The sequence below is a fragment of the Mucilaginibacter sp. SJ genome (genome assembly GCF_028993635.1).
In the GTDB taxonomy this organism is placed as follows: Bacteria; Bacteroidota; Bacteroidia; order Sphingobacteriales; family Sphingobacteriaceae; genus Mucilaginibacter.
On sequence record NZ_CP118631.1, the window covers coordinates 1 to 57,671 of the forward strand.

At 42.4% G+C, this 57,671-nt stretch carries 50 protein-coding genes (1 of these 50 running past the window's edge); 31 read left to right on the forward strand and 19 right to left on the reverse strand.

Annotated elements, in window-relative coordinates; translation table 11 throughout:
* Positions 1-482: 482 nt before the first annotated feature.
* Positions 483-1,328, reverse strand: coding sequence for an acetyl-CoA carboxylase, carboxyltransferase subunit beta (gene accD, locus MusilaSJ_RS00005; protein WP_112654351.1), 846 nt, complete (start codon positions 1,326-1,328; stop codon positions 483-485).
* A 269-nt stretch (positions 1,329-1,597) separates the two neighbouring features.
* Between accD and fbaA the strand changes: the two genes are divergently transcribed.
* The 3 genes from fbaA (at position 1,598) to MusilaSJ_RS00020 (ending at position 3,679) form a co-directional block, all read left to right on the forward strand.
* The gene (gene fbaA / locus MusilaSJ_RS00010) at positions 1,598-2,677 is read left to right on the forward strand and encodes a class II fructose-bisphosphate aldolase (RefSeq protein ID WP_090526963.1); all 1,080 of its coding nucleotides are present in this window, start codon (positions 1,598-1,600) and stop codon (positions 2,675-2,677) included.
* A gap of 101 nt (positions 2,678-2,778) precedes the next feature.
* Positions 2,779-3,297 (forward strand): low affinity iron permease family protein, encoded by a 519-nt coding sequence (locus MusilaSJ_RS00015; RefSeq protein ID WP_274988038.1) that lies wholly within the window; start codon positions 2,779-2,781, stop codon positions 3,295-3,297.
* Complete coding sequence (locus MusilaSJ_RS00020) at positions 3,254-3,679, forward strand: GNAT family N-acetyltransferase (protein WP_274988039.1); 426 nt, start codon at positions 3,254-3,256, stop codon at positions 3,677-3,679. Before MusilaSJ_RS00015 ends, MusilaSJ_RS00020 begins: the two co-directional genes overlap by 44 nt.
* A 15-nt stretch (positions 3,680-3,694) precedes the next feature.
* On the opposite strand, the gene MusilaSJ_RS00025 is transcribed toward MusilaSJ_RS00020, so the two are convergent.
* Both MusilaSJ_RS00025 and MusilaSJ_RS00030 read right to left on the reverse strand, forming a co-directional pair.
* The gene (locus MusilaSJ_RS00025; protein WP_274988040.1) at positions 3,695-4,045 is read right to left on the reverse strand and encodes a TfoX/Sxy family protein; all 351 of its coding nucleotides are present in this window, start codon (positions 4,043-4,045) and stop codon (positions 3,695-3,697) included.
* A gap of 85 nt (positions 4,046-4,130) precedes the next feature.
* Entirely contained in the window at positions 4,131-5,117 is a 987-nt protein-coding gene (locus MusilaSJ_RS00030; RefSeq protein ID WP_274988041.1) for an aldo/keto reductase, read from the reverse strand.
* 193 nt (positions 5,118-5,310) lie between these two features.
* Between MusilaSJ_RS00030 and MusilaSJ_RS00035 the strand changes: the two genes are divergently transcribed.
* Both MusilaSJ_RS00035 and MusilaSJ_RS00040 read left to right on the forward strand, forming a co-directional pair.
* On the forward strand, positions 5,311-5,661 hold the full coding sequence (locus MusilaSJ_RS00035; protein WP_274988042.1) for a YciI family protein: 351 nt from the start codon (positions 5,311-5,313) through the stop codon (positions 5,659-5,661).
* Positions 5,662-5,708: 47 nt separating this feature from the next.
* Positions 5,709-6,932: an RNA polymerase sigma factor gene (locus tag MusilaSJ_RS00040; RefSeq protein WP_274988043.1), complete on the forward strand. Its 1,224-nt coding sequence runs from the start codon at positions 5,709-5,711 to the stop codon at positions 6,930-6,932.
* 129 nt (positions 6,933-7,061) lie between these two features.
* Here the strand turns inward: MusilaSJ_RS00040 and MusilaSJ_RS00045 are convergent, their stop codons facing one another.
* The 4 genes from MusilaSJ_RS00045 to MusilaSJ_RS00060 form a co-directional block, all read right to left on the reverse strand.
* A complete protein-coding gene (locus MusilaSJ_RS00045; protein ID WP_274988044.1) occupies positions 7,062-9,239 on the reverse strand; it encodes a glycoside hydrolase family 3 protein in 2,178 nt (725 codons plus the stop codon).
* Between the two features lie 11 nt (positions 9,240-9,250).
* Positions 9,251-12,571 (reverse strand): SusC/RagA family TonB-linked outer membrane protein, encoded by a 3,321-nt coding sequence (locus MusilaSJ_RS00050; protein ID WP_274988045.1) that lies wholly within the window; start codon positions 12,569-12,571, stop codon positions 9,251-9,253.
* Positions 12,572-12,755: 184 nt separating this feature from the next.
* Positions 12,756-13,856, reverse strand: coding sequence for a FecR family protein (locus MusilaSJ_RS00055; protein ID WP_274988046.1), 1,101 nt, complete (start codon positions 13,854-13,856; stop codon positions 12,756-12,758).
* A 94-nt stretch (positions 13,857-13,950) separates the two neighbouring features.
* Positions 13,951-14,550, reverse strand: coding sequence for an RNA polymerase sigma-70 factor (locus tag MusilaSJ_RS00060; protein ID WP_274988047.1), 600 nt, complete (start codon positions 14,548-14,550; stop codon positions 13,951-13,953).
* A 181-nt stretch (positions 14,551-14,731) separates the two neighbouring features.
* On the opposite strand from MusilaSJ_RS00060, the gene MusilaSJ_RS00065 reads away from it, so the two are divergent.
* From MusilaSJ_RS00065 to MusilaSJ_RS00090, 6 genes are all read left to right on the forward strand, one after another.
* Positions 14,732-16,171: an alpha-L-fucosidase gene (locus tag MusilaSJ_RS00065; RefSeq protein ID WP_274988048.1), complete on the forward strand. Its 1,440-nt coding sequence runs from the start codon at positions 14,732-14,734 to the stop codon at positions 16,169-16,171.
* 264 nt (positions 16,172-16,435) lie between these two features.
* Positions 16,436-19,108 (forward strand): glycoside hydrolase family 2 protein, encoded by a 2,673-nt coding sequence (locus MusilaSJ_RS00070; protein WP_274988049.1) that lies wholly within the window; start codon positions 16,436-16,438, stop codon positions 19,106-19,108.
* Between the two features lie 13 nt (positions 19,109-19,121).
* The gene (locus tag MusilaSJ_RS00075; RefSeq protein ID WP_274988050.1) at positions 19,122-21,416 is read left to right on the forward strand and encodes a family 20 glycosylhydrolase; all 2,295 of its coding nucleotides are present in this window, start codon (positions 19,122-19,124) and stop codon (positions 21,414-21,416) included.
* Between the two features lie 9 nt (positions 21,417-21,425).
* Positions 21,426-23,543 (forward strand): alpha-L-fucosidase, encoded by a 2,118-nt coding sequence (locus tag MusilaSJ_RS00080; RefSeq protein ID WP_274988051.1) that lies wholly within the window; start codon positions 21,426-21,428, stop codon positions 23,541-23,543.
* Positions 23,544-23,611: 68 nt separating this feature from the next.
* Positions 23,612-25,888 carry a GH92 family glycosyl hydrolase gene (locus MusilaSJ_RS00085; RefSeq protein WP_274988052.1) on the forward strand — a complete coding sequence of 759 codons (2,277 nt, stop codon included), beginning with the start codon at positions 23,612-23,614 and terminating at the stop codon, positions 25,886-25,888.
* 535 nt (positions 25,889-26,423) lie between these two features.
* A complete protein-coding gene (locus MusilaSJ_RS00090) occupies positions 26,424-27,509 on the forward strand; it encodes a DNA topoisomerase IB (protein WP_274988053.1) in 1,086 nt (361 codons plus the stop codon).
* Between the two features lie 100 nt (positions 27,510-27,609).
* Here MusilaSJ_RS00090 and MusilaSJ_RS00095 read toward each other — a convergent pair whose 3' ends face one another.
* Entirely contained in the window at positions 27,610-29,466 is a 1,857-nt protein-coding gene (locus MusilaSJ_RS00095) for a M56 family metallopeptidase (protein ID WP_274988054.1), read from the reverse strand.
* Positions 29,467-29,477: 11 nt separating this feature from the next.
* Complete coding sequence (locus MusilaSJ_RS00100; protein ID WP_274988055.1) at positions 29,478-29,834, reverse strand: BlaI/MecI/CopY family transcriptional regulator; 357 nt, start codon at positions 29,832-29,834, stop codon at positions 29,478-29,480.
* Between the two features lie 375 nt (positions 29,835-30,209).
* Here MusilaSJ_RS00100 and MusilaSJ_RS00105 point away from each other — a divergent pair, with 375 nt between their 5' ends.
* The 5 genes from MusilaSJ_RS00105 (at position 30,210) to accC (ending at position 37,225) form a co-directional block, all read left to right on the forward strand.
* Positions 30,210-31,793 carry a flavin monoamine oxidase family protein gene (locus MusilaSJ_RS00105; RefSeq protein ID WP_274988056.1) on the forward strand — a complete coding sequence of 528 codons (1,584 nt, stop codon included), beginning with the start codon at positions 30,210-30,212 and terminating at the stop codon, positions 31,791-31,793.
* 32 nt (positions 31,794-31,825) lie between these two features.
* The gene (locus MusilaSJ_RS00110; RefSeq protein WP_274988057.1) at positions 31,826-32,995 is read left to right on the forward strand and encodes a pyridoxal phosphate-dependent aminotransferase; all 1,170 of its coding nucleotides are present in this window, start codon (positions 31,826-31,828) and stop codon (positions 32,993-32,995) included.
* A gap of 122 nt (positions 32,996-33,117) precedes the next feature.
* Positions 33,118-34,110 carry a Hint domain-containing protein gene (locus MusilaSJ_RS00115; protein WP_274988058.1) on the forward strand — a complete coding sequence of 331 codons (993 nt, stop codon included), beginning with the start codon at positions 33,118-33,120 and terminating at the stop codon, positions 34,108-34,110.
* A 539-nt stretch (positions 34,111-34,649) separates the two neighbouring features.
* The gene (locus MusilaSJ_RS00120; RefSeq protein ID WP_274988059.1) at positions 34,650-35,135 is read left to right on the forward strand and encodes a c-type cytochrome; all 486 of its coding nucleotides are present in this window, start codon (positions 34,650-34,652) and stop codon (positions 35,133-35,135) included.
* 605 nt (positions 35,136-35,740) lie between these two features.
* The gene (gene accC, locus MusilaSJ_RS00125; protein WP_274988060.1) at positions 35,741-37,225 is read left to right on the forward strand and encodes an acetyl-CoA carboxylase biotin carboxylase subunit; all 1,485 of its coding nucleotides are present in this window, start codon (positions 35,741-35,743) and stop codon (positions 37,223-37,225) included.
* Here the strand turns inward: accC and MusilaSJ_RS00130 are convergent.
* Positions 37,222-37,683 (reverse strand): NUDIX hydrolase, encoded by a 462-nt coding sequence (locus MusilaSJ_RS00130; protein WP_274988061.1) that lies wholly within the window; start codon positions 37,681-37,683, stop codon positions 37,222-37,224. The two genes, accC and MusilaSJ_RS00130, sit on opposite strands and share 4 nt — an antisense overlap.
* Positions 37,684-37,769: 86 nt before the next feature.
* Between MusilaSJ_RS00130 and MusilaSJ_RS00135 the strand changes: the two genes are divergently transcribed.
* A complete protein-coding gene (locus MusilaSJ_RS00135; protein WP_274988062.1) occupies positions 37,770-38,267 on the forward strand; it encodes an SRPBCC family protein in 498 nt (165 codons plus the stop codon).
* Positions 38,268-38,353: 86 nt separating this feature from the next.
* A complete protein-coding gene (locus MusilaSJ_RS00140) occupies positions 38,354-38,938 on the forward strand; it encodes a riboflavin synthase (protein ID WP_274988063.1) in 585 nt (194 codons plus the stop codon).
* On the opposite strand, the gene MusilaSJ_RS00145 is transcribed toward MusilaSJ_RS00140, so the two are convergent.
* Positions 38,935-40,077, reverse strand: coding sequence for a tetratricopeptide repeat protein (locus tag MusilaSJ_RS00145; RefSeq protein WP_274988064.1), 1,143 nt, complete (start codon positions 40,075-40,077; stop codon positions 38,935-38,937). The genes MusilaSJ_RS00140 and MusilaSJ_RS00145 overlap by 4 nt on opposite strands.
* A 111-nt stretch (positions 40,078-40,188) precedes the next feature.
* Between MusilaSJ_RS00145 and MusilaSJ_RS00150 the strand changes: the two genes are divergently transcribed.
* Positions 40,189-40,476 (forward strand): hypothetical protein, encoded by a 288-nt coding sequence (locus MusilaSJ_RS00150; protein WP_090527010.1) that lies wholly within the window; start codon positions 40,189-40,191, stop codon positions 40,474-40,476.
* A gap of 39 nt (positions 40,477-40,515) precedes the next feature.
* Here the strand turns inward: MusilaSJ_RS00150 and MusilaSJ_RS00155 are convergent, their stop codons facing one another.
* From MusilaSJ_RS00155 to hscA, 3 genes are read right to left on the reverse strand one after another with little or no spacing between them, the layout of a single operon-like run.
* Positions 40,516-40,665 carry a hypothetical protein gene (locus MusilaSJ_RS00155; RefSeq protein ID WP_274988065.1) on the reverse strand — a complete coding sequence of 50 codons (150 nt, stop codon included), beginning with the start codon at positions 40,663-40,665 and terminating at the stop codon, positions 40,516-40,518.
* Positions 40,666-40,699: 34 nt separating this feature from the next.
* The gene (locus MusilaSJ_RS00160) at positions 40,700-41,692 is read right to left on the reverse strand and encodes a hypothetical protein (RefSeq protein ID WP_274988066.1); all 993 of its coding nucleotides are present in this window, start codon (positions 41,690-41,692) and stop codon (positions 40,700-40,702) included.
* A 37-nt stretch (positions 41,693-41,729) separates the two neighbouring features.
* Positions 41,730-43,586 carry a Fe-S protein assembly chaperone HscA gene (gene hscA / locus MusilaSJ_RS00165; RefSeq protein ID WP_274988067.1) on the reverse strand — a complete coding sequence of 619 codons (1,857 nt, stop codon included), beginning with the start codon at positions 43,584-43,586 and terminating at the stop codon, positions 41,730-41,732.
* 183 nt (positions 43,587-43,769) lie between these two features.
* Here hscA and MusilaSJ_RS00170 point away from each other — a divergent pair, with 183 nt between their 5' ends.
* From MusilaSJ_RS00170 to MusilaSJ_RS00195, 6 genes are all read left to right on the forward strand, one after another.
* A complete protein-coding gene (locus MusilaSJ_RS00170) occupies positions 43,770-44,372 on the forward strand; it encodes an aldo/keto reductase (protein WP_274988068.1) in 603 nt (200 codons plus the stop codon).
* A complete protein-coding gene (locus MusilaSJ_RS00175; RefSeq protein WP_274988069.1) occupies positions 44,347-44,718 on the forward strand; it encodes an aldo/keto reductase in 372 nt (123 codons plus the stop codon). The genes MusilaSJ_RS00170 and MusilaSJ_RS00175 overlap by 26 nt, the downstream gene beginning before the upstream one ends.
* Positions 44,719-44,992: 274 nt before the next feature.
* Positions 44,993-46,750, forward strand: coding sequence for an ATP-binding protein (locus MusilaSJ_RS00180; RefSeq protein ID WP_274988070.1), 1,758 nt, complete (start codon positions 44,993-44,995; stop codon positions 46,748-46,750).
* A 90-nt stretch (positions 46,751-46,840) separates the two neighbouring features.
* Positions 46,841-47,725, forward strand: coding sequence for an AraC family transcriptional regulator (locus MusilaSJ_RS00185; RefSeq protein WP_274988071.1), 885 nt, complete (start codon positions 46,841-46,843; stop codon positions 47,723-47,725).
* Positions 47,726-47,729: 4 nt separating this feature from the next.
* Positions 47,730-48,137: a DUF983 domain-containing protein gene (locus MusilaSJ_RS00190; RefSeq protein ID WP_274988072.1), complete on the forward strand. Its 408-nt coding sequence runs from the start codon at positions 47,730-47,732 to the stop codon at positions 48,135-48,137.
* Between the two features lie 165 nt (positions 48,138-48,302).
* A complete protein-coding gene (locus MusilaSJ_RS00195) occupies positions 48,303-48,455 on the forward strand; it encodes a hypothetical protein (RefSeq protein ID WP_167516102.1) in 153 nt (50 codons plus the stop codon).
* A gap of 78 nt (positions 48,456-48,533) precedes the next feature.
* On the opposite strand, the gene MusilaSJ_RS00200 is transcribed toward MusilaSJ_RS00195, so the two are convergent.
* A complete protein-coding gene (locus tag MusilaSJ_RS00200) occupies positions 48,534-48,836 on the reverse strand; it encodes a hypothetical protein (protein WP_274988073.1) in 303 nt (100 codons plus the stop codon).
* A gap of 257 nt (positions 48,837-49,093) precedes the next feature.
* Between MusilaSJ_RS00200 and MusilaSJ_RS00205 the strand changes: the two genes are divergently transcribed.
* The 6 genes from MusilaSJ_RS00205 (at position 49,094) to MusilaSJ_RS00230 (ending at position 53,744) form a co-directional block, all read left to right on the forward strand.
* Positions 49,094-49,780, forward strand: a complete 687-nt coding sequence (locus MusilaSJ_RS00205; protein WP_274988074.1) for an HAD family hydrolase — start codon at positions 49,094-49,096, stop codon at positions 49,778-49,780.
* 229 nt (positions 49,781-50,009) lie between these two features.
* The gene (locus MusilaSJ_RS00210; RefSeq protein ID WP_274988075.1) at positions 50,010-50,984 is read left to right on the forward strand and encodes an ABC transporter substrate-binding protein; all 975 of its coding nucleotides are present in this window, start codon (positions 50,010-50,012) and stop codon (positions 50,982-50,984) included.
* Complete coding sequence (locus MusilaSJ_RS00215) at positions 50,985-51,854, forward strand: ABC transporter permease (RefSeq protein ID WP_274988076.1); 870 nt, start codon at positions 50,985-50,987, stop codon at positions 51,852-51,854.
* Positions 51,851-52,600, forward strand: a complete 750-nt coding sequence (locus MusilaSJ_RS00220) for an ABC transporter ATP-binding protein (protein WP_274988077.1) — start codon at positions 51,851-51,853, stop codon at positions 52,598-52,600. The genes MusilaSJ_RS00215 and MusilaSJ_RS00220 overlap by 4 nt, the downstream gene beginning before the upstream one ends.
* Before the next feature lie 34 nt (positions 52,601-52,634).
* Complete coding sequence (locus tag MusilaSJ_RS00225; RefSeq protein ID WP_274988078.1) at positions 52,635-52,880, forward strand: hypothetical protein; 246 nt, start codon at positions 52,635-52,637, stop codon at positions 52,878-52,880.
* Between the two features lie 342 nt (positions 52,881-53,222).
* Positions 53,223-53,744 (forward strand): tetratricopeptide repeat protein, encoded by a 522-nt coding sequence (locus MusilaSJ_RS00230; RefSeq protein WP_274988079.1) that lies wholly within the window; start codon positions 53,223-53,225, stop codon positions 53,742-53,744.
* Positions 53,745-53,996: 252 nt separating this feature from the next.
* Here the strand turns inward: MusilaSJ_RS00230 and MusilaSJ_RS00235 are convergent, their stop codons facing one another.
* The 4 genes from MusilaSJ_RS00235 to MusilaSJ_RS00250 form a co-directional block, all read right to left on the reverse strand.
* Entirely contained in the window at positions 53,997-55,268 is a 1,272-nt protein-coding gene (locus tag MusilaSJ_RS00235) for an IS4 family transposase (RefSeq protein ID WP_342457030.1), read from the reverse strand.
* Positions 55,269-55,453: 185 nt separating this feature from the next.
* Positions 55,454-56,350 (reverse strand): Fic family protein, encoded by an 897-nt coding sequence (locus MusilaSJ_RS00240; RefSeq protein WP_274988080.1) that lies wholly within the window; start codon positions 56,348-56,350, stop codon positions 55,454-55,456.
* 149 nt (positions 56,351-56,499) lie between these two features.
* On the reverse strand, positions 56,500-57,417 hold the full coding sequence (ctlX, locus tag MusilaSJ_RS00245) for a citrulline utilization hydrolase CtlX (RefSeq protein ID WP_274988081.1): 918 nt from the start codon (positions 57,415-57,417) through the stop codon (positions 56,500-56,502).
* A gap of 92 nt (positions 57,418-57,509) precedes the next feature.
* A protein-coding gene (locus MusilaSJ_RS00250; RefSeq protein ID WP_274988082.1) for an arginine deiminase family protein crosses the window boundary here: on the reverse strand, positions 57,510-57,671 show its end. 1,284 nt of this gene lie beyond the right edge of the window; only the last 162 of its 1,446 coding nucleotides appear in the window; the start codon falls outside the window, past its right edge; it ends in the stop codon at positions 57,510-57,512.

Below are 57,671 nucleotides of genomic sequence, written 5' to 3' on the forward strand. Positions count from 1 at the left end.
ACCCGTCATTGCGCGGAACCATCAGGTCAGAACCCCCAAAAAAATATAATAACGTATAAACTATGTTTTAAGGGTGTTGTGCGGGGGGGGGGGCGCGTTAAGGATAGCAGCGAAAAGCCCACAGCGCGGGTTGGGTTTGCGGGCGGGAAAGGCGAGGACTTGTAGCGGATAGCCTTAACGCAGGCAACGCCCATATCACAAAATGGATTTTAAAAATATACTTAATAATCAACAACTTACGATAATGTCATTATAAGGTACGAAGACAACCGACCGAAGGGAGCTCATTAATACCTATAAAAAACAAATTATAATTATTAATAATCCCAACTTTACAAGCGGCTATGTAAGTGCCCCTGCAGAGTTCGCGATTGCTTCGTCGTTCCTCCTCGCAATGACGATTTTCCAAAAGCTATAGCAAAAAAATAAGGGATAAACATTTAAGCTTATCCCTTACCATATAATAAAGATTGCTTATATCGTTAATCGGCCATCATTTTAATAAACGAAGCTAATTTTTCTTTCATTTCTCTTCTGTCGACAATGAAATCAAGGAAACCGTGCTCCTGCACAAACTCGGCAGTCTGGAAACCTTTAGGAAGATCTTTTTTAATGGTTTCTTTAATTACCCTTGGCCCTGCAAAGCCTATCAGCGCGCCCGGTTCGGCAATGTTGATATCGCCTAACATAGCGTATGATGCTGTTACGCCACCGGTGGTTGGATCGGTAAGTAAAGATATATAAGGGATTTTTGCCTGTGAAAGCAACGCAAGCTTAGCCGATGTTTTAGCCATTTGCATCAGTGAAAATGCCGCTTCCATCATGCGCGCACCACCCGATTTTGAAATCATCAGGAACGGAACTTTATGTTGGATACAGTAATCAATAGAGCGGGCTATCTTTTCACCAACTACTGATCCCATTGACCCCCCAATAAAGTTAAAGTCCATACAGGCGATAACCAGGTCCTGACCGTCAATTTTACCGGCACCTGCCCTTATTGCATCTTTTAAACCTGTTTTGTGCTGAGTTTCCTTAAGCCGGTCGGTATATTTTTTGGTGTCTTCAAAGTGAAGCGGATCACCGGATGTAAGCTCAGGAAAAAGTTCTGTAAACTCGTTATTATCAAATAGTACCGAAAAATATTCTTTTGAACCTATGCGCAGGTGGAAGCCACAGTAATGGCACACATATTGATTTTCTACCTGTTCTGAATAGTGTAAAGGTTTCTTACAATTAGGGCATTTATTCCAGATGCCATCGGGGGCTTCCTTCTTTTCCTCAGTAGTCGTAATTATCCCTTTCAACTCTCGTTTAAACCATGCCATATCTGTGTCTAACTCTTTCAATTGGGTACAAAGAAACAAAAAATATTAAACATGTGGTGCCGGTATATAAAAAGTTATAGGGGGCAAATTGTTTGCTTGAAAGTTTAATTACTTATTTAATGCTATTTTTGTAATAAAAGGATCGGATTGTTAATTAATTATATCATATTTTTAAATTAACCCTATTTTTACTACCGTTTTAATATACTTTTAAGATTGCTTATCCGAATTCAATAAATTTTATAACTTCGAGCCCCAAATAAACGCTAATGGATTTAAAAAATTATAGAGGTGTTCTGCACGGCGATCAGGTGCAGGAACTATTTGAAGCAGCAAAAAAGCACCAGTTTGCTTTACCGGCAGTAAACGTTATTGGTACTAATACTATCAATGCAGTTATGGAAACAGCTAAAGCTGTTAACTCTCCGGTTATTATTCAGCTGTCAAATGGCGGTGCACAGTTTTACGCCGGCAAATCATTGGATAATTCAAAACTTCAGGCCTGTATTTTAGGTGGTGTATCTGCTGCAAAGCATGTTCACCTGTTGGCTGAGCATTACGGCGTTGCGGTTATCCTGCATACAGACCATGCTGCCAAGAAATTGTTACCGTGGATTGATGGCCTCCTGGATCATGGCGAGAAATTTTTTGCCGAAACAGGCAAGCCTCTATTTTCATCGCACATGCTCGACCTTTCAGAAGAGCCTATTGAAGAGAATATCGAAATTTCGGCTAAATATCTCGAGCGTATGGCCAAAATGGGCATGACCCTTGAAATTGAGTTGGGTGTAACCGGCGGTGAAGAAGATGGTGTCGACAATTCTGATGTTGACAGCTCTCGTTTATATACCCAGCCAGAAGAGGTTTCTTATTCATATGAGCACCTTTTAAAAGTAAGCCCCCGTTTTACTGTAGCTGCTGCTTTTGGTAACGTTCATGGTGTGTACAAACCGGGTAATGTTAAGTTACAGCCGGTTATCCTGCATAACTCACAAGAGTATGTTAAACAAAAATTTGGTTTAACTGCCGAAAAACCGATCAACTTTGTATTTCACGGTGGTTCTGGTTCAAGCCAGGAAGAGATCCGCGAAGCTATTTCATACGGTGCTATCAAAATGAACATTGATACCGACATGCAGTGGGCTTATTGGGAAGGCATTAAAGATTACTACAAATCAAAAGAAGGATACTTGCAAAGCCAGATCGGTAGCCCGGATGGTGAGGATTCTCCAAACAAAAAATATTATGACCCACGCGTTTGGTTACGCAAAGGCGAAGAAAACTTTGTAAAAAGGCTTTCTGTTGCTTTTGAAGATCTTAACTGTATCGACGTTTACAGTAAATTATAATATTCATCAGAAATTAACAAAGCGCTTGTACATTTGTTGTACAGGCGCTTTGTTGTTTACAGGCAGCGGGCGATTCCATTAAAAAAGCTAAAGTCTGCTATATGGTTAAAATTCATAACAAAAGAAAGAATTTATTTGAGCGTTTTGCCAACTGGGCTACTATAGCTACGGGTAGCTCGGGCGCATTTATTACGGCTTTTGGTATCATCATTGTTTGGGGGATAACCGGACCATTATTCCATTATTCAGATACCTGGCAGCTGGTTATCAATACAGGTACTACCGTGGTTACTTTTCTGATGGTTTTTTTAATACAGAAATCACAAAATAAAGACTCGAAGGCTATACATTTGAAACTGAATGAGCTGCTTGCCTCGCACCAGGGGGCAAGCAACCGGATGGTTGATATTGAGGATATTACCGAAAAAGAGCTCGATCAGTTGCATAAATTTTATGTGGAACTGGCCGGACTTGCCGAGGAGGAAGACGATATCACCTGTACACACTCTATTGATGCCGCAAGGGAAAACCACACCACAAAACTCAATCATTTCAAAACAAAACCGCATTACATCAATGCACGCAAAAACCATAGTAAAAAAAGTAACGGAGCAAGCTGATCTTGATATCGTACATGCCATAAGGCACGAAGTGTTTGTTGTTGAACAAAATTGCCCGCCCGAGCTGGAATATGAACATGAGGATGTATCCCATCATTTTTTAGCTACTGCGGATGGGGAGCCGGCCGGTGCCTGCCGCTGGCGTAAAACCGAAAATGGTTATAAGCTTGAACGGTTTGCCGTACTGAAAATGTTCAGGGGATATGGTATAGGAGGTGAGCTGGTGAAAGCTGTGTTGGCCGATTTGCCGGCCGATGCGGATTATGTTTATCTTAATTCGCAAACCCACGCGGTGCCTTTTTATGAAAAACTGGGTTTTGAAGCATTAGGGCTGGAGTTTGAAGAAGCCGGGATCAAACATTATAAAATGGTTAAGAAGTAGTTGTTGTGAATGATGCTACTTCTTATTCTTTTTCTTTTTGGATGATTCTGCCAGCGGATTAAATTCAAGGCACAGGTTAATCCAGTAATTGAGCTGGGCGGTGGTTTGCAGGTTGAAATCTTCAACATAAACATAGCCTTTCATTACCCTTTCGCCGCTTACCATTTGATTGCAGTTCCCCTTCTCAAGCTCAACAGATGCTTGTTGTTCACCAATGCGGCACAAGATGCTATTATCGCGCACGCAAACACATAACTTATCATCTACCATAAAACAAACTCCCTGGAACATTTTCTTTTCTTCCACTGCCGGAAGGTCCATTAATGCTTCGCGAATACGATCAGCCATTTGTTCGTTATATGCCATAAGGGTTTATATTTTTTTACGCAGAGGCGCTGAGACAGGCAACGAAAATCCGGTGCCTTAGCACCTTGGTGAAATAAAATTACAATTAATTCTTATCAACAAATTTGTAATTAGCCTCGTTATACCTGTCGCCGGTATTCGGATATTTAGCTAAAAGGGCTTCGATATCCTGTAAATCAGCGGTGGTAAGTTTCACATCAACCGAACCTGCGTTATCCAGCAGGTATTTTCTTCTCTTTGTTCCGGGAATAGGAATAATGTTATCGCCTTGCGCCAGCACCCAGGCAAGCGCCAACTGGGCAGGTGTGCAATTTTCTTGAGCCGCAAGTTGTGCAAACTCGTGCGCCAGGCCCATATTATTTTCAGCATTGGCACTTTGATACCGGGGCAGGCTTTTCCTGAAATCGTTATCGGCCAGTTTGGTTACATCCAACGCGTTTGTTACCAAACCACGCACCAGCGGACTGAATGGTACAAATGAAATCCCAAGCTCTTTGCAAACAGGCAAGATCTCAGCCTCAACGTCGCGTGTTAGTAATGAATATTCACTTTGCAAGGCACTGATTGGATGCACCGCATGCGCACGACGGACAGAGTTTGCCGAAGCTTCAGACAGGCCCAGGTATTTTACCTTACCTTCTTTTACCAGGTCGGCCATGGCGCCAACCATGTCCTCAACGGGCACATTTGGGTCAATGCGGTGGGCGTAATACAAGTCAATCACATCCGTTTTTAAGCGTTTTAAACTTTGTTCAACCGCGGTTTTAAGATAAGCCGGCGAACCGTCAAACTCGGTCAACCTGCCATCCGTGCCTGCCCTGAAACCAAATTTGGTAGCAATAAAGATCTTATCACGATTGGGTACCAATACCTTTGATACCAGTTCTTCATTGCGGCCATTGGCATAAACATCGGCCGTATCCCAAAAGTTGATGCCTATTTCTATTGATTTTTCAAGCGTTGCTATCGATTCATCGTCATCCGGCTGACCGTAAGCATGGTTCATGCCCATACATCCCAGTCCAATGGCCGAAAGTTCAACTCCGGTGTTTCCTAATTTTCTGTATTTCATAATGTGGTAGTATTGTTGTATTATCAAAGTACGTGAAATAACAAAAGCACATCAACCTTAATTTATAAGTATTATGTAAGGTTATACATTGCAGATTAAGGTTTTCTGGTTAATTTGAAAAAAAATCAAGTAGTTGTCCAATTTAACCAAACCCGATCGTCTTTTGGTTTTTAACCATTAAATTCAAAAAAACATGAACGAGTTCTTATTGATTTTCAGAAGAGATGCGGAAGCCACAGCAGCAACGCGGTCGCCCGAGCAAATGCAGACGATGATGAATTACTGGCGCGAATGGATTGGCGGGATTGCCGCGCAAAACAAACTTGTTGCCGTAGGCAACAGGTTGGATACCGCCGGCAGCGTAGTAAAACCCGACAATGTGGTAACAGACGGCCCTTATGTTGAGGTTAAGGAGGCTATAGGCGGTTACAGCATTATCAAAGCAACATCGCTGGAAGAAGCCACGGAGTTATCAAAAGGCTGCCCCATTCTATCAGTAGGGGGCAGTGTTGAGGTTCGCCCTATCATTCCAATGGAAATTTAAAATGATTGGCAGCAGCCTCCTATACACGGGAGGCTGCTTGTTTTATTATGCAGCAAGATCAGCTTTTACCACATTTGTTCCGCTCCGAATATCAAAAGATAATCGCGGTATTATGCCATTATTTCGGCTTTGAATATATAGAGGCCGTCGAAGATATCGCCAGTGATACTTTCCTCACAGCTGCCGAAACATGGGGAATCAAAGGGTTACCGGATAACCCTAAAGCATGGCTGTATACAGTGGCCCGCAATAAGGCAACCGATTATGTAAGGCGTGGCTCCAGGTTTAAGCAAAAAATAGCCGAAGGGCTTTCGATAGAGGATAATTACGAGGCAGAGATCGATCTTTCTGACCAGAATATTAGTGATAGTCAGCTGCAAATGATGTTTGCTATTTGTCACCCCGTATTGCCTGCCGAGGCGCAGATTGGCCTGGCGTTACGCATCCTTTGCGGTTTTGGGATTGATGAAATTGCGGAGGCTTTTTTATCAAATAAAGAAACCATTAATAAACGCCTGTTCAGGGCTAAGGAAAAGCTGCGGGAACAAAAGGTAAAGATCGTTTTTCCCGCACCGGCTGATACTGTTAACCGGCTGGGCATCGTACTAAAAACTTTGTACCTGCTGTTTAATGAAGGCTATTACTCCAGTTGTCAGAGTGCTATATTACGGAAAGATTTGTGTTTAGAAGCCATGCGACTTAACTATCTTCTTATAGAAAATAAGCAAACAAACCTGCCCGAGGTAAATGCCTTATTATCACTGATGTGTTTTCATGCGTCGAGGTTTGATGCCCGGGTAGATGAACATGGCGAAATGATCCGTTATGATGATCAGGACAGAATGCTTTGGAATGATGAACTGATAGTAAAAGGACGATACTACCTAAACCTTGCGTCTAAAGGAAACGACGCCGGTAAATACCATATTGAAGCTGCTATAGCCTATTGGCATACCGTTAAAACCGATACTGCCGAAAAGTGGGAAAATATATTAATGCTCTACAATAGGTTACTTATAGCCGCTTATTCTCCTGCGGCTGCATTGAATCGGGCTTATGCCTTGGCAAAGGTGAAAGGGAAGGAGAAAGCCATTATTGAGGCCGAAAAGTTAAAACTGGATACCAATCACTTATACCATGTACTGCTTGGTTACTTGTATACAGGGGTAGATCGTGAAAAGGCAGTATCGCATTTGCAAACTGCCCTGAAACTGGCTAAGACCGCTACAGATAAAAGCAGAATTATGAAGGATTTAAAGGCTTTATTATGAGATAAATTGCCGTGTTTAAAAAAGCCTCATTGCAAGGCACGAAACAATTCCAACTGCTGATAGGATGGTTTCATGCCTTGCAATGAGGCTTTTATATCTATTTCTATAAAACCGTTTTCTGACAGTGTCTTAATCAGCCATCTTAAAATCAGCCACCAACTTTTCATCGGCTGAGTTGCTTCCCAGTACTAATTTGTAGCTGCCGGGATAAAGCTTCCATTTGTGTGTGGCGAGATCCCATTTTTGTAAATCCTGAACCGGGATTTTTAATGTAACCGAACCTTCTTTATCCTGCTCCAGGCTAATGCGTTTAAAGCTTTTTAACTCTTTAACCGGCATTCTGTCGATGTTAGGGTATTTGATATAGGCCTGTACTACTTCATCGCCATTAAATTTACCGGTGTTTTTAACTTTTACTGTTACTGCAAGGGTATCGGCTTTTTTATAGGTGGTTTTTAATTTACTGCCCAGGGTGTAGGTAAACGACGTATAGCTTAAACCAAACCCAAAAGGATATTGCACCGGACCGGTATAATAGCGGTAAGTGCGGTTTTTCATGTTGTAATCGCTGTAATCGGGCAAATCGCTCATACCTTTATAAAAAGTAAGCGGCAGGTGGCCCGAAGGCGAAACATCGCCAAAAATAATATCAGCTAATGCATTGCCGCCCTGTTCGCCGGGGTACCAGGCAAATATAATGGCATCGGCATAAGGCTCGATAGCGGATACATCAACATCGCTGCCTGCGGTTATTACTGCTACAAGGGGCTTGTTTTTTACGCTTTTGCGCAGTTCTTTAATAAAAGCAATTTCGCTGGCAGGCAGGCTCAGGTTTTTTTTATCGCCGCCGCTTTCAGACAGGAAAGCATCGCCTGCTTCGCCCTCTAAAACAGGAGAGAGGCCGATCACTGCAATGGTTGCATCGGCATTGCCGGCTGCCCAGGTACCCCCAAAGTGGGTGGTGTCTTTATAATCACATCCCAGGTCATATTCAACGCGGGTAGCCTTATCAACCGCTCCGGTAATGCCCTCAACAAAATTGATCACTTTGCTGCTGGTTCCATGATAATTAGCTATCATGGCATCGAGCGAGGCCGCGTTTGGCCCAACCACCATAATGCTGGAGTAGCTGCTTTTTTTGAATGGCAAAACATTGTTGTTATTCTTTAACAATACCATACTTTGCTGGGCCACTTTACGGGCCAAAGCCAAATGCTGCTGATTGTGAACACTGTCGGCACCATAACCATGATAAGGATTAGCGGTCGGGGCGTCATAAAAGCCCAGTTTAAATTCGGTGCGTAAGATAGCGCTCAGGGCCTGGTCAACATCTTTTTCGGTAAGTAAACCCTGTTTAATAGCTTTGATACCGTCGTTTTGTAAAATGGACGAGCAATCCAGGTCGACGCCGGCCTTGATGGCAGCGGCAGCTACTTCAACCGCAGTTGGCAAGGTTTTGTGGGTAAGGTATACATCGTCCAGGGCACCACAATCAGTTACTACATGGCCGCTAAAGCCCCATTCTTTTCGCAGGATGTCGGTAAGCAGCATTTTATTGATAGAGTTTGGTACACCGTTAACGCGATTGTAAGCGCTCATTACCGATTCAACGTGGTTTTTAACGAGTTCGTGAAAAGCATACAGGTAGGTTTCGCGAAGGTCTTTTTCATCAACCTTAGCGTCAAATTTATCGCGGGTGGCTTCGGGCCCACTATGTACGGCAAAATGTTTGGCCGTGGCAGATGTTTTCAAGTATTTAGGATCATCGCCCTGCAAACCTTTAACAAAGGCAGAGCCCATGCGGCCGGTCAGGAAAGGGTCTTCACCATAAGTTTCCTGGCCGCGGCCCCAGCGTGGATCGCGGAAGATGTTGATATTAGGTGTCCAAAAGGTGAGCCCCATATATTGCAGATGCCTGTCTTGTGCAATGGCCAGGTTATATTTTGCACGGGCTTCAGTTGATATGGCCGTTGATACCTGCTTTAACAGATCTTCATTAAATGTAGCCGACATACCGATAGCCTGCGGAAATATGGTTGCTTCACCGGCACGGGCTACACCATGTAAGGCCTCGTTCCACCAGTTATAGGCCGGGATGCCTAAACGAGGCACGGCCTGGCTGCGGTAGCCTAATAAGGAGATTTTTTCTTCGATGGTTAATTTTGATAAAAGATCTTTCACACGTGAATCAATCGATTGCGAAGTATCTTTATAAAAAGGGACCTGCGCATTTGCGATAGAAAATTTTAGTAATGCCGCAAGCATTACCAAACAACATAGGAGTTTGTGTTTTATGGTGGAAGCCATTTTTAGATGAATTATTTTTTGAGTTTAAAGTTAATATTTATTCCGTAAGTATGGGTTGGCGGAAGACTTGCTCCCTCAATTCCGGCATACTTTATATCCGGCGAAAAGCCCGATTCAGGGTCGATATTGTCAGATCGCTTCATGATCGTCCATAGGTTTCGGCCTACTAATGAAAAGGTTATTCCTTCAAATGGAGTATGTTTAAGAAACCCCTTTGAAAAAGTATACCCAAAGGTAACCTGCCGTAATTTAATAAACCTGCCGTCTAAAACATTCAATGCAGAAACGCTTTGGGCAAGTGCCTGGTAATAGGTTTGTGCCGGTACAACAACTGTGTTTTTATCACCATTGGCGTTTACACCATCACCAACAACACCGGTTTCGCGCCCCGGTAAAGTAAGCTTATTAAAGCCGCGGTAAATACTGTTATAATTTGTGGCCGAAAGTATTTTGTTGCCAAACCGGTAATCGACCAAAAATGAAAGGCTGAATTTTTTGTAGGTGAAATTGTTATTAACTCCGCCGTAAATGTTAGGCACCGCACTGCCCATAGGTACCCGCGGACCGGCCTGCGGCAAGCCATTGCCGTCAAAAATGATCTGCCCTTTACTGTTTCTGAGGTAATCGTTGGCCATGATCTGTGGGCCTGGTAGTCCTTTAACCAATGCCGTGGCGGCATTGAGCGGCCGGTAAGTACCAAAACTTATATTGGCCGATTCAGGTGTGCCGTCTGTTTGCAGGATCTTGTTTTGTACATAAGTAAAGTTAAACGATGGTGACCAGTTGAAATTAACAGTTTTAATAGGTGTAGCGTTTATCGAAATCTCAATGCCATTGTTTTGGGTGGAGCCCGTAGGGATAAACCTTCGGGCAAAACCTGTTGCCAGGTCAAGATCTCCCTTAATGATCTCGTTCCTTGTTTTTCGATGGAAATAAGCCACATCAAGCCCCAGTCTGCCGTTCAAAAATTTCAGGTCTGTACCCACTTCCATTTCTGTGAGTGTATATGGCTTTAAAAAAAGGTTAGGTAAACTATCACTGAAACCTCCCGCAGGTATGCCATTTACAGGATTAGTAAGGGTGTAATATTGAGATGTAATGTAAACATCGGTGGGCTCGCCGCTGGTCTGCGCATATGACAAACGGAGCTTTCCAAAATCAAGCTCCGGGATATGTATAAGGTCCGAAAAAAGGATACTTGCCGATACCGATGGCGTAAAAATACTCCGGTTATCAACAGGCAGGGTTGAGTAGGTATCGTAACGGCCAGTGGTGGTTAATGTTAAAAAATCTTTTAACGAAAGATCGACTGAATAATAGGTTGAGTGCGTTTCAGAACTTTTATAATCATAGCTGCTGCTTTTGGTTGCCAGGTTACTATAACTGTAAAAATTAGGTATGATAAACGGCCCCCCGAAAAGACGAGTATATTCATAGCTGTTTTTACGAAGGTTTACCCCTGCGGATAAGTCAAAACTAAGCAGCTTTTTTATAATATCATGTTTAGCACCAATCAAAACGTCGGCATTAAACTCTGAACGTTCTGTAGAGGACTGTTCATCCATCGATCCTGCGTCGCCGGGCGAGTAAGCAGTACCGGTAGGGGTAATGGTTAGCCGTTTATCGTATAACACGTCATCGCCTAAACGGGCTTGTGCATACAGCCAGCTTTGGATATTGTAGCGGGCAGTAATGGCAGATATCAACCGATTGCGGCTTATATTATTAACAAATTTGTTTACAGCAAAATATGGATTGGTAACAAATGTATCGCCTGTCCACCTCAGTTCGTTTCCGTTCGAGTCAAATCCCGGTGCCAGAGCTGCCTGGTTTTCGTTTGCAGCAAGGTATTGAATATTATTAGGATTAAGAGGCCCATCGCTCAAATTGGGCTTCAGGTTTGATGATTCGTCTATATAGTTTGCAATAACATTTACATTGAATTTATCAGTAATTCCCTGTGTAGCAGTTAGGTTTACCGTTTTACGATTAAGGCCGCTGTTACGGATGATTGAACCATTCCTCAGGTCGGAGACCGACAGACGAAAAGCCCCCGTTTCATTACCGCCGTTAAAAGCAACTGTATTGGTATAGGTATAACCACGACGGTAAAACTTATCAATATTATCTGTAACTGCCGAGTAAGGGTAATATTTACCGTCAAATTGGATAGTTGGTTTTCCATCCAGCTTTTCACCCCATCCAAAATTGCCCGATGTTATGGCATTATTTACAGATGCCGGCCTGATGCCGTACAAACCCTGTCCGTAAACTGTTTGATAATCAAAAGTATTAATCGCTTTATCTGTTTGATAGTTGGTGTTAAACTCTACGCCAAATCCCGAATTCTTTTTCGCTGTTTTAGTAGTGATCAGGATTACGCCATTAGCGGCCCTCGCCCCGTACAGTGCCGATGCAGCCTGGCCCTTGAGTACAGTCATGCTTTCAACATCATCGGGGTTGATATTGCTTATGCCGTCGCCAAAATCGGCGCCGCCCCATTCGTTGGCTGCCCCACGCTGGGTGTTGTCAATAGGGACGCCATTAATGATAAAAAGCGGGGCGCTTGCTCCAAAACTGGTCACTCCCCTAAGTAGGATCCGAGCTGATGACGCTGGCCCGCCGTTAACTCCATTGATACTTAAACCGGCTACACGGCCTTCTAATGAGTAAGCTACATTTGATTCTTTGGCTTTATCGAGCACTTCGCCGCCTATAGTCGTTACCGAATAGCCAACTTTTTTCTCATCTTTTTTTATGCCGAGTGCTGTTACCACAACTTCGTTTAAGATATTGCTTGCAGTGAGCGTAATTTTAAGAAGAGTTGTGCCCGATAATTTTACATCCCTTGTAACATAGCCAACGAAACTGATAATTAATGTTGATTGGTCGGGGGCCTCAAACGAAAAGGCACCATTCAGGTCCGTTGAGGCTCCCATGGTTGAACCTCTTACCCTAACTGTAGCGCCGGCAAGCGGTGCGCCATTTTCATCAACAACAATGCCCGTTACTTTAACTACGTTAACTATTACATCAATAGGGGCAATCACTATCAGGTGATTGGCAAGCTCGGTATAAGCGAAACCCGAATTGGCCAAAATTTTATCTAAAACACTTTTAACATCTTCATTATCAACATTTATGTCAACTTTGTTTAAAGTAGGGATTTTTCTTTCGCTGTAAACAAAATGATAAATGCTTTGACGTTCGATGGCTGAGATTACCTTTTTAAAATCGGCCGATTTTAAATTGATAGTGACACGGGTTTGTGAATATACAGTTAATATAGCCAGTAAATTGAAGAATAATATTAACGTAAACCGTATTTTCATTTATACTGATAACCTAAACCTGTCGCCAACATCCATTGGGGATGCCTAAATTTACATAAATTTTATAATTAGCACAGGTAGTAGTGTAAAATGACCGGATTGGCAGGTGACAATTACAAATATTGTAAAGCACAGCGATCAATTAAGGCGACAAATGTACTGTTAATCACTGAAGAATTATCAGTTAATAAATATAAATGGCGGAATTTTTGATTTTATAATGAAAATTTTCGGTAATGCGTAACGCATCAAGTGCCTGGGTAATGGTTTCTTTTTCATAAGTGCCGGTAAAACGGTACTTCTTCATTTCATCGTTTTTAAATTTAATCTCAACACCATACCAGCGTTCCATGCGCGCGGCGAGATCGGCGAAGTTTTCATCCCTGAAAATGAGTTTATTTTCTGTCCACGAAGTTTCTAAAATGGCACTGTTATCCTGATGAAGACGCGTAAAGCTGGTTAAGACATATTGTGTACCTGCACTGCTGTCGGTAGCTGGTGAAAGCTTGGCCTGGTTTTTACGTACAGTAGTAAACGCGCCTTTTTTAACGATCAGTTTTTCGCTTGGTTTTAAAATGATCCTGTCGGATGGTCGGTCGTCAAGTGTAACTTCAATGGCGCCCCTGATCAGGGTTGTTTCACTTGATGGGTCATTGGGGTATGATTTAACGTTAAAAGCGGTACCCAACACCCTGATGTTCATTTTTTCGGTATGGATAATGAATGGATGTTCATGATCTTTATGTACATCAAAAAAGGCTTCGCCGCTTAAATAAACTTCGCGGGTTTTGCCTGTGAAGTTTGTTGGGTATCTTAACGAACTTTGTGAATTAAGGGTAATACGTGTACCGTCAGTTAATACAATGGTTGATTTATCGCGTGCAGAAGTGTTTTTATTTTGCCAGGCGCCGGAAGTTGTGCTTGCAATTCCGTGGCCCAAGGTAACCGTTTTTGAATAAAAAAGGTACGAGCAACCTGCTATTAAAACAACGGCAGCCGCAGCACGCCAAAGATAATGTATTGTACCCTTTTTAACGGGGATAATGGCCGCCGTTGCAGGTTCAATAACTTCCTGCGCCTTAATTTTTGATTTTATTTTTTGAAAGGCGAGGGCATTGTCGGCATATTGGGTATCGCTATGTTTCCAATATGCGGAAAGGGCTTCGTATTGTTCACGAAGGGAAGCATCATTAGCTAAGCAACGCTGAAATTCATTATTTTCATCAGAGCTGATTTCATTCGACAGTTTTTTGCCCGCCAGCTCTATAAATTTATCATTGCCCATCGTATAATTGCATCCTTATTTATGATAGGACAACTTATTTAGGTTAATTACCTACAAGGTTAAAAAAAATAATTGAAAATTACAATTGTGGTTCCTAAAATGTTGATTGTATTGGTTTTAAGAAAGCTTCGTGGTGTTTGTTGTATTGTGTTAAAATGACACTAAGCTTCTTGATTGCTCTGAAAAGCTGGGTTTGTACTGTACGGGGCGAAATATTAAGAATTTCGGCCACTTCTTTATACCTCATACCATCCTCCTTTATCAGCCTGAAAACAATTCGGCATTGTTGCGGTAACCCAGCTATGGCCTGGTCCATCCTAAAAATAAGCTCTTTGTTTTCAATTTCCTTTTGAGGGTTATAGGTATTTACAAATTCAACCGAATTGGTTTCTTCAATTTGTACAAGGTGAATAGTTGAGTATTTTTTGATGTGGTTTAGCGATTGGTTTTTTACCGCTACAAATAAATAGGTTTCAGGGTTTTGAATTTCAGTAAGGTTTTTACGGTTAAGCCAGCATTTTACAAACACATCCGAAACTATTTCTTCGGCAATTTCCCGTTGATGTACATACAGTACACAAAATTTAATGAGCGAGTTGTTAAGGATATGGAAAAACAATTCAAAGGCGTTCTCATCGTCATTGTTGCAAATGAGTTTCCATAATTTTAGCGTATCAACTTTTCTGTCTCTCAAACCGAAGAATTTTTAATTAATCAACTAAATTTAAACTTAATAATGGTGTAACAATAATAACATATTAAAATCGAAAAATGAAATTAATTGATGTAAGTTGCAATGTTTTTTAAAAAATTTTAAAAAGTGTGTAAGCAATACACCATATAAAATTGTCAGTAATTAATAAAATAATAGCTTGATGAAACGATTATTTACAGTATTTTTTTTTGTTTTCGGCTGCTTTGAAGTATTTGGACAACAGCACAATATGTCAAAACAGTATGTCCCCGCCGGCGACCCTGCAGTTGAGAAAAAAATTGCAAACTGGCAGGACCTTAAGTTCGGTTTGTTTATGCATTGGGGTACTTACAGCCAGTGGGGTGTAGTTGAAAGCTGGAGCATTTGTCCCGAAGATGAAGGCTGGACGCAACGCCGCGGTCAGTATGCTGCTACTTATAACGGATATAAAGCGGCGTATGAAAATTTACAAACTACTTTTAACCCAACCAAATTCAATCCGGAGAAATGGGTGCAGGCAGCTAAGGACGCCGGTATGAAATATGTGATCTTCACTACCAAGCACCATGACGGTTTTTGCATGTTTGATACCAAAGAAACTGATTATAAGATCACGAGCAGCAAAACTCCTTTTTCAACCAATCCAAGAAGCAATGTAACTAAGGAGATCTTCAACGCTTTCCGCAAAGATAACTTTATGGTGGGTGCTTATTTTTCAAAGCCCGACTGGCATACTGAAAACTATTGGTGGCCATACTTTCCGCCTAAAGACCGCAATGTAAACTATGATCCTCAAAAATATCCTGAACGCTGGCAGAAATTCAAAGATTTTACCTACAACCAGATCAGCGAACTGATGAGCGATTATGGTAAGGTTGATATTTTATGGCTTGACGGAGGATGGGTACGCCCGAAAAGTAGTATTGATACTACTGTAGAATGGCAGCGCGGAATAAAGTTTGATCAGGATATTGATATGCCGAAGATAGCCGCTATGGGGAGGCAAAAACAGCCCGGACTTATCGTGGTTGACCGTACCGTAGCCGGCAAATATGAAAATTACACCACTCCTGAGCAGGAAGTACCCGAAGTGCCGCTTGACCATCCCTGGGAGAGCTGCATAACCATGGGTAATTCATGGAGCTATGTTCCCGGCGACCATTATAAATCGGTACAGCAGATAGTTCAGTTATTGGTGAAAATCGTATCGCGCGGCGGCAACCTCCTTATGAATATAGGCCCAGGTCCTGATGGCGATTGGGACCCGGTAGCTTATGAACGCCTGCAGGGTATCAGCAATTGGATGAAGATCAATGGTGAGGGTATTTACGCCAGCCAGTCGGTTGCTCCGTATTCAACAGGTAATATATATTATACAAAAGCCAAAAACAGCAATACTATTTATGCCTTTGCTTTGAGCGACCAAGAAAAGGTTGTTTTACAGGCTACGGTATCTGTAAAATTAAAAGACATTAAAAAGGTAAAGAAAGTCACCTTGCTTGGCAGCACTCAAAGCCTTAAGTGGAAACAGGTAGCTGATGGTATTGATATCAGTATCCCGGCAAAATTACAACAAGCCAGCGGGCTAAATGAAGCGGCCGGTTTTAAAATAGTTTATTAAGAAATTATAGAAAAGCAATATAAAACGTCATTACGAGGAACGAAGCAATAAGCCCCCGCTAAATCTCCCCCGGAAGGGGAGACTTAAGGAGTTTCTTAAGCCCTCTCCAAAGGAGAGGGTTGGGTGAGGCTTATTGCTTCGTTCCTCGTAATGATGTGGGTTTTGAATATTTTACCAGACAAAATACCACATAATATAGCCAGGTTTTTACAGCTAAAATGATTTGGCAGTTCTTAATTTTGATCATCCATCCAACCCAAATAAATGACAACAACCCGTTCGGCAGGCAGATCTGCATTGTTTAAATTTTCATTAGTGTTATCCGTCCTTGCTTCTGGCGTTTATCAAAACGCGGAGGCACAAACCAGCTATGAGCTCAACAGCGGCTGGAGATGCACCTCAAGCAATAGTGTTAAAGATAATGGCACTACCATATCCCAAGCCAATTATGATCTGGCTGCATGGAACCCTGCGGTAGTGCCGGGAACGGTACTGACAACCCAGGTGGCCAATAAACAGGTACCTGATCCATTTTATGGGATGAATAATGAAAACATCCCTGACATTTATAAGGTAGGGCGTGATTATTACACCTACTGGTTTGCCAAAGATTTTAAAGAAGCCGCTCCAGCGGGCAATAATCAAACTTACCTTAATTTTCGAGGTGTAAACTATAGCTGCGATATTTTCCTGAACGGACATAAACTTAACAGCAAGCTGCACAAAGGCATGTTCTTGCGCCAGAGTTACAACATTACCAAATTGCTGAACAAAAACGGTAATAACCGCTTAGCTGTTATCGTTTACCCGCCAGATGTGGTAGGCAATCCCAACGGCGGCCAGGGTGGTGATGGCACTATTGCGCGTGGTGTAGGCATTCAGTATACGGCAGGCTGGGACTGGATCCAGCCTATCCGCGACCGTAATACCGGCATTTGGGATAAGGTAACCATTGAGCGTACGGGTGCTGTGGTTATTAAAGATCCGCATGTGGTTACCCTTGTTCCGGGTGTTCGCCAGCCGGAAGGTACACAACAACCAGCAGTTGTGCAGGTTTCGGCCGAGGTTGAAAACGCTACAGGTGCTGCAGTGAGCGGTACTTTACAATATAATTTAGATGGCAAGCTGGTATCACAACGGGTTACGCTTAAAGCCAATTCAAAACAGGAAGTTAAACTGGCCGACTACAGCCTTAAAAACCCTAAGCTTTGGTGGCCTAATGGCTACGGTCTGCAAAATTTGTATAAGCTTAATCTGCAGTTTGTAGCTGGTGGTAAAGTATCCGACCAAAAAAGTATCGAAGTTGGTGTACGCCAGATCACTACCGAATGGAACAATAAAACTGAAAGCCGGCAGGTTAATGTGAACGGTCAAAAAGTATTTATTAAAGGAGGCAACTGGATCATATCTGATCAGATGTTACGTTTCAGCGATGCCCGTTACGATGCCGAAGTTCGTTTTCACCGCGATATGAACCTGAACCTGATTAGGGTTTGGGGTGGCGCGCTAATTGAACGCCCTGAGTTTTATGAAGCTTGCGATAAATACGGAATGCTGGTTTTTCAGGATATGTGGGGATCGGGCGATTGCAACGGTCGCTGGACTGATCCTATGAAGGCAGATGATCAATGGACACGCCGCAAATACCCGGACGATCATGACTTGTATTTAAAATCAGTTGCCGACCAGGTTAAGTTGGTGCGCAACTTCCCGTCGCTGGCTATCTGGTGTGGTGGTAATGAGATCACTCCGCCCGAAGATATTTTTGCAGCCCTGCGTGATACCATTATGCCTAAGCTGGATAACACCCGCTGGTTTATCCCGTATTCAAACTCCGAAGAAATGTCGCGTAATGTACAGGGCGGCAACGGGGATGGCCCTTATGGCATCCAAAGCCTTACAACTTTCTGGGACCATCAAACCTATCCGTTCAACTCCGAAGTAGGTTCGGTTGGGGTGAGCGATTATGAATCATTAAAACGCTTTATCCCTGCCGAAAATATGGTTGTGCCTGAGTTTGATGCATCTACCGGCAAAACCAAAACAGACCCGGTTTGGGAGTATCATAAATATATCGGCTATGACGGATTTATTGATAAATATGGCAAGGCTAAAAACGTTGAAGACTTCGCAACAAAAGCGCAGTTGGTAAATTACGATCAGTACCGTGCCCTTATGGAAGGCTTTAGCTCACATATGTGGGATTGGTATACCGGCACCATCATCTGGAAAACCCAAAACCCGTGGACAGCCATGCGCGGCCAGATGTATGATTATTACCTTGATCCTAATGCTTGTCTTTACGGCTTGCATAATGGCAGCGAACCTTTACACATCATGTATAACCAAACGGATGGTATGGTGATGGTAGCCAACAATACTTTTAAAACGCATAGCAATATGCTGCTGGTAGCCAAAACCTATGATATGGATGGCAAAGAGAAAGTGTTAACAAAGGTTTTTGCCGATGTAACACCAACTACTACCAAACGCTATTTATCACTTAAACACGAGATTGAAAAAGAAGCAAAAGACAAAGGTGTTTTCCTTTGCCTGCAACTGCTTAAATCGGATAAAGAGGTGATCAGCGAAAATATTTACTGGTTGCCCGATGCTAATGGCGATTTTTCCGGCTTACAAAAAATGCCGAAAGGTACTTTAGGAGCTACAGCCAGGTATTTGAAAAATGACAAAGTAGAAGTGACGCTGACTAACGAAGGTAACGGTGCACTGGCATTTTTCAACCGCCTGTCTTTAGTTAATGCTGATACGAAACAACGTATCCTTCCGGCCTTTTACAGTGATAATTATGTAACGGTATTACCGGGTCAAACTAAAAAAGTTGTTATCGACCATAATCCTGGCGCCGATAAAAACCTTGCAGTAACTATTGGCGGCTGGAACGTAACAGAACGTACTATATCTATCGACAAATAACAAAAAGAAGACAATGAAGACTATTTCAAAATATTTGTCGGCAGCGGCATTAGCCCTTATTTGTACCGGTGCTGTTAGTGCACAGGAAACAGCTGCAAAATTTCCGTTGATCCCTTATCCTGCACAATTAATTGCCGGAGAGGGCTCATTTACAATCACCTCTAAAACAGGCATAGTTACTTCTAACGCTTTTAACACCGAAGCTTACGCCTTGAAAGACTTGTTGCGTAAAGGTTTAGGCATGCCCGTAGAAGTTAGCAAGCTAAAGAAAGCTCATGCTATTAACCTTGTTTATGATGCAAGTATAACTACTCCCGAAGCATACCGTATGAGCGTTACCAGGGAACAGGTGGTTATCCGCGCAAAAGATCCTGCCGGTGTATTTCACGCGGTGGAAACCATTCGCCAATTATTACCTGCGGGCGTTGAAGCAGGAGTGGTGCAAAAGCAACTGACGCTGCCGGTTGTAGCTATAGAGGATGCACCTGTTTACGAATGGCGCGGGATGCATCTGGATGTATCGAGGCACTTTTTCTCTGTTAGCTACCTGAAAAAGTTTATCGACCGGATGGCTTTGTATAAAATGAATAAGCTGCACCTGCACTTAACCGATGATCAGGGCTGGCGCATTGAAATAAAAAAATATCCGCTGCTTACCGAAGCCGGTGCATGGCGCACGTTCAATAACCAGGATTCGGCCTGTATGAAAAAGGCTAAGGATAATCCTGATTTTGTGATTGATAAAGAGCACATCGTTCAAAAAAATGGCAAAACCATGTACGGTGGTTTTTATACGCAGGAGGAAATGAAAGGCGTTGTTGCTTATGCTGCTGCACGTCACATCGATATTGTTCCTGAAATTGATATGCCGGGGCACATGATGGCTGCGATCAACTCATATCCGTTTTTAACCTGCGATGGCGAAAATAAATGGGGCGAGCTGTTCACCAAACCAATCTGCCCGTGTAACGAAAGCACCTTTGAGTTTGCCGAGAATGTGTTTACCGAGATCATGCAGATCTTCCCGTCAAAATATATCCACATTGGCGGCGATGAGGTTGATCGCACCAATTGGGGCAAATCAGATGCTTGTAAAGCCCTGATGGCTAAAGAAGGTATTAAAGACCTGGCCGGCTTGCACAGTTATTTTATTAACCGTATGGAGAAATTCTTCAATTCCAAAGGTCGTAAGTTGATTGGTTGGGATGAGGTGATTGAAGGTGGTATTAGCCCTACAGCTATTATCATGTACTGGCGTACCTGGGTACCTGATGCACCGGTTAAAGCTGTTAAGAATGGCAATACCGTAATCATGACACCTGGCGAACCTCTTTATTTTGATAATCAGCCCGATCAGTATTCTGTTAGCAAAGTGTATCATTTTAACCCGGTGCCTAAAGTGTTGAATGCCGAAGAAGCAAAATCAATCATTGGTGCGCAGGCTAATCTCTGGTCAGAAATGATTCCTTCAGAAAAACGTGCAGATTATATGTATATGCCACGTTTAACCGCATTGTCTGAAATGCTGTGGACGCATAAGGAAAGTGAATACGATTCATACCTGCAGCGTTTAACTCAACAATATAAAAGAATGGACGCGATGAAGATCAATTATCGTTTGCCCGATCTGCCAAATTTGCTTAACCAGTATGTTTTCACAGATGAAGGCAAGCTAAGCATAGCATCTCCATTACCAAGCTTGACTATCCGCTATACTACCGATGGTACTTTGCCTGATACAAAATCACCGATATTGCCATCGCCATTAACTATCTCTAAATCGGAGTTAGTGAGAGTTGCCGCGTTTACGCCAACAGGTACCCGTGGTGATGTTTATAATCTGAACTACACACAACAGCAAATGCTTGGTCCGGTAAAAATTGCTCCACCTAAACCCGGGCTTACAGCTACTTATTATAAGGCTTTCTTTAAAAAGACTGCGTTAATGCAAAATGCAAAGGTTGACAGCACGTTTAGTACTGATAAAATAGAAGTACCTGCTACGGTTAAAGCTCCGTCATTTGGTATCACTTACAAAGGTTACATAGATGTGCCAACTGATGGTATTTACAGTTTTTATTTAACCTGCGATGATGGCGGCGTGCTGTACATCGGCGATAAAACTGTTGTTGATAACGATGGTAATCACTCGGCACAGGAACGGAGCGGACAAGTCGCGTTAAAAATGGGTGCGCATCCCTTTAAGCTTGATTTTATTGAAGGTGGTGGCGGCTTTAAGTTGCTGCTAAAATATAGTGTTAATGGCTCGGCCCCGCAGGATGTGCCATCATCATGGTTTAAAAACTAATTATTAATTATGAAGAAGTTTACAGGCATTGCCTTATTGTTATTGACCGCCGGTTTAAACGGTTTTAGTCAAACGGCTCTCAAACCTTACGGCGTATTGCCTACGAAGGGGCAGCTCAATTGGCAGGAAACCGGGATGTATTGCATTATCCATTACGGGGTTGATACTTATACCGACAAAGAATGGGGTTTTGGCGATGAAGATCCAAAGATCTTTAATCCATCACAATTCAGTGCGCTGCAAATAGTAGCTGCCGCAAAGGCCGGCGGTTTTAAAGGCGTAGTAGTGGTTGCTAAACACCATGATGGTTTTTGCCTTTGGCCAACCAAAACCACCGAACATAATATCAGCAAAAGTCCCTATAAAAAAGGCAAGGGTGATATACTGAAAGAGTATCGCGAAGCTTGCAATAAACTGGGTATGAAACTGGGTGTATACTGCTCGCCCTGGGACAGGAACAATCCTAACTACGGTACCGCCGAATATGTGAAGATCTATCGTGAGCAACTGAAAGAACTGTACACCAATTATGGCCCGCTGTTTATTTCATGGCACGATGGTGCAAACGGTGGTGATGGTTATTACGGTGGCAAGCGCGAAGTAAGGAAAATTGACCGCTCAACTTATTATGGCTGGGATACTACCTGGGCTATTACCCGCAAGTTGCAACCAAACGCTGTTTTATTTGGCGATGTTGGCCCTGATGTACGCTGGGTAGGCAACGAGGAAGGCCACGCCGGTGAAACTTGCTGGGCTACTTACACGCCTCATGCGCCGGATGAAGGCAAAATTCCGGCTAATGGCTATGTAAAAGATTACGAAGGCACCGAAGGTACCCGCAATGGTAAATATTGGATGCCTGCTGAATGCGATGTGTCGCTACGTCCCGGATGGTTTTACCACAAAGCACAGGACGAAGGTGTAAAATCGCCTTATACCTTGCTCGATCTGTATTATAAAAGCGTAGGTCGCGGTGCGGCGCTTGATTTAGGTTTATCGCCCGATCCGCGTGGTATTATTAACGAGATCGATGTTAAATCATTAACCGAGTTTGGTACCCTGCTTAAACAAACTTTCGCAGTTAATTTGGCAAAAGGCGCAACACTAACGGCAAGTAATGTGCGTGGTGGCAACAAAGCCAAATTCGGTCCGCAGTTTTTGTTAGATGACAACCGTTACAGCTATTGGACAACTGACGATAAAGTGACTACTCCTGAATTAACTATCGATCTGCATTCACCTAAAACATTTAACGTGATCCGCCTGCGCGAAAATATCAAGCTTGGACAGCGTATTGAGGCCGTTGCTGTAGACGCTTATTTAAATGGCAAATGGGAGCAAATAGGCGAGGCTACCAGCATTGGCGGTAACAGGCTGATCCGTTTACCCCAAAACATCACCGCAAGTAAACTGAGACTGAGGGTTACTGCTTCGCCGGTGGCAATTGCCTTGAGCGATTTCGGGATTTATAAAGAGCCGGTGCATTTAACTGCACCAAAAGTGTCACGCAATAAAAAAGGTGAAGTAAGCATTATGACAGAAGCTCCTGTAAGCGCTATCCGCTATACGCTTGACGGGCACGAGCCAACGCTAAATTCGCCGGTTTACAGTAAACCGTTTACGCTTAATGAAGGCGGAGTAGTCAAAGCCCGTAGCTTTGAAGGTAAGGAGCACCAAAGCGAAAGTACTTACGCGGAATTCGGCCTTGCTAAAACCGATTGGAAAGTATTGGATGCTACAGCAGCTAATGACCAATGGAACAAGGCCGAAAACGCTTTTGATGAAAACACAGGCAGCCTTTACAGCACGCTCAAAAAAGAAGATGCGGAATTCCCGCAGCAGATCAGCATTGATTTGGGTAAAGAGCAAAAGATAAAAGCATTTGGCTATCTGCCAAGGCAGGATAAACAAGCCGGGGGCATTGTTGATAGCTATGTGTTTTATGTCAGCAACGACGGCAAAACCTGGGAAAAGGTGGCATCGGGCGAGTTCTCAAATATCAAATCGAACCCAATTGAGCAGCCTGTGCCACTGAAGCAGGCATTTAGCGCACGTTATTTTAAATTTGAAGCCACGCATGTAATTGCAGGCAATGGTATTACCATAGCCGAATTAAGCGTTTATTAATAATCTATTAAGTATTGAGGTTTATTTTGTCAGCGATATAAACCTCGATACTATCATTTAAATAAAGAATGAAAAAACAACTCGTTTTGGCCGGTTTACTGGCCCTGGTTAATTTAAGTTCCCAGGCACAAAGGCAGCAACCGCAGCCTATGAAAAAGGTAGCCGGTTTAACGCAATATGTAGATCCGTACATCGGTACCGGTTTCCATGGTCACGTTTTCGTGGGCGCAAGCGTTCCTTTTGGTGCGGTGCAGTTAGGCCCAACCAATATATCTGAAGGCTGGGACTGGTGTTCGGGCTATCACATTTCTGATTCTACCATCATCGGTTTTCAGCATACACACCTGAGCGGTACGGGTATCGGCGATCTGGGCGATATTTCTTTTATGCCAACAACCGGGCCAATCAACGTATACAAGGGCAGTAACAAAGATTTAAAAAGTGGTTATGTGTCGTTGTTCAGTCACAAGGATGAGGTTGTAAAACCCGGATATTATAAAGTAAAGCTTAAAAAATATGATATCGGCGTTGAGCTTACTGCCAGTACCCGTGTTGGTATGCATAAGTACACTTTCCCGGCGTCAAAAGATGCTAACATCCTGATTGATCTGCAGGAAGGCATAGGCTGGGACAGGCCAATGGAAACCTATATTAAACAGGTTGACAAGAATACCATTTGCGGCTACCGCTTTTCCAAAGGCTGGGCAGATGATCAGCGTATTTACTTTACTGCCGTGTTTTCAAAGCCCATTAAAACTTTCGCGGTTTATGACAGTACGGCCAGCGTTAAAGGTACCGAGCTAAAGGGGGAAAAGGTTAAAGGTGTAATCAGTTTCGCCACCACCAAAGGAGAAGTAGTTTATGCCAAAGTAGGCATCTCGCCGGTAAGTGCCGAAAATGCCATGCTCAACATTAAAACCGAAATGCCGGGCTGGGATTTCAACAAAGTGGTTGCCGAAGCAGATGCTGCCTGGAACAAGCAGTTGCAAAAGATCAGGATCAAGGCGGATTCATTATCACAAATGAAAAAGTTTTATACCGCTTTTTATCACACCATGATAGCGCCATCTATTTTTAACGATGTAAATGGCGAATACTGGGGAACCGACAAAAAAGTCCACAAAAATGAAGGTTTCAATAATGTAACCACGTTTTCGTTATGGGATACTTACCGTTCCAACAACCCGCTGTCGACCATTATCCACCCCGAGCATGTGAACGATATGATCAACTCTATGCTGGCCATCTACCAGCAACAGGGCAGCTTGCCGGTTTGGCATTTAATGGCTAACGAAACCAATTGTATGGTGGGCTACAGCGCAGTACCTGTTGTTGCCGATGCTTTGTTGAAAGGCTATAACGGCTTTGATGCCAATTTAGCTTACGAGGCCATGAAAACCACCGCTATGGGCGATGACCGTGGTATCAAATACGTGAAAAAATATGGCTATATCCCGGCAGATAGCAGCCGCGAATCGGTTTCGATGGGCCTTGAATATGCTATTGACGACTGGAGCCTGGCGCAGGTAGCTAAAAAATTAGGCAAAACTGAAGATTATGCTTACTTCAGCAAACGTGGTGCCTACTATAAAAACTATTACGATGCCAAAGCAGGTTTTATGCGCGGCCGTTTATCGCAGGATGCATGGCGTACGCCTTATAGCCCGTTCATTTCTATCCATGAAACCGGCGATTTTACTGAAGGCAACGGCTGGCAATATACCTTCCTTGTTCCGCAGGATGTGGAAGGTTTGATTGATATGCTGGGCGGCGTTGATAAATTCAATACCAAGCTCGATTCATTGTTTATTGCACAGGGCGATATGGGCAAATTTAAATCGCCGGATGTATCTGGTTTGATCGGTCAGTATGCACACGGTAACGAGCCAAGCCACCCGATGAGCTATTACTACGCTTACTCAGGTAAGCCATGGAAAACAGCCGAAAAAGTAAGGTTTATTCTTGATGATTTTTATACCGATAAACCTGATGGTATTATTGGCAACGAGGATGTAGGGCAAATGTCGGCCTGGTACGTGTTATCTGCTGTTGGTTTTTACCCGGTTAACCCTGCCAATGGCCTTTATGTATTTGGTAGCCCGGTAGTAAATGAGGCTACATTGCAATTACAAGGGAATAAGAAATTCCATGTAGTGGTTAAAAATAACGGCCCTAAAAACAAATACATCCAGGCTATGACGCTAAACGGCGGCGACTACACCAAAACTTATATCAAACATACCGATGTGATGGCTGGCGGCGAACTGGTAATTACCATGGGTGATAAGCCGGGCACAGTTTGGGGTGCTGGTGAAGCTGATAAAGCGGTTTCGGTGTTGAAGTAGATTCTCTTTCTATGTGATTGCAGTAAGGGTTTAAATCCCGGGCCTCTGAAGGTGAAATGACAAAGGAGGGCCTGTCAGTCTGAGCCTGTCGAAGACTCGTGCGCAGAGGCCTGCCCGCCATACTTCGACGAGCTCAGTATGACACCCGTTTTGCTTTGTCGTTCCTCCTCGTATGACATGATTTTATTGAATTAAAAAAGGATTCCCGCCGGGCATCCTTTTTTAATTTTTGCCCTGGTCGGTTTTATTACCACACCAACAGGCCGCTTACCTTTCCAATCAAACAGCGTTTATCAAATTATGCGATAGCATGATAACATGGACAGCAGGAGGGGGTTAACAGGGTTAACACAATTTGAATATATTTTAATTATATAACTGATAATCAGTTGGTTGTTATAGGGGGGGGGTACGCGAAAGGTTTGCGATATATTTAGCTTGTGGCCGGCGTTAGCATGCTTGAACTTGCAGAAAATATCTCCATAAGATAAATCCCTAATTAAAACTTAATCCCCCCTCGGCATGTTATCACAACATGAACCGTCTCCTCAAAAAGCTCGAAAAAATTGGCCGCGATCCTAAGATCACTGCAAAGGCAGTTGGCCTGCGTTATGTATCCGACTCATCGCCGGGATATACCCGCAAAAAATCGGGCAAAGGCTGGAGCTATTATGATGCAGATGGCAATTTGGTAAAAAACAAAGAGCTAATAGCAAGGTTTAATAAACTGGTGATTCCTCCGGCATACACCAATGTTTGGATCTCGCCTTATGATAACAGTCACCTGCAATTTACGGGTACCGATGCCGCCGGGCGCAAGCAATATCGTTATCACACTTACTGGAACCAGATCCGGAATCAATCCAAGTATTACCGGATGCAAACTTTTGCCGCGCATTTACCGGCAATTCGGGAGCAGGTAGATAAAGATTTGGCAAGGCACAACCTCGGTCATGAAAAGGTGGTGGCACTGGTGGTAAGGTTAATGGAATTGACAAGTATCAGGGTAGGGAATGAATCGTATAAAAAGCTGTATGGTTCATTTGGATTAACAACTTTACAAAACCGGCATGTTAAGGTTGAAGGTTCAAACCTGAGGTTTGAATTTAAGGGCAAAAAAGGCGTGTTTCATAAAGTATCGCTGCAAAGTCGTAAGCTGGCACGTTTGGTAAAGCAATGTCGGGATATCCCCGGAAAAGAGCTTTTTCAATATTATAATGAGTATGGCACAAAGTGCAGCGTTGGATCAGGCGATATCAATAGTTACCTGCACGAAATAACCGGTGAGGATTTTACGGCCAAAGACTTCCGTACCTGGGCGGGCAGTGTGAGTGCGCTATACGCCTTTAAAGAAGCCGGGGAGTTTAATAGTATAACCGAATGCAAAAAGAAGATTGTGAGCGTGTTGGATGAAGTGGCTATAAACCTTGGGAACACGCGTACTGTTTGTAAAAAGTACTACGTGCACCCATCGGTTATTAAGAGCTATGAGGAAGGAACCATCTTTAAGTATATCAGCCAGCTTGATGAACGCGAAGATGTAAAAGCTGCCGAACTTAATATTGCCGAGAAAGCGTTACTCAACCTGCTGGAAACGGAAAAACTGGCCGAGGCCAGTTGAAGGTTGATAATGTTGAAGGCTGATTAAGAGAATGGTTACTTCTTTAACTGATCCTGTAGAAATAACTACTCACCAAATCGAACCTAATCAACCAATTACTTTATTTTTTACGGGTGCCAATTACTACCACGCCGTCTTTTGCCTTGTCGCCGTATTTTTTGGTTGCATCGTCGCCTTTAAGTATTGAAATGCTTTCCACTTTATCGGAGTCCAGTTTTTTCAGCGCATCCATCGTGCTGTTTTTACCATCTATAACCACCAGCGGCTCTTTATCTCCATCGGTAGCGATGCTCAGACCATTCATTTTAAATGTTTTGAGGTTTGATTTTTTTCCATAGCCCGTTACAACAACCTCACGCACATCATCTGCTGTGGCATCGCCTTTTGTTATTGTAAACGCCTGGGTTACCGGCTTAGCTTTTACACCATTAATCGTTACTGCGCCGCTGCTACTGCCGCTTGCCGAACTGCTGCCTTTTACTACAATTACGTTTTTAGGGTTTTTAACATTGATACTCCTGGCAACACCAGCAACAACTGCTACATTATTATCACCGTCATCCCGTATCACGTCGCCGCTTAGGTTGGTACTAACTACTTTTCTAATAACAATGTCCCTGGGCACTTCTTTTTCGAGTTCTTCCTTATTGGAAGCGTCTTTAGTAATTATATAAGCAACTTTAACAGGTTTATCCTCTTCAATTTTTGCCAGTTTCCGGGCGTTTTCACCAGTTAGTATATACATGTTCTCGATTTTTGCCGGATCGAGGTTTTTGCCGGCAGATACCACGCCATTTACCACAAATACCAATGAATCTTTTTTAATTGATGCTAAAGATATCTTTATCTTTTTATTGGTATCCGGTTTGGTTGCCATTGGCGTAATAGCTATCAACGGCGTTAGCAAGGGCTGAGGTGCAGCCGCAGGCCCGGGTGTAACTGTTGGTTTTGCAGCCGGAGTTTTGTGGACAGTCCTGGCTGCTTTTACCGGTTTTGCGGATGGACCTTCATCTGCATTAATGTTAATGATCCTGGCCAAAGGCTGTACAGCGTTGGTAAGGGTGATCCTCACAGGTTTGGCAAAATCAGCTTTTGAAATGCTGAATACCAGTAACAGGGCCATAACGGCCGGCACTACGAAAGCGTAGCGGGTGAGGTTAAGTTTCGACGATCTTTTCGCGTTCATCATGATTATCCGTTTTTTTATAGTTGAAATATTGAAATGATTTACGATGCCGGGTTGGTTGTTGTTAAAGCTTACATTAACCAAACTGTATTGGTACGTTTTACTGTCGATCCCGTTTTTAAGGATCTTACGGTCGGTAATAAACTCGATATTTTCCCTTACTGCTCTTTTAATGAGCCAGATGCCGGGGTTGAACCAGTAAAAAATACTGCTGAGCTCGGCTAACAAAATATCGGCAGTATGCCACTGGTTTACATGTACCTGCTCATGCAGTAGGATTGATTTCAGATCGGCGGGTTCATGTTTGGCGGGGTTTACATAAATGCTTCGCCAAAATGAAAATGGCGCCGCGTCTTTATCCATTACCCTTACCAAATGTTCGCCTATGTATTGAGGTTTGGAGTTTTTATACAATCGTAACAAGGATAAAAGTTGTAATACCAGGCGGATGAGCAACAAACCGGCACCCGTCCAAAATACAACGCTCAGCCAGTACCAATAATCAAATGTTTGAACCGGCTGGTTTACCAGTTGGGCAGATGACTGCCAGTTAATGGCTATTTGCTCCATAGGTTTGGCCAGTTCTTCGTGCCGCTGCACAAAGGCCAAAAAATTGATTTGCGGGTAAATGCTGGCAAACAGGATGGCCGCAAGCAAATAGATCCGGTTAAGTGTATAAAAGGTGAGGGGCCTTAGCACCAGGTAATAGCCCGCGCAAAATAATAACAGGGCTATGTTTACTTTTAATAAAAAAACAAATGTTGCCGGCATGATCGTAAGGTTTATTGTTTTTCAATGAGTTTAATGATCTCTTTCAGGTCGGTAGCGCTGATCTTTTTTTCGTTGGCGAAAAACGTTACCAGGTCTTTATAAGAGTTTTGAAAGTAATCGCTCACAAAACCGTTCATAAAGCGTTTTTTATATTCCTCTTCCTGGATCACAGGCAGGTAACGAAAGGAGTTGCCCATTTTTTCGCTTTTCAAAAATCCTTTGCGTTCCAGGTTTTTTATGGTTGAAGCGAGGGTGGTGTAGGGTGGCTTAGGTTCAGTCAGTTGATCTAAAAAATCCTTGATAAATCCCGGGCCCGATTGCCACACCGCCTGCATAGCTTCTTCCTCTTGTTGCGATAGTTTTTCCATTGTGTTTACGATTGTTTCGTAAATCTACGAACTATTCGTAGTAATGCAAATTTATTTTAACTTTTTAACAGAATTTAACGTTTGGGAGGAGAGGTTAGTGATTGGAGATCAGTGGTTATGGGGATTGTCTGAATCAGAATTTACAGGATTTAAGAATTAACTGAATGCTACTTCCATGAAAATTTCTAATTCTGAAGATTTTATAATTCTGAAAATTCTGATTCTGACAGAATCTTAACCTTAACTTATCAATCACTAAAACAACCCTGTTAATTTCATAAAAACCACAACAAAAGTTGATCTTAACTTAATATAAACGCAAACAAAAAACTATATTTAGGCCTGAGTTGATTGTAAAACATAAAAACGCGCTTATTGAAAACTATTACCCGCAGAGACTTTTTAAGTAAAGGTGCTATGCTGGCTGGCGGAGCCTATCCCGCTATGCTTGCCCTTGGCTTATTGAAACCGTCGCCCGCACATGCCTTTAACCTGGAAGGCAGCGGCAAAGGAAAGCATATTGTTATTTTAGGTGGCGGTTTGGCCGGTATGACCTGCGCCTATGAGCTTGGCAAGCTTGGCTATCAATGTACCATTTTGGAGGCGCGGCAACGTACAGGCGGTCGCTGTTTCAGTATCCGCAACGGAAGTACCAATACCGAAACTGATAAACCAACGGCTACAGCCCGCTTTGATGCCGGCCAATATTTTAATGCCGGCCCGTCGCGCATTCCGCATAATCATGAGCTTACGCTGCATTACTGTAAAGAGCTGGGGGTACCCATCCAGGTTTATAACAATGTAAACGAGGGCGCTTATTATTTTGCCGAAGGCAAAGGGCCTCTATCCAACAAAAAGATAAAGGTTAGGGAGGTGCATAATGATATCCGTGGTTATATGACGGAAATGCTTGCTAAAAGCATTGACCACGGCAGTCTCGACAGTAGTTTTACCAAAGAGGATGGCGAAAAGATCATCGAATACCTGCAGGCCGAAGGCGGGTTGGATATTGATAAATTGTACAAAGCATCGGCCCGACGGGGTTATACCGAAACACCAGGAGCCGGCGACAAGCCCGGCAAAATTGCCGATCCGCATAAACTGGTAGATCTGTTGCATTCAGGCTTAATGGGCCCCGATTTTTATAACGTGGCTGAATATACTTATGAGCTGCAGATGACCATGTTCCAGGCCGTGGGCGGTATGGATCAGATAGCTAAAGCATTGGAGAAGAAAGTAGCCTCGTCAATAAAAATGGGAGCGGAGGTTACTACTGTTAATAACGTAGCCGATGGCGTTAAGATAACTTATAAAGACGCCGCGGGAGAGCATGTATTAAATGGCGACTTGTGTATCTGTACCATTCCGTTACCCGTGCTAAGCAATATTGGCAATAATTTTAGCGGCGATGTTAGCCGGGCTATTGACTATATCAGCTATAACCAAACCGGAAAGATAGGCCTGCAGTTTAAACGCAGGTTTTGGGAAGAGGATGAGCATATCTACGGTGGTATAACGCACACTAACAATGATTTAACGCAAATATTTTACCCGAGTTATGATTATTTAGGAAAAAAGGGTATCTTGATTGGATATTACAACTTTAACGAAAAAGCGCAAAAGATCGGCGCTTTAGGCTACGCCGAAAGGGAGAAGTTCGCACTGGAAAAAGGCAGGCTGATCCACCCGCAATATGACAAGGAGTTTGAAAACTCGTTTTCGGTAAGCTGGCATAAAACCAAATATAATTTAGGCGGATGGGCGGTGTATACTACCGAAACCCGTAAAACACAATACCCGGTACTGTTAAAACCCGATAAGCAGGTATATTTTGCAGGCGAGCATTTGACATACCTGAATGCCTGGATGGCCGGGGCCTTTGAATCGGCCAGGAGCACGGTTGCCGCCGTACACGCAAGAGTTACAGGTCAGCGTACCCAATATCCGGTTCAAAAATAAAACGACGTTAAAAAACATTAAATACCACCACCATGTCAAGTACAATTAACCGCAGAAACTGGATCAAGTCCAGCGCATTTATGGCCGGGGGACTGGCCTTTTTTTCAGGAACAATTGGTAAGCTGGCAGCCATGCCGGCCCGTGTATTTAAGCCCTTAACCCGCGGCCTAACCGACCAGGAAGCTATTACCAATGCAGGCTTTGAATTAAAAGCAAGGCTCCTGGCCAACGAGAATCCGTTTGGCCCATCGGCTACAGTAAAAAAAGCCATTCAGGATGCCATTGATAAAAGTTATCAGTACCCTTTTATGCAGCTGTCTCAGATTTATGGGAAAATTGCTGCGTATGAAGGTGTAAACTCAAATAATATACTGATGGATGCGGGGTCAACTCCGCTTTTACTTGCTGCTGCCATGCATTTTACTAAGGGGGGTAAAAGCGTAATCACCGGCGATCCTTCATATGATGACCTGCCAGGCAGGGCACAGGCGCTTGAGGGAAAGTGGGTAAAAGTGCCCCTGACCTCCGATTATAAACTTGACCTGGACGCTATGGAAGCGAAGGTTGATGACAATACCGGTTTGGTTTATATATGCAATCCCAATAACCCTACCGCTACTGTGGTTGATACCGAAAAGTTAAAGGCCTTTTGCGAGCGGGTATCAAAAAAAACAACCGTTTTTGTCGATGAGGCTTATATAGATTACCTGCCTGATCCGAAAGCTGTAAGTATGATCAGTTCTGTTAAAGCGGGTAATAATGTGATAGTTGCACGTACCTTTTCAAAACTTTATGGCTTTGCCGGCTTAAGGCTCGGGTATATTATATCACAGCCGGATACCATCAAAACATTTGAAAAATACACTACCCAGGCCTGGAGTATTAGCGCAACTACACTCGCCGCCGCCATAGCTGGTTATCGCGAAGACGCATTTCTGAAAGAAACCCTGGAAAAAACAAATGCTTCTAAGGAGTACCTGTACTCGGTGCTTAAAAAAGAAGGATATGAATATATTCCTTCATCGGCGAACTTTGTCATGTTTCCGCTTAAAATGGATGGCAAAAAATTTGTCGGCGAAATGATGAAGCGCGGCGTAGGTATCCGTAACTGGCAGTTTAACGGCAAAGACTGGTGCCGCGTAAGCATTGGCCGCATGGACGAAATGGAAGCCTTCGCCGATGCGTTTAAACAACTGTCGTAGTTTAGTGATTAGTGGTTGGAGGTTAGAGGTTAGAAACGCAATTATGCTAAACTCCGATCCTTGCTCTTCGGCCACTACATTTCACTAATCTCCAATCACCAACCTCTAATCTCTCAAACAAAGTGCACAAACTAACATTAACACTACTACTAAGCTCTTCATTGTATTTTGCCCAGGCGCAAACTGTAAACCCTCGTCCGCTTACTATGGATGAGTATAAAAAGGCGCAATCATTCACCATCGCTAATTTGGATAATGACACCTACGTTAAATTTGAAAATATCTATGTGCTTGACCGGTACGAAAGCCGTAAACCTTATTTTATAACCGGGGCCGACGGGTTGAAAAAACGTATCGACCTGTATAAACTGGTTGCCAAAGATGGCATGCAGGAAATAGGCCTCATGGTGTTTTATACCAACGAAAAAGGCAAGCTTTACAAAGCCCTCGTGCCCGACTTTACCGCCGATGCCAAGGTTTGGGAGCAGTATTTCCAGGATATTGATAATATCAACAAAGTGGAGCAAAACTTTATCCTGAAGTTGTCGTACGTGCTGTCGAAGGAAGTCAGCTTTCAACAATATAAGGTACTTAACGCCGGCAAGGACCTGAAGGAAGAAGCCGCTACCTATGGCAATGACATCTGTTTCCCGGGTGAAGAACTGGTTACCATGGCCAATGGCGATAAAAAGATGCTTAAAGCCGTGAAAAGTGGCGATGAGGTAATAACAGTTGATCCGTTGACTAAAAAAAGTACCGCTGTAAAGGTAAAAGAGCTTACCATACATGAGGCCAAAAATTATGCTTTAACTCAACTGGTACTGGTGTCGGCCCAAACAAAAAACACAGCCGAAGGCAGGCAGGTAAAACTGAATAGCAAAGTGTTACAGGCTACGCCTAATCACCCTATGTTAACCAAACAGGGTAACATTAAAATAGGAGAGGTAGCAACCGGCCAGGAAGTACTTTGCCTGAACGAGCGAACTGGCAAATATGAAACTTTCACCGTACTGCAAAAAACAGAACACGCGGGCGGGGTACAAAGAGTATATAACATTGTAGCCGATGGCGGCAGTACCCTGCTCATGAATGGTGTAATGGTAATGCAGAAGTAATTCAGTGTTCCCTGTCCCTGCTTTAATCAAACTTAGTGTCCCCTCGGGGTCTCTTGTGGAGTTTAAGTTTACCTATAAAATCAATAGTCAAATTGGGTAATCTTGATAAGTTGAACCCCTCTGCGGTTCGGGTAGGGGTGTGATGTTATTTCTACAAACCTGTTTCCCCTCTGGGGGATTTTACAATTTAATAAATATGTATTAATTGCCCAAGGACAGGTGCAACAAAGGTGCAAAAGGTTTGTAGCTCGTAAAGTTATAGAATGCCCTTTGCCCCAGAGGGGCAAAACATGACGACTTGCTGTTTAAACGACAAGCAATTTTGTGAGCAAACTTAAACTCGTGGAGAAACCTTGAGTTATTCGTAAAATACTTAGTTTCTTAACAATGTCGGCAGCGATGCGTAGTCCGGCCAGGATAACTATCGGGAAACATGCTTCTGTAATAATGAAGTTACCGTGAATAATTCAATCATTTGCTTAAAAATGTTGCAACATTAAAACCAATGGTTTAATTTAGATGACTTAAATATGACAATTATGCCTGTTAACAAAAAATTATTAGTTACACTCGGTCTGCTATCCATAGTAGTGTTTGGCGCCATGACCACAAGTAAACCGCAGGACGAAGGTTTTAAAAATCTTAAAGTACTGCCTAAAAACATTTCGGGCGAGAACCTGCACAAGGTTATGGAAGATTGGGAGCATTCATTAGGCGTACATTGCAACTTTTGCCACGCCCGTAATGAAGAAACTAAAAAGATGGATTGGGCAAGCGATGCCAAGCCTGAAAAAGCAATGGCGCGCGATATGTATAAAATGATGAACAAAATTAACCAGAAGTATTTTCATGCCAAAAAAGATTCTTTAGGCATGATTATGCAAAGCGGTGTTAACTGTAATACCTGTCACCGTGGTACAGCTCATCCTGAGGTTATGGTACCCGACGGAAAAGGTCCGGGTGGTCAGCCTGGCCCGCCGCCTGCTGGCCCTGCTCCGGGCAGCCCTGCGCCAACCAAGCCATAATTAATAAGCGTATTGTTATAAATTAAATGCCTTTGGTAATCCCAGGGGCATTTTTATTTTATAGTGGTTATTATCAGGTAAAGTTTACCTGCAAGTAAAAATTAGGTTAAGAATTATGTATTAAACAGTTGAATATGTATCCTTTTTGGTAGATAGCTTCAAGCTGTGTTCATGAAAAATTCATGCTTGGTAACTATCTTTATACACAATAATAATTCGTTGGTTTTATTTAAAGAATTGCTGGTTGGTTTATGATCAAATTTGCAATGTTGATTTATGAAACCGGGGGACTAATTGTTGTGACCTTTAATATTATCATAATTAATAAATGACTGCTGAGTTTCGGATTAAGCCACAGGAGGCTGTTACTACTACATCAACAAGTTCTGGCGAATTATTAACCTGCCGGAATTGCAAAAGCCGGTTGAGCCGTATCAAACGGAGCAGCCTTGCCAAATTTTTATTGTTGGGTTTACCCTTTAAAAAATATATCTGTTATAAGTGCTCCCGTAAAACCTACAGGTGGGCTCCTAAATAATACTTCAATACTTTTATAAGCATTGGGCATATAGTATCTTTTTGAGTAAATCAATTACATTTGTTTTATGCAGAAAATACTGGTTGCCAACCGCGGTGAAATAGCTTTACGAATTATGCGCTCGGCGCGTGAAATGGGTATTAAAACCGTTGCGGTGTATTCACATGCAGATCGGGATGCGTTACATGTAATCTATGCCGATGAAGCGGTAAATATCGGCGAAGCTCCATCCAGTCAATCCTATCTTGTTGGTGAAAAGATCATAGCTGCATGTAAGCAAACCGGGGCCGACGGTATCCACCCGGGATATGGGTTTTTGAGCGAAAATGCCGGGTTTGCCAGGCTGGTTAAGGATTCGGGACTTATTCTTATCGGCCCCTCGCCTGAGGCTATGGAGGTAATGGGTAACAAGTTATCGGCCAAAGCTGCCGCACTCAAATATCATATCCCCATGGTACCTGGTACGGAGGAAGCTATTACTGATGTTAATGAAGCTAAAAAGCGGGCTATTGAAGTAGGCTTTCCGATATTGATCAAAGCAGCTGCGGGCGGGGGCGGTAAAGGAATGCGGATTGTTGAAAACGCAGATGACTTTGAAGAGCAAATGCAGTTAGCTGTATCTGAAGCTACGTCAGCTTTTGGCGATGGCTCTGTTTTCATTGAGCGCTATGTATCATCCCCCAAACACATCGAGATCCAGGTACTTGGCGATACGCATGGTAATATCGTGCACCTGTTTGAGCGGGATTGTTCGGTACAGCGCCGCCATCAAAAAGTAGTTGAGGAGGCACCATCGGCAATATTAACACCCGGGATCAGGGAAAAGATGGGGCGTTGTGCGGTTGATGTAGCCCGGTCTGTAAATTATACAGGTGCGGGTACGGTTGAGTTTATCATGGATGAAGGGTTGAATTTTTATTTCCTTGAAATGAATACCCGCTTACAGGTTGAACACCCTGTAACTGAAATGATAACCGGCATTGACCTGGTGAAGGAGCAAATCAAAATAGCAAGGGGTGAGGCTATCAGTTTTAAACAGGACGATCTGAAGATTCATGGTCATGCCATCGAACTGCGTGTTTATGCCGAAGATCCGGCCAATAATTTCCTGCCAGATATTGGTACACTGCAAACTTATATAACGCCCAAAGGGCCCGGCGTACGGGTTGACGATGGTTTTGAGCACGGCATGGAGATTCCCATTTATTACGACCCGATGATAGCCAAGCTGATAACCTTTGCGGATACCCGTGCCGAAGCTATTGACCGCATGATAAGGGCTATAGATGAATATCAAATCACCGGTATTACTACCACCCTCGGTTTCGGCCGTTTTGTAATGCAGCATGAAGCTTTTACCTCTGGCAATTTTGATACTCACTTTGTGAGAAAATATTTTACCCCCGAAGTGTTACAGGAAAGCCATGAGGATGAAGCGATAATAGCAGCAATGGTAATGGAGCAGCTTCTGAGCAAAAAGAAAGTCTCAATCACTGCGGCGGTGGAGACAGTGGAAGCCAGCAACTGGATCAAGAACAGGAAGCAGATTTAATGATTGTTGATCGCGGCCAGTTCATCTATCAAAGCTGCCTGAGCAGGGTTGATCTTTATTTTCGCAGTTGCCATGTCAAACCATTCAGCGCGGTCAATTTCATTAAAAGTTTGCTTTTTTCCTGAACGCGGCGGCCATTCTATTTCAAATGTATTGCTTTTGATATTTTCCGGGTTGATGTCACCCTCTACGGCCCAAGCTGATACCATTTTGCCTCCTTTTTGTTTAACAGGGCTTAACGCTATAAAATTCCCGGTTATTTCATGCCCGGTTTCTTCCTGGAATTCACGCTTTGCCGCCATAAGGGGATCTTCATCGGGAAGATATTCACCTTTGGGTACCGACCACGAGCCTTCATCTTTATTTTTAAAGAACGGCCCGCCCGGATGTACAAGAAACACCTGCAAACCAGGAGCTGCTTTGCGGTATAATAAGATCCCTGCGCTTTGCTTTGGCATGTTTAAGATTTAAAGGCAAGTTAATGAAAGCCTTAATTATAATTATTATTTTTGATACAAACGCACCAAACCGATATACAATTATTATGGCAGACAACAGATGGAACAAATTTAAAGTAACTGCTGATGTTGATACGGACGTACGCAGTATGTATGAAGCCTGGGCTACTCCCGAAGGCCTGGAAACCTGGTTTTTGCGTAAAGCTGATTTTTTTGCCATAGCAGGCCGTCAGCGCGAACCGCAGGAATTTATAAAAAAAGAGGATACTTATACCTGGCATTGGCATGGGTTTGATGATACCATTTCTGAAAACGGGCAGGTGCTGGAAGCCAACGGGGCCGATTTTATAAAATTTACTTTTACAGGCGGTAGTATAGTGAGTGTATCTATCACTTGTAAACTGGGCGTTGTTATTGTTGAACTGGCACAGGAAAACATCCCCGAAGAAGCAGACCCCGAAAAAAACCTTTATGTGCAATGCCAACTTGGCTGGACATTTTATCTGGCCAATCTGAAATCGATATTGGAGGGTGGCAAAGATCTACGCAATAAGCGTAAAGACCTGTTTTCAAGTTTCAAATAATTTCATTTACTGCTGACAAACCATACTGTAAAATATTTTAGCTTTGATGCCAATCAAAATAGCCCTTTCAACGGGCCGGGAAGAATATGTTTACAGGAATTATAGAAACTTTAGGTAAGATCACCGATCTGCAGCAGGAAAAAGGCAACCTTAATATTACTGTCGAATCGGCTATATCACATGAACTCAAGATTGATCAATCGGTAGCGCATAATGGCGTATGCCTTACTGTTGTTGCTTTGGCCGATGGTTTGCACGTAGTAACCGCTATCGAAGAAACTTTAAGCAAAACCAATCTTTCCCAACTCAAAGTTGGCGATCCGGTAAACCTGGAGCGCTGCATGCAAATGAACGCCCGGCTTGATGGCCACATTGTGCAGGGCCATGTTGACCAGGTGGCTGTTTGTACCGCGTTTAAAGAACTTGACGGCAGTTGGGAATACACTTTTGAATATGATGCGGCAAGCGGCAACGTAACCGTAGAGAAAGGTTCTATCTGCGTAAATGGCATCAGTCTTACTGTGGTTAATTCGCATGCCAATAGTTTTTCTGTAGCTATTATCCCCTATACATTTGAACATACCAACCTGCACAATGTGCAAGTTGGCAGCCAGGTTAACCTTGAGTTTGACATTATTGGCAAATACGTTGCCCGTTTAATGCAGCGTTAAATCCCTAACGATTTAATACGCTCTTTAGAGTAAGCGATATAAGTTTTTTGTGACTCCTTTGGCTTGCTTGCCAGATACTTTTTATAGTACTTAATAGCTGTTGCCTTATTCTTCAGGTCGGTATCATACAGGGTTGCAAGAGCATAATAGGTAATAGGGTCCGGTTTATAAAGCAAGCTTTTCTGGTAAGCTTGAACTGCATTTTTAAGCTGGTGCAGCCGGTCGTACGAATCACCTTTTTCACTGTAATAGGAACTCACACCTGTAGATATAGCCTCTTCAATGGCCTTATCCAGGTAGATGATAGCTTTTGAATTATTGTGCAGGGCTTTGTAGCTCATGGCTGTATAATAATATGAAGCCTCGGTGCCGGTATTGCTGTCTTCCAATGTTTTAAAAGTTTTAATACAATCCTGGTAGTTGGCGGTCATGTAATAAGAAGTGCCCAGCATGGATACTATGCTCCCTGCTTGTTCACCTGCGTCCAATAGTTTTTTTGCGATGGTAATAGTTGCCGGATACTTTTTTAAGGCATATGATGCCTGGGCCTTGCCTTTCAGCAGCAGCAGGTTGGCTGTGTCGGCAACGAGAGCTTTGTCAATCAGGCTTTCGGCATTATCATATAATTTAAGGTTGATATAAAAAGTTGACAAGTCGTACGCAACATCGGGATTGAGCGGGTTAATGTGATTTGCTTTTTGCAGGTACACAATGCTTTCAGGTATGTCGCCGACATTCTGCGACAGGTCCGCCAGTTGTTTATATACATCGAAGTTAGTTGTATCCTTCAGCAGAATCTTTTTTACATACATCAGCGCCTTTTTATTGTTACCCCGTCTTTTGATGATTTCACTCATATTATACAGGTTAGCGAGGCTGGTAGTATCCGTATCGTAAATCCGCTGATAATAATTTTCAGCATCGGGCAGGCGGGAGGCCATTTTTGAAGTGTAGGCCAGCTTAGTCAATACTTTAAGATCGGTAACAGGCTCGGGATATATTTTTTTGAGGTAATCTGCCGCGTCGGCAAAACGCTGATTTTGATAATAATCAAGCAGGAGCGAATCGTTAGCGATTTGCTGAGCGAGTAATTGCAATACTGATAAGGTAAGGAGCAGGGTTATAAATAGGTTTTTCATAACTAAATATTTAGTTAAACTAAGTTATTAGTTATAGGTGTTAATTCCAAATCTGAAACAATTTTTTATTGGTGTGGTTAAAATGTAAAGTGATACTTAAAACCACACATTATGGATAAGTTAAAGAAATTTGGACTGATGGAAAAAATTGTCCATGAACTGGAAGACTTGAAAAACAGCCAGCAAGCTATTATTGCTAAGTTAACTAAAATAGAAGTTGATAATATCGAACTTGGTGATAAACGCCTTGAAAAAGATCTGCCCGATATGCACCAGCGCGTATCCGAAAACCTGGATACTATTGCAGCCATCCTTGAGGATTTTGCTAATCAAACTGAAAACTTTAGCAATAGCAATAATATCGCAGCCCTGAAAGAGCAGGAAGCTTTAGGAAAATAAGTTAAAAAGAAAATCCCCGGGAAACCGGGGATTTTCTTTTTAATTTTCAAAATTCAAGTCAACGATTTCTCTTCTCCTTTGAAACAGATTTTCAACCTCTTCGTGTTTAACAAAATCGCCCAGCGCAATTTCTTCGTCGGCAAAATCTAATTGCTCATCATAATCTATTTCCTCTATTTCATCTTTCATTATACCAATTTAATGAATAGAAATAAATTTACCATTACTGGTACTGAATATAAATAGGAGCGGGCTTTAAGCTCAATATCTCTTTAGGTGTAAGCATCTTGTGAGGTGCGTTCTTTAAATCATTTTTATAAAAAAGTTTAAAGCCGGTGAACTGAACGGGTTCTTCAGAAATAAAATATTTGTAGGTGCCTTTTTTTAGTTCGGGGCCGCCCCAGCCGTCCATGTCCATCACTACCTGTACTTCGGGCCTTAGTTTAATGTCTTTATAGTTAGTCACCATACGTTTGGTAAAGCGGTGTACTACAAATATTTTTGGCGGCAGGTCATTCTTTTTTACAAGTTTGGCAAGATAGCCTGTTACGTAATTGATATCATCGGCATCAAAAGTACCTATGCGTTTGCCGGGCACGCTGCCTTCTTTCATAGAAAATTCAGGGTCGATACCTAAATGGACGTTTGGCATCTTCATGTATTTTTCCAATAAAGGCAGCTCTGTTTGTACCGTACTGAAGCCAACCTGGATATCTAAAAATACAAGCGCGTTGACACTTTTTGCCCAACTGATCACTGTGTCTATCTGGCTGAATGGCATGCGCAGGTTATGCAAACCGTTACGACCGGCATCGGCTTGGGCTGTTACGCAGATGTAATGTAAGGCCGGTACCACGTTAGTAGCTGTATCAGCCTTTTTCCAGTTTTTAACCTCTTCCTTTAATTTATTGAGCATGGTTTTGCGTGGGTATTGGCCCAGTACGCCCATGTTTTTTGAATAGAGGTTGCCGTAAAAAGCTACAATGCGGTTAAACGGTAAAATAGCACCGGGCAGGGGATACTCTTTCGTTTTCACAGGCCAGCGTCCGCTTTTGTCGCCGTTGGCCAGTTTTTTCATCAGCGAATCGTACTTTAAAGTATCCAGCAATGATGTTTTTGCGGTGGTATCCCGGAAATGTTTGCGGGTCGTAGAACAGGCCGTATTAGCAACGGCAATAAAAATAAACAGGGCTAAAGCAGAAATTGTCCTTTTCAAATTTTAAGATTTTTGACTTAATGAGCAATATCTGTGCCTATTCTATACTCTTACCCTTCATGGCTGTGCTTATAGCCTGGTCCATTAAGCGTTCTGCAAAGGGACGGGTAAACTCGTTAAGCTCATCAATTGTTTTTAGTATCAGGTCTTTATTGCCGCTGGTGAGGGCCTCTTTCAGTTTCTGAACAAGTTTGGTTGTATCAGCAATTTCAGTAACGGAAACGTAGTCGGCATTTTTTTGCAGGAAGCGTTCAACGGTATATACCATTTGCTCTCCTTCGGTACGTGCTTCAATAAGCATCCGCTGGCTTACATCGTCTTTAGCGTGGGTAATGCTGTCCATCAGCATTTGCTCCACCTGCTCGTCGGTAATGCCGTAGGTTGGTTTTACTTCAACTTCCTGCTTTACCCCGGAGCGAAGTTCTATAGCCTGTATGGTAAGGATGCCATCGGCATTCAACAAAAAGTTAATATCAACCTTAGGGAAACCGGCTGGCATAGAAGGGATGCCTTTTAAATCAAACTCGGCCAGTTTACGGTTTTCTTTGATCAGGTCGCGCTCTCCCTGGTAAACGGCAATTTTCATATTTACCTGTCCGTCTATCGACGTGGTGTATTGCCTGCCTCCTTTGGTCGGCACCTTGGAGTTGCGCGGGATGATCACATCCATCAGGCCGCCCATGGTTTCAATACCCAGGGATAGGGGAGTAACATCAAGCAATAAAATATCCTTGCGATTGCCGGCTAAAATATCGGCCTGTATAGCCGCGCCTAAGGCAACTACTTCATCCGGATTCACATCATCATGCACCGGGCGACCGAAAAATTCGGCAACCATGCGTTTAACCAATGCTGTGCGGGTTGAGCCGCCAACCATAACTACTTCATCAATCTGGTCGATGGTTAGTTTGGCATCATTAAGGGCATTCTGACAACTGGTGATAGTTTGCTGTACTTTAGGCAGTATTAGCTGCTCAAAAGTGGTGCGGTCAAGTGTACACCAGATATCGCCTATTTTATCATTAACCAGGCTTTGGTGGGCAAAGGCTTTTTTAGCTTCTTCGGCCTTTAAGCGTAGTTGCTGGGCCAGTTCAGTATTGGCAAGCACTTCGGCTTTATTAAGCTGGTTTTTTTCAATCCAGTAATCAACTATAATGCGGTCAAAATCATCGCCACCTAAAAAGGTATCGCCATTGGTAGATAATACCTCAAAAATACCGTTTTGAATTTGCAGTATGGATACATCAAATGTACCGCCGCCAAGGTCATAAACCGCTATGGTTTTTGTTTCTTCGGGGTTGAGGCCTATCCCATAAGCCAAACTTGCGGCAGTAGGTTCGTTAACTATCCGTAACACATCAAGCCCTGCAAGTTTACCGGCATCACGGGTGGCCTGGCGTTGCGAATCATTAAAGTATGCAGGAACAGTGATCACAGCGCGGTTAACCGGGGTTTTAAGGGCATGTTCGGCCCGGGCCTTAAGTTCTTTCAATATCTGGGCCGATAGCTCGATAGGGGTATAGAATTTATCACCTACTTTGATCTTTACCAGGCTCTCAGTATCATCGTCAATAACTTTATAGCTAAAAAAGTCTTTGTAGTTTTCAATATCGTGGTAACTGCGGCCCAGCAAACGTTTAACCGAAAAGATGGTGTTTTGCGGATCGGTTATCAGAAACTCTTTTGCCTCATTACCTACCAGCACATCGCCTGCGTCGCCAAAATGAACTACAGAGGGTACCAATACACCTTTACCTGCATCATTAATTACCTGCGGGTTTTTATCAGGGTTGATGAATGCTACCAGCGAGTTAGTGGTACCCAGATCGATGCCTACAATGATCTCTTCTTTTTGTAATGAGCCTGTTGCCAGGTTGATAGAAACTTTAGCCATTATATTAAGTTAACAAAGGGCAAATGTACTTAGTTTTGGCTGAGGATATGTCTTCTCAATCTCTAATTTGTTAAGTTTTGTGCGTTTTGTAACATCATTATGGGTTAAACCTTTATTTCATTAGGCTGACAAACAAATAAGCTTAACACCGCTTTATCCCAGTAATACCCTAAATAAATTATTATGAAAAATCGTGAATTAGGAGCATCAGGCATATCAACAGCGCCCTTGGTTTTTGGCGGGAATGTGTTTGGATGGACTGTTAAAGGTAAGGATACAACTCTTTTACTGGATGCATTTGTAGATGCCGGTTTTAACACTATCGATACCGCTGATGTTTACTCGCGCTGGGTTGAGGGCAATAAAGGCGGCGAGTCGGAAGCCGAAATTGGTAACTGGCTTAAGCAAAGCGGCAAACGCGATAAAGTAGCTATAGCCACTAAAGTAGGTGCCGAAATGGATTCGGGCAGTAAAGGCCTTAAAAAGGATTACATTATTAAATCGGCCGAGGCTTCATTAAAGCGCTTGCAAACTGATTATATAGACTTGTATCAAACCCATTACGACGACCCCTCAACCCCGGTTGAAGAAACCCTGCGCGCTTATGATCAACTGGTGCAGGATGGTAAGGTGAGGGCTATAGGAACTTCCAATATGTCTGTGGAGCGTTTGCATGAGTCGCTCAAAACGAGTGTTGAAAAAGGCCTGATAACTTATCAAACGCTTCAACCCGAATATAACCTGTTCGACAGGGAAAAATATGAAACCACTTACGAGCCTTTTTAAAGAGCAGAGCCTTGGGGTGATCAGTTATTTTTCGTTGGCCAGCGGCTTTTTAAGCGGCAAATACCGTTCGGAAGCCGACCTGAAGGGCAGCAGCCGCGCCGGGATGGTAAAAAAATATCTTAACCAAAGGGGCTACAGAATATTAAAAGCACTGGATGACCTTGCCGGGCAGTATAAAACCAGCCAGTCGACAATCGCACTGGCCTGGTTAATTGCAAGGCCTGGTATTACAGCACCCATTGTTAGTGCCACCAGTTTGGAGCAACTTACTGATCTTTTTGAATCAGCCACTTTGAAATTAAGTAATGAAGCTATTGAGGTGCTGAATATCGCCAGCGCTTATTAAATATTAATTTATATTTAACTATATATAACCATGGGCTTTTCAAATGAAGGGTGCGCTGTTGGTTTTAACTGTCGGGTTAACATTTTAAAGACTGATTTTGAATTACTTAATAATTATATTGTTTTTTTAATTTAATTATTAAACAATAATATCCTGTTTTTTATCTTTTTAAACACTAAAGTTTTAAATATTTCCTAAAAAATAGTTTATTTACTAAACCGAACTCCCTGTTTTTGAGTATAAAGAGTTCCCTCTAATTAATTTTTTATTTTAAATGGAAAAGCTTAAGCGGATTATTGGCTATGGGATGCCTGATTTGTCGCTGGAGAACAAGCTGTTTAATGCGCTCTCATTATTCATTTGTGCCAGCAGCATTTTTTCGCTGATCTGCAATTTGTTTTTAGGTTTAAGTTATAAACTCGAACTTGTTGAGCTTTTTGTGATCCTGATGTCGGGCTGGGCTTTTTACAGGAGCAGGTTTGTCAGGTATAAAGAGGATGTAGCCGTTATTTACATTTGCTTTGGGTTGGCCGCAATTATTCCGGGTTGGTTTTACAATGGTGGTATCACCGGATCAACAACGCTTTCGGGTGTCTTTTTTATTGTGCTCATAACCCTGCTTGTAAAAAAGCGATACCATTATATTTTTATTGGAGCGCTAATAGCTATATTTTTAGGGTGCTACTTTATTGAAAAACATTTTCCTGGTTTAGTACAGCCTTATGATAGCACGGCGTCAAAGGAATCTGACCTCATCACATCGGCTGTAGTAAACATATTGACTGTTGGGCTGCTGGTAGGTTTTATTAAAAAAAGCCACGAAACCGATAAGCGCGACCTGATTCGTAAAAGTGAAGAGTTACAAGCTTCACAAATCGAACTTTCGGCCTCACGTGATCAGGCTGAGGCGGCTACGTTTGCCAAATCGAATTTCCTGGCCAATATGAGTCATGAAATTCGTACGCCACTTAACGGTATCATCGGTACCGCCCAACTGCTATCCCGTACCAATTTACAGCCCGAGCAGCAGGAACTGCTTCAAACTTTACAATCGAGCAGTAATTTACTGATCAACATCATCAGTGATATTCTCGATATTTCAAAGATCGAAGCCGATAAACTAATCCTTCACCCGGTTTCAACGCATTTGCGTAGCTGCATAAAAACAGTTATTGAAATTACCGAACCGGCCATTACTTCCCTTCACAAACCCCTAAGCTTAACATATGATGTTGACGCTAATGTGGCAAACTATGTAATAGCAGATGAGGGCAGGCTTCAGCAAATCCTGGTTAATTTGATCGGCAATGCCATTAAGTTTACCGACGAAGGTTCGGTAAGTTTACGCGTCACAGCATCTGAGATCAGGAACAACGTCCAGGACATAACCTTTAGCATCAAAGATGACGGGATTGGCATAAGTGAAGAGGCATTAGCACAGTTATTTAAGCCATTTACGCAGGTAAATACTACCGCTTTGCGCAAATACGGCGGTACGGGGCTGGGCTTATCCATTTGCAAAAAACTTGTGGAGATGATGCATGGCAGGATCTGGGTAGAAAGTAAGGAAGCCCAGGGTTCATTATTTAGCTTTACCTTGCCTTTACATGTTACCTATAGCATTATCGAACCGGAGATGCAACCGGATGTAAAGGAAGCCTTTCAATACCGGCCTTTACGCATTTTATTAGCCGAGGATAATAAAATGAACCAGTTAATAGCCAGTAAGATTTTTAAAAAGGTTGGTTATAATATTGATATTGCCGAAAATGGACTGGCCGCGGTTAATATGGTTGAGCAGTGTAACTACGATCTGATATTTATGGATATTCAAATGCCCGAAATGGATGGTTTACAGGCCACCCGCCATATATTAACTAAGCACGGTAAGGGGGCTCCGCCTATTATCGCCATGACAGCCAATGTGCTTAGCGAAAATGAACGTGAATGCAGCCAGGCCGGTATGAAAGATTTTGTAAGTAAACCTTTTACTTTTGAGCGCCTGGAAGATATCATCCAAAAATGGACGTGATTTATCACAAACTTGTCAATCGTTGATTAGTACCATATAAAATAAAAATAGTACCATTAAGGGAGAGGGTATTGTGTGTAGTTTTGTGACATGTTACAAAGCATTCCAACAATTGATATTTGCACACTTGCCGATGATATAAAGCAGGATGAGGTCCTGATCAGCAGGTTTGCGCCTTACCTGGATGCCCACAAAAACCTTTTCTTCCCGCACCGTCACTCGTTTTATCACCTGGTATTGTTTACCGATGGCGGTGGTTCGCATACCATAGATTTTGAAAGCTTTGAGGTAAAACCAGGTCAGATTTACTTTATGACCCCCGGTCAGGTGCATTCATGGGATTTTGAAGGTTTTACCGATGGTTATATCATTAATTTTTCAAGCTCCTTTATCCAGTCGTTTTTATTACGGTCGGGGTATTTTGACAACTTTTACTTTTTGAACGGTAACCCGAAGGATGAGGTGATTGATTTACCTGCAGATCAGTTACAGGTGATAATTTCCCTTTTTGAAAAAATATTAGCCGAAGTTGAAAAACCGGCCGCCTTAGGCAGCGACATGGTTAAACTGCTTATGCTGCAGATTTTTATCCTCATCAACCGTTGCGGGGGAAAGAGCGACAACTTCGGGAAACAGGGCTATAATCAAACCCTGATCCGAAATTTTCAAAAACTGATCGAGCAGCATTATATCCATGTAAAACTCCCTAAAGATTATGCAGAACTGCTTTATATCACCCCCAATCATTTAAACGCGGTATGCAAAGATGTGCTTGGCCTGTCGGCAGGAGAGGTGATCCGTAACCGTACTTTGCTTGAAGCAAAAAGGTTATTAACCAATCCGAGGCTTAATATCAGCGAGATTGCTTTTAACCTTAATTTTAGCGATAATTCCTATTTTACTAAGTTCTTTAAAAAAATTGAAGGCATTACCCCCGAAGAGTTCAGAAAAAAAACCTTAAATAATAAATCATAACAATATGGAAACCCCTAAATATAAATTATCCGCCTGGTCTGCCTTTGTAAACGCTAAATGTCCGCGTTGCAGGCGCGGCGATCTGTTTGCTACCGGTATGTATGAATTTAAAGGACAGGAGATGCATAAAACATGTTCACACTGCGGCCTGGTGTATGAGCGTGAACCCGGTTATTTTTACGTCGCCATGTTTGCCAGTTATGCGCTTAACGTTGCTGAGATGGTTACACTGGCAGTTGCTATCAGCGTTTTAACAGGCAGCAGTAACCCCTGGTTGTATGTAACTATTATTTTAGGGGTAGCGGTAGTTTTAGCGCCATTTAATTTCAGGTATTCAAGAGTGATGCTTTTGCACTGGCTTACACCGGGCTTACATTATCATCCGGAGATGAGCGAGGATAAAACGGAATAATTTAATTGATTGAAATACATACAGATGCCCTTGATTAAAAAATTAAGGGCATTTTCATTTAAACCAAAATCCGCAGCTACAGTCATAATAATAACAAGCTTAATTTATATAAATTAAATAAGTGCTTGAAATTAAGCTGTTTATAATTACTTAAAATCTATTATCATGAAAGCGAAACTTAAATCACTGAAAGCCGATCTATATAATGTATTTGTAGTTGGAAATGCCGATGACAGACAATTGGCAAAAGCATATTTTTTGTTGGCTATCCCTTTATTCGCGATATTTTTTGGCCTGGGCTCATTTCCCAAATTCTGATCATAAAAAAACAGTCGGAGCATTCTGCGGCGACTGTTTACAACTGTTTCTAACTAATTAACTAACTATTAAACTAAATTATTTTTCGATTGGGTTAAGGCCCAGGTAATTTGCAGCCATAAATAAATTGTTATTGATTTTGTGCCAGGCCTGGTGGCTGCCGCTTGTATACCGGTTTAAAACATCATGGTAATAAGAATCCGAGAATGTCAACCGGGTGTTTATTTCTGAATTATACAATGAATCTTTGCCTAAGTAGATGCCGCTGCGTTGCGCAGGTTTGTCGAGTTTTTTTTCGGGCGTTGAGGCAAACATATTGGCACAAGCTACTAAAATGAGAGACGCCGCGACCAAAACAAGAAAATGGTAGAATAATTTCATAAGCAAGGTATAAGTTTTTAAAAGATGCCTCCGGATGTTCAGAAACACATTATGCTCCAAAAGTAACCAACGCTTTATAAAAAATAATCAGGGATTTCACCGTTTTGCGTACGTAGTTTTACGCAATTTTTAATAGATCTGAGTGAATAGTTAAATGTAGGGAGAAAATTTGATATAACATTGATATTTCTGCAAAAAAAATTAAAACCTTTTATCGGGGAGTAATCAAAGGCTTTCTCTTATAAATAAACATCAATGTGATAGCCGGCAGGGGTAAAAACATTACTTTTGCCGGCGATATGAATGATTCGCTTAAAAATAAATACGACAGCATAATTTTTGATCTTGATGGTACCCTTTGGGATAGTACCGCCAATGTGGCTCTTGCATGGCAGGCAGCTTTAAGCAAGGTAGATTATATTCAGGAAGAAATGACGCAGGAACGTGTGCGTTCCATCACCGGAATGACCTACGATGCCATTTTTGATAAATTATTCCCGGAACTAAATATTGAGCAACGTAAAGAAGTACAATCGCTCTGTGCTGTAAGTGAGCTGGAAATATTACATACCAAAGGAGGGGAGCTGTACCCCGGGTTAGAAGAAACGCTTAAATATCTTGCCGCAAACTATAAGCTTTATATTGTAAGCAATTGCCAAAACGGTTATATCGAACTGTTTTTGGATCTGAACCAATTGCATGGCCATTTTCTTGGGCATCAGTGTTTTGGCACAAAAGGAAACCCTAAGGCCGATAATATCAAAGATGTGGTTAACGACCACCAATTGAAAGCTCCGGTTTATGTAGGTGATACCATGGGCGATTACAATGCCGCCAAACAAGCCGGTGTACCTTTTATTTTTGCAAATTATGGTTTTGGCGTTGTGCCTGATGGCATGATAGCAACTATCAGTAATTTTGCCGGGCTTAAAGAGCTGCTTTAAAATTATTGTGTTTTAATCATATTAGGGTTGAATAGTTGTTAGCTCATTACCCGGAAAGGTAATGCAGTAAATTATTATATATAATTAACCGACTTTCACAATCGGCTTGCCGGCTTGGCTTTGTGTGTTCTGCTTTAAGCTTTCGTATAATGATAATCTTATTGTAAAACAATTTTCAGCTTTTGCCATTGTACTTTCAGCTTTACGGCTAAAAAGTTAATTTAGTAAAATGAAGTTTATCAAATATCTGCCGGTAGCTATATTACTTGTTTTTTTTGTATCCTGTAAACCCCAAACCAAATCAATGCAGGTGCCTGTAGTTGGTTTTGTTGATGCTTTTGAAGATGCCACCATATCACAGGCCCGCAAAGGTTTTACTGATGCTTTGAACAAAAATGGTTTCAGCGAAGAAAAGAAAACCGTTCAGATTGAATACAGCAATGCCCAGGGTGATATCCCAACGCTTACGCAAATCGTCAACCACTTTGTTACTGATAGTGTAAACCTGCTGGCAACTTGTACAACATTATCAACAGTAACAGCGCTTCAGAAAACAAAATATATTCCGGTTTTTGCCATGGTATCCCCAACTGCCGAACGGATGAAGGTAGTTGATGCCAGCGGGAAAGCACCCGCCAACCTTTTTGGTGCGGTAGAAGAGTTAAACTATATTGATACATCGTTTAGCATTATTCCCAAACTGCTTAAGCCTAAAGGCGCAAAACTGGTTATCGGGATGATCTATAATCAGTCGGAGCCGCAATCGGCCGATGCTTTAAACCGTATTAAATCATTGGCCGCAGGGCTAAACGTTGATATTGTAGCGCTTCCGTTAAATACCTCTGCCGATGCGCAGTTGGTTACGCAGTCGCTGCTAAGTAAAAACATCGACGCCTTTTTTGCTAACCCGGACAATACCGTTTTTGCATCTTTTGAAACCATCCTGAAAAATTGTAATCAAAAAAACATCCCGATTTTTACAAGCGAAGCAGGTTTGGTACAACGTGGAGCCGTAGCTGCTTTTGGGGCTGATATTTATCAATGGGGGTACCAGGCCGGCGAGCAGGCAGCCCAATTTCTTAAAACTCATAAAACCGATGGCCTGCAACCCGAAATGGTAAAGGTCAGAAAGAGGGTATATAACCCGGCTGCTGCTAAAAAATACAATATTACCATTCCGCCAAATTTTGAGCCTGTAAAATAAATGGATTTTTACCTTACCGCTTTACTGCAGGGCCTGTGCTTTTCGGCCATAGCGCTGGGGATTTATATATCCATGAAAATCTTCAATATTCCGGATATCACAACCGATGGCAGTTATACACTGGGTGGTGTGGTTACGGCAGTATTGCTGACCAATCATCAGCCTGCCTATGTTATTTTACCTGCTGTGATTTTGGCAGGCGCAGCAGCGGGGGCGCTTACCGGTATTATTCATACCAAATTAAAGATCAATGCACTGCTGGCCGGCATCCTGGTCATGACGGCGCTTTACTCGGTTAACCTTACTATTTTAGGCCGCTCAAATTTACCGCTTATCAATTTGCCTTCGTTATTTACCATAGTAAATGTTGTGAGCGACCCCAATCAAAATACATTCTGGATCCTTGCCATTTTTGTTATCGTGATCACTTTTTTGATCGGCTACCTGCTCAAAACCGATTTTGGCATAGCCATGCGGGCTACAGGTAACAGTGAATCCATGATCCGTTCATTAGGCGTAAATACCGACAGGATGAAGATTACCGGGCTGGCACTGGCCAACGCGCTCACGGCTTTGAGCGGTTACCTGGTAGCCCAGTTCCAGGGTTTTGCAGATATCAGCATGGGTATTGGGATTGTGATAGTAGGGTTAGGATCGGTGATCATTGCCGAAACATTAATTAACTGGTTTAAGCTTACCTCGGTATGGTTAAGTCTGGTATTGGTATTAGCAGGGGCAGTGATATTTCAGGTGGTTTTGGCGTTTACACTCTCAGTTGGTGTCGACCCTAAATTACTTAAAATAGTTACTGCCGGTTTTGTGCTGGTAATTGTAAGCCTGCCGCGTTTATCCTTATTAAGATCATCATGATAACGATAACCGACGTACATAAAACATTTAATAAAGGTAAAGCCAACCAGGTAAAGGCGGTTAATGGCATTACACTGGAGATCAAAGACGGTGAGTTTTTGGTGATAGTTGGTTCGAATGGCTCAGGCAAGACCACGATGCTTAATTTAATTGCCGGTAGCGTATCGCCCGATAACGGCACTATAAGTATCGACGGTAACGATGTAACCAACATGCCTGATTACAAACGCAGCCGGTGGATTGCAAGGGTATTTCAAAACCCCTTGAGTGGTACAGCTCCTGATTTGAGCATTTTGGATAATTTCCGGCTGGCATCGATCCGCACAAAAAGAAAAGGTTTATCCGTTGGGATAAATGACACTTTTAAAAAACAGGTTCAGGAAAAAGTAGCCGGCCTTGGCATGGGTTTGCAGGATAAGATAGACCAACCGATGGGTACTTTATCGGGCGGGCAGCGGCAGGCGCTTACCCTGCTGATGAGTGTAATGGACAGTTGCAAGGTTTTACTGCTCGATGAACCCACGGCAGCCCTCGACCCACGTTCGGCCGATGTAGTAATGCGGACGGCTGATACACTGATCCGCGATTTTAATTTAACGGCGGTATTCATTACGCATAATTTGAAGGATGCTTTTAATTATGGCACACGAATAATACAAATGGGCGAAGGGTTGATTATTAATGACTTATCGGGTACGGCCAAAGCTTCTTTAAAACAAAACGACTTGTTCGACTGGTTTGCATAAAAATTGGCAAAGTAATTGTATAGCTACCTGTACTATGAAAAACAGTAATTTTGAACCCATATCCGACGCTTACCAGTTAGTAAGCGGCGCGAAAATAAAAGGCAAAAAGCACGACGAAATATTTGAACTTGGCGCATATGATGCCCTTAAACGCGGCTATGTACTTTACCCGCTTGAACATGGCGTTAAGTTTGATGATTTCAGCGTAATGATCTCCGAAAAAGAATTAAAAAACAACTTCATGATTGAGGCGGTTAAACAAAACGCGATAGCAGCTTAATTTCAAGCTGCTATTTTTTTACATTGCCTTTTACAAGTCATATAAAGGCATAAAACTCATGCACAGGGTATTGAGCCGTGCATGAACACTTCCTCTCTTGCTTTTCTCGTTCAATAATTGTAAGTTTGTATTCATAAAGTACAAACCGATGCTGTTTAATAAATCAATCTGCTCAACAATAATGTGGCCCATGGCGTCACAGCAGAAGGGTTTTGTGTCGATAATTCTCTTCTCTACCCCGGTGTAGTGCTTTCGAAGCATCCAAACCGATCCTGCATTTACCACATTAGTATAACATTAAGCCTTACATAAACGTAAGCTTAACTGAATTTGAAATTTTATATGGACAATTATTATTCAATAGAAGAAAAGTACCTCCAGGCTGTTGATGAACTATCGTTCGGAGAGACACCTAAAGGCCTAAACATATTAAACCAGATCATCGCTGATGAGCCATTTTTTGCAAGGGCACATTACCAGTTGGGGATGATCTACTATTACAAGATCCAGGATTACCAAACCGCAGGTTATCATTTTAAAACTTGTATGGAGCTGGAACCATCGTTTCCGGATAATTACACCCATTATCTTGATCTGGTCGTATTCCTGGGAATGGATAAGCTGGTTTCAACAATTTCGGCCCGGGCCTTAACCACACCGGGAGTGAACAAGGCCCGCACCTTAGAGTTGCTTGGTTTGTTTTATGAAAAGCAAAAGGACTGGAATAAATCCTTAGGTTATTACCAGGAAGCCTTCATGGAAGTAACTGAAAAAGACGAGCGTAAAGACATTGAAGATAGTTTTAAACGCGTACGCTCAAAAATGAAGCAAAAACAGGCTTATCTCTATTTCATTACCGAATAAACTTGAATAGCTGTTTAATTAGATATTTAACGAATAGGCCCCTGACGAAGCATAGCCGTCAATTTAAGCGAAAGCAATAAAAAAGAGTTTGTTTTTTTGAGATTGAGGGCAGAACGTAGTTTGCCCGTAAAGGCAAACTTTATGTATTTTTGCTCTCATAGTTTTATTTCTATTTTTTTGAAAGGCAGATCGGTAAAGGGTTCTGCCTTTCTCTTTGTTTACACCTAAAGATAGCATTTAATATATTGATTATCAAATAATTATTACAATTTCCTCTGTTTTGAGCCGTCCTTTTTTCTGCTCTTTAAGCAGTTTGTAAAACGGAAGCTGTTCGAGCATATCCAGCCACTTACTGCTTAATCCCCACAATTGCAGCCTTAGCTCCTGCATACCTGATGCTATAAAACTGTGTACCTTGAGGATACTTACCTCGCCGATCTTACCGATTGACATTGTTATCTTCCAGCTTAACATAGCCCATAATAGTTTGCTGTAAAGTGCACAGGTGATACGGTGGGTATTTCCTTTAGGCATCTGATGGATCTTCAACGATGATTTCCAGCCTTTGAACACCAACTCGATCTGCCAGCGGAGATGATAGAGTTTCCGGATCAGTTCGGCACTGTAAGTGCTATCCAGGTTGGTTACAATGAAATTAAAGCCTGCTCTGAGCTTGAAAAGCGCTGTTGTCTGATGGCCTTTCTTTTTGTTGTATTTATCGGTATGGCTTATCCGGTTGTTTTTTATTTCATCACTTACCGGTTCAATAATCATCCGGACAGGTAGCTTGTCTTTTCCAATATAAACTAAACCGTCAAATGCTTTTCCTGATTTTTGTAAAGCGGTCAGGTCCAGCTCCTGGTATACTTCATTACGCAGAATGTGTATCGATGTTTTGGGGCTTAACTTATTGACAAAGAATGCCTTCTTTTCGATAATGTTGCTCATATAAGCAATATGGCTATAACCCAGGTCTCTCATGTATAATACACCCGGTCGAATCATCTGCTGATCGAGGTGGCTTTCTTTCTGGTCATTGCAATTGCCCGGTGTTAGCCTGATATCACAACTTCCACTTTTGATCCCAAACTCAAACTGCAGGGCCGCGCCAGCTTTTATCCCGCAGCCTTTTGTCCCCGGATAAACATCCGCCATTGCCTCCGGTAAGGCAAAACGTGTGGAATCTTTGATGTTGATCTCAAGCCCTTGTATCTCTCTACAAGGCAATTCTATCGCTAAAAGTCGCTCCAGAGCCCCTTTGATAAACTCCGTCAGCCCTTCATTATACTTTTGATGCAGGGCCTGTTTTGATATATTAAGTGAATGCCTTAACATCAGCTGCATACTCATGCCATTAAATGATTGATTGCTGTCAAATAGCAGCGTATCCAGAAGATCTGATCCGCTTATCTTCCTTAAACGTTTGATCACTCCCGTGTTTTTAGCAAGGGTATCAAGAAATCCATGGTCAAATAATTCCGCTTTTAAGCGTCTAAATAACCCTGTCAGGTTTGGTTGGCCGATTCTTGCTCTTAAAAATTTTTATACTACTCCTTAAATTGACGGCTATGCCTGACGAAGGGGCTTATTCGTTAGTAAAAAAAACTAATTAATAACGTATGTTTAAAGATAAGCTATTAATGTAAGTTGCTGTTATACAGTTGAAGTGCAATTTTTGTGAAATGGCTCTACAAAGTGAAGTACCGCCCTTAAGTTATCCACTCTATTTCAAAATACCGTAGTACGGCCTTATAATTATCCTGAGCTGTAAGACAGGTATCTAACAGATATTCTTTTACGTGATTCCACTCCTGCAATCCTCTGTAATAAAAGAGCTTCAGGTCTTCATCTATAATAAATGGTACAATATTATTGGCAAGGCATTCTTTAAACATGATCAATCGACCGACACGGCCGTTGCCGTCCTGAAAAGGATGAATAATTTCAAACTGATAATGGAAGTTAATAATATCTTGAAGGTTTTTCTTTTGGATACTGTGGTAATCAGCGAGTATTTCTCTCATTTTTGCTGGAACTTCCTTTGGATGACATGTTTCATTACCTCCCACTTCGTTTGGGAGCTTTTTGTATTCACCAACATTAAACCAATCTTTTCTGCTGTCGGAAGTGCCCGATTTTAGCAAAAAATGTAATTCCTTTATAAATGTTTCTGTTAGTTTGGACATTGCTTTATCGATGATCAGATCGATACAACGAAAGTGATTGCTCGTCTCAATAATGTCATCTACATTGACACTTTCTTTAGTAGCTCCAATAGTATTGGTCTCAAAAATATACCTGGTTTGGTCATGAGTTAGTTTGCTTCCTTCAATACGATTGGAATTATAGGTTAGGTCAATCTGCGTACGGTGATATATACCACCTTTAAGTTTCATGTCCTTTTGCTCTTTCAAATTATTTAGCAAAACATTGTCACTAAATCTTTTCCTGGTTTCTTTTTCCGGTAGCATTGCATCTGCGGGAATATTCCAGGTTTTACCGGTTAGGAAGGCTCCTTTAATTTTCCCTGTAGCACAGTAATTCCGTATGGTCCTTTCCGGGGTCTTCCATTTTTTTGCAAATTCGCTTACCGAAATGTAATTCATAATCTAATGACTTTGCCGTTATCGGCAAATATATAACAAATAGAGCTCGATTTTTGTATTTATTTGCCGATAACGGCAATGGTTACGGAGGGTTTTCAGTTTATCAATTTGTCAGCTTCCTTGTCAAATACGCGGCGGTGACTGGTAAACTATTTAACCGGCAAATGCACCTCTGCCATCATACACCTTGCGCTGCCGCCACCGTTGGTTTCTATGGTATTTATATCAGCATAAACCAGCTTTCCATACTGTTGTAAAGCGGAACGTTGCGCTTCAGTCAAAGCGCTGAAAGCGTTTTGCGACATCACGATCAAAGCATCACCGGCTTTGTTCTTCACCTCCAGCATATTGCCTGCAAACTGGTTCATCTGCTCAAAAGTGATCTCAATAATTTCTTTGTGCGATGATTTTAACGATTCGATAACCGTTATTCTTTCATGCGGGTTAGGAATACTGTTTAGGCAGATCACCGCGAACCGGCTGCCGATGCACATCAATACATTGGTATGATAAATAGCCTTGCCTTTTTCATCTATAGCTTCAAAACTAATGGGCTGATACCCCGATTGCTCACAGAAATAATTAAGCACATCTTTATCTGTCCGGGGAGACAGGCATGCGTAGGCTATCTTATTCTCCCTGTCAAGTACCATACTGCCGGTACCTTCTAAAAAGCAGTGGTCACGCTCAAAACGGCTCAGGTCAATTACATGGGCTACTTTAAATTTATCCTCCAGGTTAGTTATGATATCTTCCCTGCGCTCAAGCCGGCGGTTTTCGGCCTGCATAGGGTAAAGGAAAACGCCGCCATCGTTATGAAAAGATACCCAGTTGTTAGGAAATATTGAATCGGGCGTATAGGGCTGTGGGGTGTCATCTACAACGCTAACATCTACACCATTATGGCGCAAAATGTTAACCATACTATTAAACTCACTCAAGGCTCTTTCCTGTACGCCATTTTTTTCGGCATCAGGGTTTTGGAAGGCATTGCTTGCAGCGGTTTCTTCGTTAAACCCGAAATTAACCGGGCAGATCATTAATATATGTGATGTTGATTGACTCATGATTCTTGTCATTATTTCATTGGGTCATTGAGTCATTTTTTTAATAAATCATGCAAAGCAATGACTTAATGACCAGATGACTCAATGACAAATTAAATTACAGTATCCCTGAATACCGGCATGCTCATGCAATGGAAACCACCACGGGCACGGGAAAGTTCGGCTGAAGGCATTAATATTAGCGTATCAGTTAAACTTTGCGGATCAAGTTCATTATTCTCAAATTTTTGAAGCAGCTCGGCTACCCTGATCAC

Bases quoted from the DNA above. Each gene is read 5' to 3' on its own strand.
- accD (WP_112654351.1), bottom strand. From the start codon at position 1,328: ATGGCATGGTTTAAACGAGAGTTGAAAGGGATAATTACGACTACTGAG.
- fbaA (WP_090526963.1), top strand. From the start codon at position 1,598: ATGGATTTAAAAAATTATAGAGGTGTTCTGCACGGCGATCAGGTGCAG.
- MusilaSJ_RS00015 (WP_274988038.1), top strand. From the start codon at position 2,779: ATGGTTAAAATTCATAACAAAAGAAAGAATTTATTTGAGCGTTTTGCC.
- MusilaSJ_RS00020 (WP_274988039.1), top strand. From the start codon at position 3,254: ATGCACGCAAAAACCATAGTAAAAAAAGTAACGGAGCAAGCTGATCTT.
- MusilaSJ_RS00025 (WP_274988040.1), bottom strand. From the start codon at position 4,045: ATGGCATATAACGAACAAATGGCTGATCGTATTCGCGAAGCATTAATG.
- MusilaSJ_RS00030 (WP_274988041.1), bottom strand. From the start codon at position 5,117: ATGAAATACAGAAAATTAGGAAACACCGGAGTTGAACTTTCGGCCATT.
- MusilaSJ_RS00035 (WP_274988042.1), top strand. From the start codon at position 5,311: ATGAACGAGTTCTTATTGATTTTCAGAAGAGATGCGGAAGCCACAGCA.
- MusilaSJ_RS00040 (WP_274988043.1), top strand. From the start codon at position 5,709: ATGCAGCAAGATCAGCTTTTACCACATTTGTTCCGCTCCGAATATCAA.
- MusilaSJ_RS00045 (WP_274988044.1), bottom strand. From the start codon at position 9,239: ATGGCTTCCACCATAAAACACAAACTCCTATGTTGTTTGGTAATGCTT.
- MusilaSJ_RS00050 (WP_274988045.1), bottom strand. From the start codon at position 12,571: ATGAAAATACGGTTTACGTTAATATTATTCTTCAATTTACTGGCTATA.
- MusilaSJ_RS00055 (WP_274988046.1), bottom strand. From the start codon at position 13,856: ATGGGCAATGATAAATTTATAGAGCTGGCGGGCAAAAAACTGTCGAAT.
- MusilaSJ_RS00065 (WP_274988048.1), top strand. From the start codon at position 14,732: ATGAAACGATTATTTACAGTATTTTTTTTTGTTTTCGGCTGCTTTGAA.
- MusilaSJ_RS00070 (WP_274988049.1), top strand. From the start codon at position 16,436: ATGACAACAACCCGTTCGGCAGGCAGATCTGCATTGTTTAAATTTTCA.
- MusilaSJ_RS00075 (WP_274988050.1), top strand. From the start codon at position 19,122: ATGAAGACTATTTCAAAATATTTGTCGGCAGCGGCATTAGCCCTTATT.
- MusilaSJ_RS00080 (WP_274988051.1), top strand. From the start codon at position 21,426: ATGAAGAAGTTTACAGGCATTGCCTTATTGTTATTGACCGCCGGTTTA.
- MusilaSJ_RS00085 (WP_274988052.1), top strand. From the start codon at position 23,612: ATGAAAAAACAACTCGTTTTGGCCGGTTTACTGGCCCTGGTTAATTTA.
- MusilaSJ_RS00090 (WP_274988053.1), top strand. From the start codon at position 26,424: ATGAACCGTCTCCTCAAAAAGCTCGAAAAAATTGGCCGCGATCCTAAG.
- MusilaSJ_RS00095 (WP_274988054.1), bottom strand. From the start codon at position 29,466: ATGCCGGCAACATTTGTTTTTTTATTAAAAGTAAACATAGCCCTGTTA.
- MusilaSJ_RS00100 (WP_274988055.1), bottom strand. From the start codon at position 29,834: ATGGAAAAACTATCGCAACAAGAGGAAGAAGCTATGCAGGCGGTGTGG.
- MusilaSJ_RS00110 (WP_274988057.1), top strand. From the start codon at position 31,826: ATGTCAAGTACAATTAACCGCAGAAACTGGATCAAGTCCAGCGCATTT.
- MusilaSJ_RS00120 (WP_274988059.1), top strand. From the start codon at position 34,650: ATGCCTGTTAACAAAAAATTATTAGTTACACTCGGTCTGCTATCCATA.
- accC (WP_274988060.1), top strand. From the start codon at position 35,741: ATGCAGAAAATACTGGTTGCCAACCGCGGTGAAATAGCTTTACGAATT.
- MusilaSJ_RS00130 (WP_274988061.1), bottom strand. From the start codon at position 37,683: ATGCCAAAGCAAAGCGCAGGGATCTTATTATACCGCAAAGCAGCTCCT.
- MusilaSJ_RS00135 (WP_274988062.1), top strand. From the start codon at position 37,770: ATGGCAGACAACAGATGGAACAAATTTAAAGTAACTGCTGATGTTGAT.
- MusilaSJ_RS00140 (WP_274988063.1), top strand. From the start codon at position 38,354: ATGTTTACAGGAATTATAGAAACTTTAGGTAAGATCACCGATCTGCAG.
- MusilaSJ_RS00145 (WP_274988064.1), bottom strand. From the start codon at position 40,077: ATGAAAAACCTATTTATAACCCTGCTCCTTACCTTATCAGTATTGCAA.
- MusilaSJ_RS00150 (WP_090527010.1), top strand. From the start codon at position 40,189: ATGGATAAGTTAAAGAAATTTGGACTGATGGAAAAAATTGTCCATGAA.
- MusilaSJ_RS00155 (WP_274988065.1), bottom strand. From the start codon at position 40,665: ATGAAAGATGAAATAGAGGAAATAGATTATGATGAGCAATTAGATTTT.
- hscA (WP_274988067.1), bottom strand. From the start codon at position 43,586: ATGGCTAAAGTTTCTATCAACCTGGCAACAGGCTCATTACAAAAAGAA.
- MusilaSJ_RS00170 (WP_274988068.1), top strand. From the start codon at position 43,770: ATGAAAAATCGTGAATTAGGAGCATCAGGCATATCAACAGCGCCCTTG.
- MusilaSJ_RS00175 (WP_274988069.1), top strand. From the start codon at position 44,347: ATGAAACCACTTACGAGCCTTTTTAAAGAGCAGAGCCTTGGGGTGATC.
- MusilaSJ_RS00180 (WP_274988070.1), top strand. From the start codon at position 44,993: ATGGAAAAGCTTAAGCGGATTATTGGCTATGGGATGCCTGATTTGTCG.
- MusilaSJ_RS00185 (WP_274988071.1), top strand. From the start codon at position 46,841: ATGTTACAAAGCATTCCAACAATTGATATTTGCACACTTGCCGATGAT.
- MusilaSJ_RS00190 (WP_274988072.1), top strand. From the start codon at position 47,730: ATGGAAACCCCTAAATATAAATTATCCGCCTGGTCTGCCTTTGTAAAC.
- MusilaSJ_RS00195 (WP_167516102.1), top strand. From the start codon at position 48,303: ATGAAAGCGAAACTTAAATCACTGAAAGCCGATCTATATAATGTATTT.
- MusilaSJ_RS00200 (WP_274988073.1), bottom strand. From the start codon at position 48,836: ATGAAATTATTCTACCATTTTCTTGTTTTGGTCGCGGCGTCTCTCATT.
- MusilaSJ_RS00210 (WP_274988075.1), top strand. From the start codon at position 50,010: ATGAAGTTTATCAAATATCTGCCGGTAGCTATATTACTTGTTTTTTTT.
- MusilaSJ_RS00215 (WP_274988076.1), top strand. From the start codon at position 50,985: ATGGATTTTTACCTTACCGCTTTACTGCAGGGCCTGTGCTTTTCGGCC.
- MusilaSJ_RS00220 (WP_274988077.1), top strand. From the start codon at position 51,851: ATGATAACGATAACCGACGTACATAAAACATTTAATAAAGGTAAAGCC.
- MusilaSJ_RS00225 (WP_274988078.1), top strand. From the start codon at position 52,635: ATGAAAAACAGTAATTTTGAACCCATATCCGACGCTTACCAGTTAGTA.
- MusilaSJ_RS00230 (WP_274988079.1), top strand. From the start codon at position 53,223: ATGGACAATTATTATTCAATAGAAGAAAAGTACCTCCAGGCTGTTGAT.
- MusilaSJ_RS00240 (WP_274988080.1), bottom strand. From the start codon at position 56,350: ATGAATTACATTTCGGTAAGCGAATTTGCAAAAAAATGGAAGACCCCG.
- ctlX (WP_274988081.1), bottom strand. From the start codon at position 57,417: ATGAGTCAATCAACATCACATATATTAATGATCTGCCCGGTTAATTTC.